General features: G+C 63.2%; 38 protein-coding genes (1 of these 38 cut by a window edge). 14 read left to right on the forward strand and 24 right to left on the reverse strand.

Annotated features, from left to right (window positions below; translation table 11 throughout):
- The 11 genes from lpxD to rpsB form a co-directional block, all read right to left on the reverse strand.
- Positions 1 to 561, reverse strand: partial view of a UDP-3-O-(3-hydroxymyristoyl)glucosamine N-acyltransferase gene (lpxD, locus tag PQR40_RS23185; RefSeq protein ID WP_408223639.1) — the 5' portion only. The gene continues 543 nt to the left of window position 1, outside the view; the window shows 561 of its 1,104 coding nt (coding positions 1-561); the start codon lies at positions 559 to 561; its stop codon lies beyond the left edge, outside the window.
- A 202-nt stretch (positions 562 to 763) separates the two neighbouring features.
- Entirely contained in the window at positions 764 to 1,300 is a 537-nt protein-coding gene (locus PQR40_RS23190) for an OmpH/Skp family outer membrane protein (RefSeq protein WP_408223642.1), read from the reverse strand.
- Between the two features lie 67 nt (positions 1,301 to 1,367).
- Entirely contained in the window at positions 1,368 to 3,671 is a 2,304-nt protein-coding gene (gene bamA, locus PQR40_RS23195; protein ID WP_408223645.1) for an outer membrane protein assembly factor BamA, read from the reverse strand.
- Positions 3,672 to 3,738: 67 nt separating this feature from the next.
- Complete coding sequence (gene rseP, locus PQR40_RS23200; RefSeq protein WP_408389132.1) at positions 3,739 to 5,124, reverse strand: RIP metalloprotease RseP; 1,386 nt, start codon at positions 5,122 to 5,124, stop codon at positions 3,739 to 3,741.
- A gap of 7 nt (positions 5,125 to 5,131) precedes the next feature.
- Positions 5,132 to 6,337, reverse strand: coding sequence for a 1-deoxy-D-xylulose-5-phosphate reductoisomerase (locus tag PQR40_RS23205; protein ID WP_408223651.1), 1,206 nt, complete (start codon positions 6,335 to 6,337; stop codon positions 5,132 to 5,134).
- Between the two features lie 10 nt (positions 6,338 to 6,347).
- Positions 6,348 to 7,169: a phosphatidate cytidylyltransferase gene (locus PQR40_RS23210; protein ID WP_408223654.1), complete on the reverse strand. Its 822-nt coding sequence runs from the start codon at positions 7,167 to 7,169 to the stop codon at positions 6,348 to 6,350.
- Positions 7,163 to 7,945 (reverse strand): polyprenyl diphosphate synthase, encoded by a 783-nt coding sequence (gene uppS, locus PQR40_RS23215; RefSeq protein ID WP_115780231.1) that lies wholly within the window; start codon positions 7,943 to 7,945, stop codon positions 7,163 to 7,165. Before uppS ends, PQR40_RS23210 begins: the two co-directional genes overlap by 7 nt.
- A 140-nt stretch (positions 7,946 to 8,085) precedes the next feature.
- Complete coding sequence (gene frr, locus PQR40_RS23220; RefSeq protein WP_028199370.1) at positions 8,086 to 8,646, reverse strand: ribosome recycling factor; 561 nt, start codon at positions 8,644 to 8,646, stop codon at positions 8,086 to 8,088.
- Positions 8,647 to 8,746: 100 nt separating this feature from the next.
- On the reverse strand, positions 8,747 to 9,460 hold the full coding sequence (pyrH, locus tag PQR40_RS23225; RefSeq protein ID WP_011488865.1) for a UMP kinase: 714 nt from the start codon (positions 9,458 to 9,460) through the stop codon (positions 8,747 to 8,749).
- Positions 9,461 to 9,677: 217 nt separating this feature from the next.
- Positions 9,678 to 10,559, reverse strand: coding sequence for a translation elongation factor Ts (gene tsf / locus PQR40_RS23230; RefSeq protein ID WP_201073229.1), 882 nt, complete (start codon positions 10,557 to 10,559; stop codon positions 9,678 to 9,680).
- A 190-nt stretch (positions 10,560 to 10,749) separates the two neighbouring features.
- Positions 10,750 to 11,502 carry a 30S ribosomal protein S2 gene (gene rpsB, locus PQR40_RS23235; RefSeq protein WP_325046815.1) on the reverse strand — a complete coding sequence of 251 codons (753 nt, stop codon included), beginning with the start codon at positions 11,500 to 11,502 and terminating at the stop codon, positions 10,750 to 10,752.
- A 404-nt stretch (positions 11,503 to 11,906) separates the two neighbouring features.
- On the opposite strand from rpsB, the gene map reads away from it, so the two are divergent.
- Genes map through PQR40_RS23250 form a run of 3 tightly spaced genes read left to right on the forward strand, consistent with a single transcriptional unit; the run spans position 11,907 to position 17,507 of the window.
- Positions 11,907 to 12,716 (forward strand): type I methionyl aminopeptidase, encoded by an 810-nt coding sequence (gene map / locus PQR40_RS23240; RefSeq protein ID WP_408335989.1) that lies wholly within the window; start codon positions 11,907 to 11,909, stop codon positions 12,714 to 12,716.
- Between the two features lie 24 nt (positions 12,717 to 12,740).
- Positions 12,741 to 15,320 (forward strand): [protein-PII] uridylyltransferase, encoded by a 2,580-nt coding sequence (locus tag PQR40_RS23245; RefSeq protein WP_408223662.1) that lies wholly within the window; start codon positions 12,741 to 12,743, stop codon positions 15,318 to 15,320.
- Positions 15,321 to 15,326: 6 nt separating this feature from the next.
- The gene (locus PQR40_RS23250) at positions 15,327 to 17,507 is read left to right on the forward strand and encodes a pseudouridine synthase (RefSeq protein WP_408509940.1); all 2,181 of its coding nucleotides are present in this window, start codon (positions 15,327 to 15,329) and stop codon (positions 17,505 to 17,507) included.
- A gap of 146 nt (positions 17,508 to 17,653) precedes the next feature.
- On the opposite strand, the gene def is transcribed toward PQR40_RS23250, so the two are convergent.
- The 5 genes from def to PQR40_RS23275 form a co-directional block, all read right to left on the reverse strand.
- Positions 17,654 to 18,187 (reverse strand): peptide deformylase, encoded by a 534-nt coding sequence (gene def, locus PQR40_RS23255; RefSeq protein ID WP_408223668.1) that lies wholly within the window; start codon positions 18,185 to 18,187, stop codon positions 17,654 to 17,656.
- Positions 18,184 to 20,250, reverse strand: a complete 2,067-nt coding sequence (gene ligA / locus PQR40_RS23260; protein ID WP_408223671.1) for an NAD-dependent DNA ligase LigA — start codon at positions 20,248 to 20,250, stop codon at positions 18,184 to 18,186. Before ligA ends, def begins: the two co-directional genes overlap by 4 nt.
- Before the next feature lie 175 nt (positions 20,251 to 20,425).
- Entirely contained in the window at positions 20,426 to 21,697 is a 1,272-nt protein-coding gene (locus PQR40_RS23265; protein ID WP_408223674.1) for a cell division protein ZipA C-terminal FtsZ-binding domain-containing protein, read from the reverse strand.
- Positions 21,698 to 21,814: 117 nt separating this feature from the next.
- On the reverse strand, positions 21,815 to 25,333 hold the full coding sequence (gene smc / locus PQR40_RS23270) for a chromosome segregation protein SMC (protein WP_408509941.1): 3,519 nt from the start codon (positions 25,331 to 25,333) through the stop codon (positions 21,815 to 21,817).
- A gap of 147 nt (positions 25,334 to 25,480) precedes the next feature.
- Positions 25,481 to 26,467 carry a DMT family transporter gene (locus PQR40_RS23275; RefSeq protein WP_408335999.1) on the reverse strand — a complete coding sequence of 329 codons (987 nt, stop codon included), beginning with the start codon at positions 26,465 to 26,467 and terminating at the stop codon, positions 25,481 to 25,483.
- 372 nt (positions 26,468 to 26,839) lie between these two features.
- Here PQR40_RS23275 and dapC point away from each other — a divergent pair, with 372 nt between their 5' ends.
- The 6 genes from dapC (at position 26,840) to cls (ending at position 33,377) form a co-directional block, all read left to right on the forward strand.
- Positions 26,840 to 28,057 carry a succinyldiaminopimelate transaminase gene (gene dapC, locus PQR40_RS23280; protein WP_408509942.1) on the forward strand — a complete coding sequence of 406 codons (1,218 nt, stop codon included), beginning with the start codon at positions 26,840 to 26,842 and terminating at the stop codon, positions 28,055 to 28,057.
- An 82-nt stretch (positions 28,058 to 28,139) separates the two neighbouring features.
- On the forward strand, positions 28,140 to 28,967 hold the full coding sequence (gene dapD, locus PQR40_RS23285; protein WP_408223686.1) for a 2,3,4,5-tetrahydropyridine-2,6-dicarboxylate N-succinyltransferase: 828 nt from the start codon (positions 28,140 to 28,142) through the stop codon (positions 28,965 to 28,967).
- A complete protein-coding gene (locus PQR40_RS23290; protein WP_408223689.1) occupies positions 28,967 to 29,332 on the forward strand; it encodes an ArsC family reductase in 366 nt (121 codons plus the stop codon). The genes dapD and PQR40_RS23290 overlap by 1 nt, the downstream gene beginning before the upstream one ends.
- A gap of 217 nt (positions 29,333 to 29,549) precedes the next feature.
- Entirely contained in the window at positions 29,550 to 30,689 is a 1,140-nt protein-coding gene (gene dapE, locus PQR40_RS23295) for a succinyl-diaminopimelate desuccinylase (protein ID WP_408223692.1), read from the forward strand.
- Positions 30,690 to 30,705: 16 nt separating this feature from the next.
- Entirely contained in the window at positions 30,706 to 31,590 is an 885-nt protein-coding gene (gene prmB, locus PQR40_RS23300; protein WP_408223695.1) for a 50S ribosomal protein L3 N(5)-glutamine methyltransferase, read from the forward strand.
- A gap of 347 nt (positions 31,591 to 31,937) precedes the next feature.
- On the forward strand, positions 31,938 to 33,377 hold the full coding sequence (gene cls / locus PQR40_RS23305; protein ID WP_408223698.1) for a cardiolipin synthase: 1,440 nt from the start codon (positions 31,938 to 31,940) through the stop codon (positions 33,375 to 33,377).
- Positions 33,378 to 33,441: 64 nt separating this feature from the next.
- On the opposite strand, the gene PQR40_RS23310 is transcribed toward cls, so the two are convergent.
- Positions 33,442 to 33,921: a glutathione peroxidase gene (locus tag PQR40_RS23310; RefSeq protein ID WP_408336008.1), complete on the reverse strand. Its 480-nt coding sequence runs from the start codon at positions 33,919 to 33,921 to the stop codon at positions 33,442 to 33,444.
- Between the two features lie 135 nt (positions 33,922 to 34,056).
- On the opposite strand from PQR40_RS23310, the gene PQR40_RS23315 reads away from it, so the two are divergent.
- Both PQR40_RS23315 and PQR40_RS23320 read left to right on the forward strand, forming a co-directional pair.
- Entirely contained in the window at positions 34,057 to 35,991 is a 1,935-nt protein-coding gene (locus PQR40_RS23315; protein ID WP_408509943.1) for an ATP-binding cassette domain-containing protein, read from the forward strand.
- 133 nt (positions 35,992 to 36,124) lie between these two features.
- Complete coding sequence (locus tag PQR40_RS23320; protein WP_408509948.1) at positions 36,125 to 37,195, forward strand: CaiB/BaiF CoA transferase family protein; 1,071 nt, start codon at positions 36,125 to 36,127, stop codon at positions 37,193 to 37,195.
- Between the two features lie 91 nt (positions 37,196 to 37,286).
- On the opposite strand, the gene PQR40_RS23325 is transcribed toward PQR40_RS23320, so the two are convergent.
- The 3 genes from PQR40_RS23325 to alr form a co-directional block, all read right to left on the reverse strand.
- Complete coding sequence (locus PQR40_RS23325) at positions 37,287 to 37,565, reverse strand: DUF2866 domain-containing protein (protein ID WP_408223707.1); 279 nt, start codon at positions 37,563 to 37,565, stop codon at positions 37,287 to 37,289.
- A gap of 144 nt (positions 37,566 to 37,709) precedes the next feature.
- Positions 37,710 to 39,086, reverse strand: coding sequence for a DNA repair protein RadA (gene radA, locus PQR40_RS23330; RefSeq protein ID WP_408390221.1), 1,377 nt, complete (start codon positions 39,084 to 39,086; stop codon positions 37,710 to 37,712).
- Positions 39,087 to 39,235: 149 nt separating this feature from the next.
- On the reverse strand, positions 39,236 to 40,306 hold the full coding sequence (alr, locus tag PQR40_RS23335) for an alanine racemase (RefSeq protein ID WP_408509944.1): 1,071 nt from the start codon (positions 40,304 to 40,306) through the stop codon (positions 39,236 to 39,238).
- A 218-nt stretch (positions 40,307 to 40,524) separates the two neighbouring features.
- On the opposite strand from alr, the gene lplT reads away from it, so the two are divergent.
- Together lplT and thiD are read left to right on the forward strand one after the other, a co-directional pair.
- Complete coding sequence (gene lplT / locus PQR40_RS23340; RefSeq protein WP_408223716.1) at positions 40,525 to 41,832, forward strand: lysophospholipid transporter LplT; 1,308 nt, start codon at positions 40,525 to 40,527, stop codon at positions 41,830 to 41,832.
- A gap of 55 nt (positions 41,833 to 41,887) precedes the next feature.
- The gene (gene thiD / locus PQR40_RS23345) at positions 41,888 to 42,694 is read left to right on the forward strand and encodes a bifunctional hydroxymethylpyrimidine kinase/phosphomethylpyrimidine kinase (protein WP_408223720.1); all 807 of its coding nucleotides are present in this window, start codon (positions 41,888 to 41,890) and stop codon (positions 42,692 to 42,694) included.
- Here the strand turns inward: thiD and PQR40_RS23350 are convergent.
- Genes PQR40_RS23350 through tsaB form a run of 4 tightly spaced genes read right to left on the reverse strand, consistent with a single transcriptional unit; the run spans position 42,679 to position 46,085 of the window.
- A complete protein-coding gene (locus PQR40_RS23350) occupies positions 42,679 to 43,740 on the reverse strand; it encodes a DUF1853 family protein (protein ID WP_408390219.1) in 1,062 nt (353 codons plus the stop codon). The genes thiD and PQR40_RS23350 overlap by 16 nt on opposite strands.
- A complete protein-coding gene (locus tag PQR40_RS23355; RefSeq protein ID WP_408509945.1) occupies positions 43,737 to 44,792 on the reverse strand; it encodes a uracil-DNA glycosylase in 1,056 nt (351 codons plus the stop codon). Before PQR40_RS23355 ends, PQR40_RS23350 begins: the two co-directional genes overlap by 4 nt.
- Positions 44,779 to 45,273 carry a ribosomal protein S18-alanine N-acetyltransferase gene (rimI, locus tag PQR40_RS23360; RefSeq protein ID WP_408223729.1) on the reverse strand — a complete coding sequence of 165 codons (495 nt, stop codon included), beginning with the start codon at positions 45,271 to 45,273 and terminating at the stop codon, positions 44,779 to 44,781. Before rimI ends, PQR40_RS23355 begins: the two co-directional genes overlap by 14 nt.
- Complete coding sequence (tsaB, locus tag PQR40_RS23365; RefSeq protein WP_408336032.1) at positions 45,270 to 46,085, reverse strand: tRNA (adenosine(37)-N6)-threonylcarbamoyltransferase complex dimerization subunit type 1 TsaB; 816 nt, start codon at positions 46,083 to 46,085, stop codon at positions 45,270 to 45,272. Before tsaB ends, rimI begins: the two co-directional genes overlap by 4 nt.
- 160 nt (positions 46,086 to 46,245) lie before the next feature.
- Here tsaB and PQR40_RS23370 point away from each other — a divergent pair, with 160 nt between their 5' ends.
- On the forward strand, positions 46,246 to 46,515 hold the full coding sequence (locus PQR40_RS23370) for an acyl-CoA-binding protein (RefSeq protein ID WP_408209883.1): 270 nt from the start codon (positions 46,246 to 46,248) through the stop codon (positions 46,513 to 46,515).
- Positions 46,516 to 46,590: the final 75 nt, after the last annotated feature.

A 46,590-nucleotide genomic window follows, 5' to 3' on the forward strand; every position in this document is an offset into this window, starting at 1 on the left:
ACCGTCCGAACCGATCACCGCGCCCGCGTGCACGATCACGCGCTCGCCGAGCTTGCAGCCATAGTACACGGCGACATTCGGATACAGATGCGAGCCCGCGCCGATCCGCGTGCCGCGACCGATCACCACATTGGCATCCAGGCGCACGTTTTCGCCGATCACCGCGCCCGCTTCCACCGTGACGTGCGGACCAATCACCGCGCTCGCGGCGACCTGAGCCGACGGATCGACCGTCGCGCTCGGGTGCACGCCAGGCAAAGCCTTGGGCGCCGCCATGTCGATGAAAGTCTGCGCGACACGCGCGAAGTAAGCGTACGGATTCGGCGTGACGATGAAGTTACGAGCGTCGCGGGAGGCCAGCTTCGCGAGGTCGTCGGCATTGATCAACACCGCGCCCGCACGGGTCGTCTCGACCTGCGACAGATACTTCGGATTGGCGAGGAACGCCAGTTGGTCCGGGCCTGCCTGGTCGAGCGGCGCCAGACTGCCGACGCGCTGTGAACCATTTCCGACTACTTCACCGCCAAACCGCTGGACGATGTCCTCGAGCGTAAATGCCATGCCTATCCTGTCTCCTGTGTCGATCGGAGTAAGCGCTTCAGCGCTTACTCCGATCCCATGCAACGCTGTCGACCAGAGTTGGCGCTTTAGCGGTTACTCTCTGGTCCCATGCAACATGGTTGCTGCAAAATCAGTCCAGCTTGTCAGTTCTACAGCCGCGCGCTGCGAACCGGCTTACGACGCCGGCGGCCCACGGCCGCGTTCAGTTGCCCGACGCCGCCAATGCCTTGAGCACCTGATCGGTAATGTCGATGCGCGGGCTCACATACACCGCTTCCTGAACGATCAGGTCGTAGTGCTGCTGCTCGGCGATCTGCTTGATTACCTTGTTGGCCCGGTCGAGCACCGCCGCCAGCTCCTCGTTGCGGCGCTGGTTCAGGTCTTCGCGAAACTCGCGTTGCTTGCGCTGGAAGTCCGTATCCATCTGCGACAGATCGCGTTGCTTCTGCGCGCGATCGGCGGCCGACATCGACGCGCCGTTCTTGTCGAGCGAGTCGGACATCGACTTCAGCTTCTGCGCCATATCGGCCAGATCCTTGTCGCGCTTGGCGAACTCTGCCTCGAGCTTGACCTGCGCAGCCTTCGCGGCAGCCGATTCACGCAGGATACGGTCCGAATTCACCGCAGCGATCCGGGCTTCCTGCGCGTGTGCTACCCCCGCTACTCCGACACCCAGCGTCATTGCCAGCGCGAACGCACACGCCACACGTTTCGAAAACATACCGGTTAGCAAAGTCATCCTCTCGATACTGTAGTTTGGCGGGGCCCGCCGCCGGGAGCCGCCCATAACCGGGCCGTTCGCCGGATCAGAACGCCGTCCCGATCTGGAACTGGAACTTCTGATACTGGTCGCCGGTGTGCTTCGTGAGCGGGAAGCCCAAGCTGAGCTTGAGCGGGCCGATCGGAGAGATCCAGGCAAGACCGACACCATAGCCATAACGCAGACCGTTCGCGCCGATGCTGTTGCCTTCCGTACCCCAGACGTTACCGGCGTCTAGGAACGTGAAGACACGCAACGTGCGGTCGTAGCCCGTGCCCGGCAGCGGGAACGTCAATTCGACGTTACCCACCAGCAGCTTCGAGCCGCCGATCGGATCGTTCGTCTTCGCATCACGCGGGCCCAGCGAGCTCGGCTCGTAGCCCCGCACCGACCCGATACCGCCGGCGTAGTAGTTCTTGAAAATCGGGTATGGCTTGCCACTCAGGCCGTTACCGTAACCGCCCTGGAAGTTGAAGCCCAGCACGAAACCACGCGCAAACGAATAATAGTATTGCGCGTTGATGTCGGCCTTGTAGTACTGCGTACCACCGAGCGGCGTGCCGTATTCGGCGTTCGCCTGCGTAAAGTAACCGCGGCTCGGCACCAGTGCGCTGTCACGCGCGTCGCGCGACCAGCCCACCGTGATCGGCACGTTGTTCGACACACGTCCAAACTGGTTCACATAGTCGATATAGCTTTGCGGCGTATTCGCGTCGATGTCCAGCTGGTTCTGCTCGAGGCCGGCACCAAAGTACACCGTGTCGACTTCGGAGAACGGAATACCGAACTTCAGGTCACCACCGATCGTGACGATCTTGAAGCTCGAATCCGTCGAGTAATACAGCGGCTGATATGTACGGTAGTAGACGTCGGTAATCCGCTTGATACCGTCGACCGTGAAGTACGGGTCGACCTGCGTGACCGTCAACGTACGGTACGTCTTGGCGGTATTCACGTTCACCGCGAGACTCGTACCCGAACCGAACACGTTGTCCTGCGACACGCCAGCGGAGAGCACCACCTTGTCGGTCGACGAGAAGCCCGCGCCCAGCGTGATCGCGCCGGTCGGCTTTTCAGCCACCTTGACGTCCACATCGACCTGGTCCGGCGTGCCTTCCACCGGCACCGTGGTCACGTCGACATCGGTAAAGTAGCCGAGGCGGTTGATCCGGTCTTTCGACAGCGCGAGGCGATTCGAATCGAACCACGAGCTTTCGAGTTGGCGCATTTCGCGGCGCACCACTTCGTCGCGAGTACGCGTATTGCCGACCACGTTGATGCGGCGCACGTACACGCGGCGGCTCGGGTCCACCTGCAGCGTCAGGTCGACCTTGTGGTGTTCCTGATCGATCTGCGGCTGCGCGTTGACGGTGGCAAACGCATAGCCGTATTCGCCGAGCTTGTCGACAATCGCCTTGGTCGTGGCTTGCAGCTTTTCAGCCGAGAAGCGGTCACCCGGTTTGATCTTGATGAGCTTGGCCAGCTCCGGCTCACGGTCGAGCAGGTTACCCGCCAGCTTGATGCTGCTGATCGTGTACGGCTCGCCTTCGTGCAGCGTGACCGTCAGATACATGTCCTTCTTGTCCGGCGTGATCGACACCTGGGTCGACTCGATATTGAACTCGAGGTAGCCGCGATTCAGGTAATACGAGCGGACGTTTTCGAGGTCGCCGGTGAGCTTGTCTTTCGCGTACAGGTCGTTCTTCGTGTACCACGAGAACCAGTTCGGCGTGGACAGCTGCATTTCGTCGCGCAGCGTACCCGTGCTGAACGCCTTGTTGCCGATGAAGTTGATCTGGCGGATCTTCGCGCTCGGCCCTTCAGCCACCGAGAACAGCACCGACACGCGGTTGCGGTCGATCGGCGTGATCGTGGTGGTGACTTCGGCGGCGTAGTAGCCGCGCGTCAGGTACTGGCGCTTCAGTTCCTGCTCGGCCTTGTCGACGAGTGCCTTGTCGTAGTAACGGCCTTGCGACAAACCGACCGCGCGCAGCGCCTTGGTCAGGTTGTCCTTGTCGAACTCGTGAATGCCGGAAAAGTCGATCGTGCCGATGGCCGGACGTTCCAGCACCTGCACGATGACGACATTGCCCTGGGTCGCGATCTTGACGTCGTTGAAGAAGCCCGTGGCGTACAGCGCGCGAATGGCTTCAGAAGCCTTGTCGTCGCTAAACGTGTCGCCCTGCTTGATGGGCAGGTAGGCGAACACGGTACCGGGTTCGACGCGTTGCAATCCCTCGATCCGGATGTCTTGCACCACGAAGGGCGTTGTTGCGTGAGCAACCAGCCCATGCGCGGCAAACGCCGCGGCTATAACCGTCTTTGGAACAAAGCGATGAGGTTTAAACAACGTGCTTCCCCAGTGTGTATAGCTGCATCAGGTCGGGCGGTCGCCATCGTGAACGCCGCCAGACACTTTAAAAATGGATTAAACGAGCCAGATCGTTGAACAGCGCAATCGCCGACAACGCGACGATGCAGGCGAGACCCGCCCTCTGAAAAACGAGTTGCCAGCGATCGGAGACAACTTTGCCGGTTACAGCTTCAACCAAATAATATAACAGATGACCCCCGTCCAATACCGGAATTGGTAACAGGTTCAGTACGCCGAGGCTAATACTGACAAGGGCCAGGAACGACAGGAATGCAGAAGGACCTAGACGTGCGCTCTTTCCTGCGTAATCCGCGATCGTGACAGGACCGGAAAGATTCTTCAGCGAAGCCTCGCCGACGATCATTCGTCCGAACATGCGCACCGAATAAACAGCCAGATCCCACGTACGGCGTGCGCCCAGTTGCAGACTTTCGAGCGGCCCGTAACGCACGTCGATCGACGGCACCTGGGTGGCGAGTTCCGCGCCGATACGGCCGATCTGCTGCCCCGTCGCGTCATCATGCTGCGACTGCGGGACGATGCGAACGTCTTCCAGCTTGCCCGCCGCCGGCCCGCCACGCTCCACTTGCAGCGTCACAGGCTTGCCAGCGTGCGATTTTACATAAGCGATGAAGGCCGTGGCATTGTCGGTAGGAATACCGTCGACTGCGCGAAGCCGGTCGCCCACCGCAAGGCCTGCCTTTTGCGCTGCGCTATCCGGCTGCACGCCCGCGACCGTCAGCTTGCCACCACCCGGCTCGAAACCGAGATGTGACATAAAGTCGTCGTCGACGTCTTTCTCGGTGATGCCGCGCAGATCCAGCTGGAAATCCGAGGTGCCGTGGGCATCTTTCGCGCTCAGCACAACACGCTTGTGATCGAATGCCGCGCCCAGCAATTTCCAGCGCAGGTCGGACCACGAGCGCACGCGCTCGGATTCACCGGCGTTCTCGGCACGCACCGCGACGATGGTTTCGCCACCGTCGAAGCCGGCCAGCGCCGCTGGCGTATTCGGAGCAGGCGCGGCAACCACGGCCGCAGGTTCCGTCACGCCGGTAGCAAATACCAGCGCGAACAGCACGATGGCGAGCAGGAAGTTCGCGACCGGGCCCGCAGCGACAATCGCAAACCGGCGCCACACCGACTGCCGGTTGAAGGCATGCGGCAAGGCTTCAACCGGAATCGGCGCCCCGCCGGTCTCGCGCTCGTCGAGCATCTTCACGTAGCCGCCGAGCGGTAGCGCGGCAATCGTCCATTCGGTACCCGTTTTCGGGCTCACCCATTGGAACAGCGGCTTGCCGAAGCCAATCGAAAAGCGCAATACCTTGACGCCGCACAAACGCGCGACGCTGTAATGCCCGTACTCATGAACGACCACGAGCACGCCGATCGCGACCGCGAAGGCAAGCAGTTCGATCAGCAGATTCATAGGCGCCTCACTGGACGGCGCGTTCCGTGCGACGGGCGCCGTCCGGCAGACGCACGATGAAATCGGCAGCGGCGCGGCGTGCAGCGGCGTCGGCCTCAATCACGTCTTCGAGCGCGTGCGCGCTGCGGTTCGGCAACGCGTTGAGTACGGCGTCGACAACCTGAGCGATCGCCATGAAACCGATCTGACGCGACAGGAACGCTTCAACGGCGACTTCGTTCGCGGCATTCAGAGCTGCGCTAGCCACCCCACCCTCGGCCAGCGCCTTCACCGCGAGCGCGAGACACGGGAAGCGTGTGTAATCCGGCTTTTCGAACGAAAGCGACGCGACCTGCAGCAGATCGAGCTGCGCCACACCCGAATCGACGCGATCCGGAAATGCCAGCGCATGCGCGATCGGCGTGCGCATGTCGGGATTGCCCAGTTGCGCGAGCACCGAACCGTCGGCGTACGACACCATCGAATGAATCACGCTTTGCGGGTGAATCAGCACCTCGATACGCTCGCCCGGCAAATTGAAGAGCCAGTGCGCCTCGATCACTTCGAGGCCCTTGTTCATCATCGTGGCGGAGTCGACCGAAATCTTGCGGCCCATGACCCAGTTCGGATGCTTGCAGGCCTCGTCAGGCGTGACGTCGACCAGCGAGGCCGGTTCGCGGGTGCGGAACGGGCCGCCCGACGCGGTCAGGATGATCTTCGAGACGCCGCCATGCAGCGCGGCTTCGCGCGGCAGGCATTGGAAAATTGCGTTGTGTTCGCTGTCGACCGGCAGCAGTACCGCGCCGTTGTCGCGCACCGCGTCCATAAAGATCGCGCCGGACATCACCAGCGCTTCCTTGTTGGCGAGCAGAATGCGTTTGCCGGCACGAGCGGCAGCCAGGCTGGGCGCGAGGCCGGCAGCGCCGACGATCGCCGCCACCACCGTATCGCAGCCGGCGCTCTCCGACACGTCGACGAGCGCTTGCGGTCCGTACGTGACTTCGGTCTTGCAACCCGCTTCGCGCAGCTTCGCAGCGACGCGTGCGGCCGTATCGGCATCGCCGACCACTGCCACTTCAGGCTGAAAGCGCAAGCATTGCTCGACGAGCTTGTCGCCGTTGCGATGCGCCGTGAGCGCGTAAACCGAGAAGCGCTCTGGATGACGCGCGACGACGTCGAGCGTACTGTCTCCAATCGAGCCCGTTGAACCGAGCAATGTCAGACGTTTTTGCATATCTCTTTCTCTAGCCGAGCAGCAGCATGGCAAGCGGCAGCACCGGCAACAATGCGTCGATGCGGTCGAGTACGCCACCGTGCCCAGGCAACAGGCCGCTTGAATCTTTCACTCCGGCCTGGCGTTTCATCATTGATTCGAACAGGTCGCCTACCACGCTGAATGCCACCAGCAGGGTCAGTGCGAGCAGCGTACGTACGGCGCCCAATTGCGCCAGCAGCGCAGAATACAGGGTCGGCTCGAACGCGTGCAAAAAGACCGCCGCCGCGGCGACGATCATCACCACCAGCCAGCCGCCGATTGCGCCCTCCCAGGTCTTACCCGGGCTGATGGCAGGCGCCAGCTTGTGCTTCCCGAAGGCCTTTCCTGAGAAGTATGCGCCGATATCGGCCAGCCATACCAGGAGCAGCAGCGACAGCACGAACGGCACGCCCTTCATGCGCGCGGCGACGAGAGCATGCCAGCACGCGACGAAAACCACAATGCCAGCAAGGAATAGAAAAGCGCGCCAGGCGCCTTGCGCGAGGGTCGGCTTGCGCAGCAGCACATATGGCCCCGCGATCACCCAGAAAATCGCGGCCGCCTGAAAGAGCGGCCGGGGCTCCTCGACGCCGGTACCGAGACGTGTGCTCGCGACCAGCGCAACGGCGGCCACCAGCGCGTAAACGATCGGGCCCGCGCCGCCGAGCTTCAGCAGGCGCGCCCATTCCCACGCAGCGAACACGACGACGAAGGCGATCAGCGCGCCGAACGCGCCCACCGGCGCGAACAACGTGACCGGCAGAAAGACCGCCAGCAGGATGATCGCCGTGATGACACGGGTCTTTAGCATGGAAGCGAATCGACGTTTTGCGATTGCGGCTCGAGTTGAGCACTGGTGCGGCCGAAGCGGCGCTCGCGCTCCGCATAGGAAGCGATAGCGTGGCCGAGCGCGTCCGCATCGAAATCCGGCCAGAAGGTGTCGGTGAAGTAGAACTCGGTGTAGGCGAGTTGCCACAGCAGGAAGTTGCTGACGCGGCGCTCGCCGCCGGTGCGGATAAAGAGGTCCGGCTCCGGCGCATAGGCCATTGACAGGTGTTCGGCGAACGAGTCCTCGTTCACCTCAACAGCCTTGCCCGCCAGCGCCGATTGCTCGGCAAGCTTGCGGGTGGCCTGCATGATGTCCCAGCGGCCGCCGTAGTTGGCGGCGATGGTCAGCGTGAGACGGGTATTGCGTGCGGTTTTGGTTTCTGCGCGCTTGATCAGGTCGCGAATGCGGGTGTCGAATTTCGACAGGTCGCCCACTACCCGCAAACGGATGCCGTTCGCGTGCAGCTTGCCGATCTCGCGCTCCAGCGCGGTGACGAACAGGCGCATCAGGAACGACACTTCGTCGTTCGGGCGGCGCCAGTTTTCCGAGCTGAAGGCAAAGAGCGTCAGATATTCGACGCCCTGCCGGGCGCACGCCTCGACGGCCGCACGCACCGCGTCGACGCCGCGCGTATGGCCGGCCACGCGCGGCAGCCGGCGTTGGGTTGCCCAACGGCCGTTGCCGTCCATGATGATCGCGATATGTCGCGGCACCGCGGCGACATCAGGCACGCGCACGGTTGAGCTGGTATAGGTCATGGCCGTCGGGACAGTGACTGCAAAAAAAGAAGTGGAAACCCTGAAACTGTTGAGTGCCCCCAAACCTGCCGCTTCGCGCCGGGCCCCCGAGGGGCAATAAAACTTGGGGCGGACCGGCATTTTCCTGGGAGCCAACGGCCTCAGACCGTCATGATCTCGGCTTCTTTGGTCACTACCAGTTTGTCGATTTCGGTAACGAACTTATCCGTCAGTTTCTGAACGTCGTCACCTGCACGGCGTTCGTCATCCTCTGAAATTTCCTTGTCTTTAACGAGCTTTTTCAGTTGCTCGTTTGCGTCGCGGCGCAAGTTACGGATGGCGACCTTGGCCGTTTCCGCTTCGCTCTTGACCACCTTGGTCAGTTCGCGGCGGCGTTCTTCGGTCAGCGCGGGCATCGGCACGCGGATCACGTCACCTTGCGTAGCCGGGTTCAGACCGAGGTCCGATTCGCGGATCGCCTTTTCGACGACCTGGACCATCTTCTTTTCCCACGGCTGCACGCCGATCGTACGTGCGTCGATCAGCGTCAGGTTCGCGACCTGCGAAATCGGCACCGGCGAACCGTAGTAGTCGCACTGGATGTGATCGAGCAGGCCCGTGTGTGCACGGCCCGTGCGGATCTTCGACAGATCGTTCTTGAACGCGTCGATGGAACGCTGCATCTTTTGTTCAGCGCCCTTCCTGATATCAGCCACAGACATTTTTAAGCCTCCGAACCTTCAAAACGGTGCGAGCCGGCCAGCGCGCGCGATATGCGGCGGCCTGGGCCCGCGTTAAAGCCCACGTTATGTGAACGAGAGTTTACACGTGGACGAGGGTGCCCTCGTCTTCGCCTTGTACGATGCGTTTGAGCGCGCCCGGTTTGACGATCGAAAACACCCGGATCGGCAGCTTCTGGTCGCGGCACAGCGCGAACGCCGTGGCGTCCATCACCTGCAGATTGCGGCCAATTGCTTCGTCGAAGCTGATCGTGGTGTAACGGGTCGCGCTCGGGTCTTTCTTGGGGTCGGCGGAATAGACGCCGTCCACCTTGGTGGCTTTCAGCACGACTTCCGCGCCGATTTCCGAGCCGCGCAATGCAGCGGCCGTATCCGTCGTAAAGAACGGGTTGCCGGTACCGGCCGCGAAAATCACGACTTTGCCTTCTTCGAGCTGGCGAATCGCGCGGGGCCGGATGTACGGCTCGACCACCTGGTCCATGCGCAGCGCGGATTGCACGCGCGCTTCGATACCGGCGTGGCGCATTGCGTCCTGCAGCGCCAGCGCGTTCATCATGGTGGCCAGCATGCCCATGTAGTCAGCCGTGGCGCGATCCATACCGGCCGCGCCGCCCGCCACGCCGCGGAAAATATTGCCGCCGCCGATCACCACGGCCAGCTGCGTTCCGAGACGGACCACTTCGGCCACGTCAGCTACCATTCGTTCGATGGTTGCGCGATTGATGCCAAAGGCATCGTCGCCCATCAGAGCTTCACCGGAGAGTTTGAGCAGGACGCGTTTATAGGCAGTGGGCATAGGGGTATCCAGATCGCGCAGAACAGGGCAACAACAAGGGACTAATGTAGGGGTGAAATGCTGATTCGGGCAAGCGTCGCCAAATTGACGAACCCTGGGGTTCGCCAGCGGCGTGCGCCACGAGGGTCACCCGCGCGCAGCCTTGCGGCGCCGCCGACCGCGGCAAAGTCTTGCTCCGCCGCGGGTCCAACGGTACTAACTGAAGCTTAAGCGATGCTTATTGTTGCTTTGCAGCAGCGACTTGAGCGGCCACTTCAGCTGCGAAGTCGTCCTGCTTCTTCTCAATGCCTTCGCCGACCACGAACAGCGCGAACTTCTGCACGCTCGCGTTGCCAGCCTTCAGCATCTGTTCGATCGTCTGCTTGTCGTTCTTAACGAACGTCTGGTTCAGCAGCGACACTTCCTTCAGGTACTTCTGCACGCTGCCGTCGACCATCTTGGCGACGATTTCAGCCGGCTTGCCCGATTCAGCAGCCTTTTGCTCAGCAATGCTGCGTTCCTTGGCGATCAGATCCGCCGGGACGTCGTCCGAGGACAGCGAAACCGGCTTCATTGCGGCGATGTGCATGGCCACGTCCTTGCCGACCTGCTCGTCCGCGCCGGTGTATTCGACCAGCACGCCGATACGCGTACCGTGCAGATACGCTGCCAGCTTGTTCGCGGTATCGAAACGCACGAAGCGGCGGATCGACAGGTTTTCACCGATCTTGCCGACCAGTGCCAGACGCACTGCGTCGACCGTCGAGCCGTCCAGCGGCAGTGCCGACAGAGCCGCGACGTCAGCCGGGTTTTGCGTAGCGACCAGTTCAGCGACGGTCTTCGAGAAAGCCAGGAAGTCGTCGTTCTTCGAAACGAAGTCGGTTTCGCAGTTCAGTTCGACCAGCGAACCCGCGTTGCCGCCGATAAACGATGCGACCACGCCTTCAGCCGTGACACGCGACGCTGCCTTGCTAGCCTTGTTGCCCAGCTTCACGCGCAGCAGCTCTTCAGCGCGCGCCATGTCGCCGTCGGCTTCCGTCAGCGCCTTCTTGCATTCCATCATCGGCGCGTCAGTCTTTGCGCGCAGTTCTGCAACCATGCTTGCGGTAATTGCCGCCATCATTTGCTCCTTGAGTTCCGTCTGTCACACGCCGCCCGGACTTCGATACCGGCGGCAAGAATTCGTTTCAACGTCGCACGTATTTTTTACGGACTACGCTTAGGCACTGCTCACAGCGCCACTACTTTGTCGCGGCTTAAAAAAAGGGGGCCTGTAGAAAGCCCCCTTTTTTGCCGGACACGGGGCAGCTTTACGCTTCCGAGTTGACCTCGACGAACTCGTCGCCGTCGCCGCCACGGGCAGCTTGCACCACTTCGTTGACCGCGTTTGCACGGCCTTCAAGGATCGCATCAGCCACGCCCGCCGTGTACAGAGCGACAGCCTTCGAAGCGTCGTCGTTACCCGGGATCACGTAGTCGATGCCAATCGGCGAGTGGTTCGTGTCGACCACGGCGATGACCGGCACGCCAAGCTTGTTAGCTTCGGTGACGGCAATCTTGTGGTAGCCGACGTCGACCACGAAGATCGCGTCCGGAATACCGCCCATGTCCTTCACGCCGCCGATCGACTTTTGCAGCTTGGCCATTTCGCGTTCGAACAGGAGCGCTTCTTTCTTGCTCATGCGTTCGGTTTCGCCGGCTTCCAGCGCTGCTTCCATGTCTTTCAGGCGCTTGATCGATACTTTCAGCGTCTTGAAGTTGGTCAGCATGCCGCCGAGCCAGCGTGCGTTGACGTACGGCATACCAGCGCGCTTTGCTTCTTCAGCGATGGTGTCGCGCGATTGACGCTTCGTGCCGACGAACAGGATCGTGCCGCGATTCGCTGCCAGTTGACGCGCGTACTTCAGCGCGTCGTTGTACATCGGCAGCGTCTTTTCGAGGTTGATAATGTGAATCTTGTTGCGATGACCGAAAATGAAGGGGGCCATCTTCGGGTTCCAGAAGCGCGTTTGGTGACCGAAGTGGACACCGGCTTCCAGCATTTGACGCATGGTAACTGCCATGAAAATCTCCGCGAGGGTTGGGTCTTAAGCCGGCTGCCGCATCTGCCGCGCCGCCATTGCTTTTCTGGCTGAACGCGACGGACACCCTGGGTGCGCCGGCTTGCGAGTCTGCTGCCCTGGTACTGCTACCCCGTAGCGCAGGCAACTATCGCTACAGAGGGTCTTTCCCGCCGGTTTGCGCCCATTAGAACAGCAATAAAGCAACAAAATAAGACAGGGATCGACTTAGCCAAAGATTATAGCACGTGACTATCGGCCGACTCAACCCGCGCGGTAGCTCCTGCTTGCCGCAGCCGGGTTGCACCTACGCGCTCGCCGCCTTATCGCAAAACACGGGCAAAACCCTGCGGCAGCCGGAATATGGTGCGATAATCTTGCAATAAATCGCATTTCAGGCCCGACTCATGGCTATTACGCTCAAAAACGAACACGATATCGCGCAGATGCGCGTCGCTTGCAAGCTCGCCAGCGAAGTACTCGACTACATCACGCCGTTCGTTGCAGCCGGCATCACGACCGGCGAACTCGACCGGCTGTGTCACGAATACATGCTCAAGGAACAAGGCACGGTTCCGGCGCCGCTGAATTATCAGCCGCCGGGCTATCCGCCCTACCCGAAAGCCACCTGCATTTCGGTAAACGACGTGATCTGTCACGGCATTCCGGGCGACAAGACGCTGAAGAACGGCGACGCGCTGAATATCGATGTCACGGTGATCAAGGAAGGCTATTTCGGCGACACCAGCCGGATGTTCATCGTCGGCGAAGGCTCGATCATGGCTAAACGCCTCGTGCAGACCACCTTTGAATGCATGTGGCTCGGCATCGATCAGGTGCGCCCGGGCGCCCATCTCGGCGACATCGGCTACGCAATCCAGAAGCACGCCGAAGGCCAGGGCTACAGCGTGGTGCGTGAATATTGCGGCCACGGCATCGGCACGGTATTCCACGAAGACCCACAGATTCTGCATTACGGCCGCCCGGGCACCGGGCTCGAACTGCAGACTGGCATGATCTTTACGATCGAACCGATGATCAATGCCGGGCGGCGCGACATCCGCACCATGCCGGACCAGTGGACCGTCAAGACCAAAGACCGCAGCCTGTCGGCACAGTGGGAACATACCGTGCTCGTCACCGAAACCGGCTACGACGTGCTGACTGTCTCAGTTGGCACGCCCGCGCGTCCGCCGGTTGTCGCAGCTACAGCCTGACCGACCTCGCCCGCCCGCCCGCCAATGAGTAGTGTTCCAGCCGTCGCCCACTCCCATGCCACGTCGCTCAAGGCGGACTATAAAGTGGCCAAAGCCCAGTTGCTGGAACGCTTCAAGACCGCCTCCAACGTCGACTCGCTGATGGCCGCGCTCGCGCGTGCCACGGACGAGTCACTGCGCGCCGCCTGGAACACCTGTCAGTTGCCGCCCGAACTGGCCCTGCTGGCCGTGGGCGGCTACGGGCGGGGCGAACTCGCACCGCATTCCGACATCGACATTCTGGTCCTGCTGCCCGACACGCCGATCGAGCACCTCGAAGCGCGTATCGAACGCTTTATCAGCCTCGCGTGGGATTTGGGGCTCGAACTGGGCAGCAGCGTGCGCAGCGTGTCGCAATGTCTCGAAGAAGCCGCCAACGACGTCACCGTGCGTACCTCGCTACTCGAAGCGCGGCGCATTACGGGCAGCGCCCCGCTCTTCGACGACTTTGCGAAGCGCTACCGCGCAGCGCTCGACCCGCGCGCGTTCTTCCAGGCCAAAGTGCTGGAAATGCGTCAGCGGCACGCCAAGTTTCAGGACACCCCGTATTCGCTCGAACCGAACATCAAGGAAAGCCCGGGCGGTCTGCGCGACCTGCAACTGATTCTGTGGATTACACAAGCGGCGGGGTTCGGCAGCAGCTGGCGCGAACTCGAAGCACGCGGCCTGATCACCGAGCGTGAAGCGCGCGAACTGCGCCGCAACGAAGGCTTCCTGAAAACGCTGCGTGCCCGGCTGCATGTGATCGCCGGCCGCCGCCAGGACATTCTGGTGTTCGACCTGCAAACGCCGGTGGCCGAAAGCTTCGGCTACCAGCCAACGGCCACCAAGCGCGCCAGCGAACAGCTGATGCGACGCTATTACTGGTCCGCCAAAGCGGTTACGCAGCTCGCCACCATCCTGATCCAGAACATCGAAGCGCAGCTTTTCCCCAATACGAGCGGTATCACGCGCGTGCTGTCGGACCGCTTCGTCGAAAAGCAGGGCATGCTGGAAATCGCCAGTGACGACGTATTCCAACGCGAGCCGAACGCAATCCTCGAGGCTTTCCTGCTCTACGAACAGACGCCGGGCGTGAAGGGTTTGTCGGCGCGCACGTTGCGCGCGATCTACAACGCCCGCGACGTAATGGATCAGCATTGGCGGCGAGATCCGGAAAACCGGCGCCTGTTCATGGACATCCTGAAACAGCCGGCCGGCATCACGCACGCGCTGCGTCTGATGAACCAGACCAGTGTGCTCGGGCGCTATCTGCTGAACTTCCGGCGCATTGTCGGACAGATGCAGCACGACCTGTATCACGTCTACACGGTCGATCAGCACATCCTGATGGTATTGCGTAACCTGCGCCGCTTCGCGGTGGCAGAGCATGCGCATGAATATCCGTTCTGCAGCCAGTTGATTGTGAATTTCGACCGGCCGTGGGTGCTGTACGTGGCCGCGCTCTTTCACGATATCGCCAAGGGCCGTGGCGGCGACCATTCCACGCTCGGCATGGCCGATGCGCGGCGCTTTTGCCGCACCCATGGCATCGAGGGCGAGGACGGCGAACTGGTCGTCTGGCTGGTCCAGCAGCACCTGACCATGAGCCAGGTCGCGCAGAAGCAGGATACGAGCGACCCCGAAGTCATCAAACGGTTTGCCGAACTGGTTGGCAATGAGCGCCGCTTGACCGCGCTTTACCTGCTGACCGTGGCCGACATTCGCGGCACCAGCCCAAAAGTCTGGAACACGTGGAAAGGCAAGCTGCTGGAGGACCTGTACCGCGCCACTTTGGCGGTGCTCGGTGGCGCAAGGCCTGACGCGCATTCGGAACTGAAATCGCGCCAGGAAGAGGCACTTGCGTTGCTGCGCCTCGAAACCGTGCCGGAAGGCGCGCAAAAGGCGCTGTGGGACAAGCTCGATATCGGATATTTCCTGCGCCACGACGCAGCGGATATCGCATGGCAAACCCGCGTGCTGTACCGGCACGTCGAGACCACGACGCCGATTGTGCGGGCACGTCCGTCGCCGATCGGCGAAGCGCTTCAGGTGCTGGTGTATGTGAAAGACCAACCCGATCTGTTCGCCGGCATTTGTGCTTATTTCGACCGCAACGGCTTGTCGGTGCTCGATGCGCGGGTCAGCACGACCCGTCACGGGTACGCGCTCGATAATTTCCTCGTCGCGCATACCGAAGAAGACGTGCATTATCGCGATATTGCCAATCTGGTCGAACAGGAACTGACCGCACGCCTCACGGGTGACGGCACTCTGCTTCCGGGACCGTCGAAAGGCCGTTTGTCACGGCTGTCGCGAACCTTCCCTGTTACGCCGCGCGTCGATCTTCGGGCCGACGAGCGCGGCCAATATTACATCCTGTCCGTGTCTGCGAACGACCGGCCAGGCCTTCTTTATTCAATCGCGCGCGTGCTGGCCGAGCACCGGGTCGGCGTCGCGTCGGCGCGGATCAATACGCTCGGCGAACGCGTCGAAGACGTGTTCCTGCTGGATGGGCAGGGTCTGTCGGACAACCGCCTGCAAATTCAGGTCGAGACCGAACTGCTGCGCGCGATTGCAGTGTGAGATTTCATGCGAGTCAAATTAACAGCCAAGCACCCGCGGCCGGCTTCGTCCGAACGCGCCCCTGTCCGTACCGGAAGCACCTCGGCGCGTAAGCCGACGCGCCCGGCCGGCCCCAGGCCGTCTTCACCGACGGCGGGTTTCAACGGGGGGCGGGGTGAAGGCGCTGCGTCAGGCGGCGGCAAGCGCCCGGCGGGCGCCGGTGCGCGTGCGCCACGGGCTGAAGGATCGTTTTCCCGCGAGCGGGATGCCGGCGCTGCGCGCCGGGCACCGTCAGATCGGCCGCCGCGACGCGAAGGGCCCGACGGCGCGCCTCGCCGCTTTGAGGGAAGTGGTGATCGCGCTCCGCGTCGGGACGAAGGCACTCGTGCGCCGCGTAAGTTCGAAGGTGGTGGCGACCGTAGCGAACGCGCTCCGCGCCGCGCTGACGGTGAACGCACGCAAGGTGCCCCGCGTCGCTTTGAGGGCGGCGGTGATCGCGCCCCGCGTCGGGATGATGGCGCTCGTGCGCCGCGTAAGTTCGAAGGTGGCGGCGACCGCAGCGAACGCGCTCCGCGCCGCGCTGACGGTGAACGCACGCAAGGTGCCCCGCGTCGCTTTGAGGGCGGCGGTGATCGCGCTCCGCGTCGGGACGAGGGCGCTCGTGCGCCGCGTAAGTTCGAAGGTGGTGGCGACCGTAGCGAACGCGCTCCGCGCCGTGCTGACGGTGAGCGCACGCAAGGTGCCCCGCGTCGCTTTGAGGCCGGCGGCGATCGCGCTCCGCGTCGGGACGATGGTGAGCGTGCGCCCCGTAGGTTTGAAGGCGGCAGTGATCGTAGCGACCGCGCACCCCGTAGTTTTGAAGGCAACCGCACCCCACGACGTGACGACGGTGAACGCCGCTCGTTCAGCGGCCCACGCCCGGGTGCAGGCCGTCCGGCGGAAGGCGGCCCACGTGGCGAGCGTCCGGTGCGTGATGCATCGGATCGACCCCGCTTCGGCAGCGAACGGGGCGCCCCGCAGGAGCGCCGCAGCGGCGAGCGCGGGCCGCGCAGCGGCGAGCGCGGGCCGCGCAGCGACAGCGCACCGCGCCGTTTTGAAGGCGACCGCGGCTCATCCGACCGTGGCGAGCGCACTTTCGCGAAGCCCGTCAAAAGTGGCTACGGCGACCGCACGGACCGTCCGGCGCGCGCACCGCGCGACGACCGCGGCGAACGAGCACCAGCCAGGCGTGAATTCGGCGATCGTCCGGCGCGTGCCGGCGAACGTAACGACCGAGGCGAACGCCCTGCCCGGACCTTCGACAAGGCGCTGCCGGCCGCCGGCCGCCGCTTTGGCGACGACAGCCGCCCCGCCCATGCCGACAAGCCGCGCGGCCCGGCATCCGCAGCCAAAGCCGAACGCGACACCGACACCGCTCCGCGCACGCCGCGCCGCGATTATGAAGATGCGCCGGGCACCTTGCGTCTGTCGAAACTGATGTCGGAACTCGGCCTGTGTTCACGCCGCGAAGCCGACGAATGGATCGAAAAAGGCTGGGTGCTGGTCGACGGCGAACGGATCGACACGCTCGGCACCAAGGTTCGTCCGGACCAGCGCATCGAGATCGACCCCGCCGCCGAAGCTGCGCAAGCAAGCCAGGTGACAGTCCTGATCCACAAGCCCGTGGGCCTTGTGTCGGGCCAGGCGGAAGACGGCTACCAGCCGGCGATCACGCTGGTCACACCGGAAAATCGCTGGGAAGGCGACAGTTCGGACATCCGCTTCTCGGTCTCGCATCTGCGCCAACTCGCGCCGGCCGGGCGCCTGGACATCGATTCGACAGGCTTGCTGGTGCTGACGCAGGACGGCCGCATTGCCAAGCAGCTGATCGGCGGCCATTCGGAGATCGACAAGGAGTATCTGGTGCGCGTGTCGTTCGGCGAGCACACCACTGACGTCGAAAATCACTTTCCGCCGGAAAGCCTCGCGCTGTTGTGCCATGGCCTCTCCCTCGACGACGTGCCGTTGAAACCCGCCCAGGTCAACTGGCAAAACGGCGAGCAACTGCGTTTCGTCCTGCGCGAAGGCAAGAAACGCCAGATCCGCCGGATGTGCGAGCTGGTCGGTCTCGAAGTGATCGGCCTGAAGCGCGTGCGGATGGGTCAGGTGATGCTTGGCGCTCTGCCGCCGGGCCAATGGCGTTATCTGTCGGCGGACGAGTCGTTTTGACGCCGGGAGCTTGACGCTCAAACAACGAACGACTCACAGTGCCCGCACCGTGAAGCTCGCCCAACAAAAAACCCACGCCAATGCGTGGGTTTTTTGTTTTCTGCGACATACACGACGATGCGGTCGCCGCCCGCCGGGATGCGGCGTCAGTCGTCGCTATCCGGGTCCATATCCGGAAACAGGACTTCCGTGAAGCCGAACTTCGCAAAATCGTTGATCCGCATCGGATACAGTTTGCCGATCAGGTGATCGCACTCATGCTGCACGACGCGCGCGTGAAAGCCCTCGGCGACGCGGTCGATCGGTTTGCCGAATTGATCGAAGCCGTGATACTTGATCATCGAGAACCGGCTCACCGCACCTCGCAGGCCCGGCACCGATAGGCAACCTTCCCAGCCCTCCTCCATATCCTGCGACACCGGCGTGATGGTCGGATTGATCAGCACGGTCTCCGGTACCGGCGGCGCGTCCGGATAGCGCTCGTTGTGCCCAAAACCGAAGATCACCACCTGCAGATTGACGCCAATCTGCGGTGCGGCCAGCCCCGCGCCGTTCGCGTCGTGCATGGTCTCGAACATGTCTTTGACAAGCTCATGCAGTTCAGGGGTGTCGAAATGGTCGACCGGATCGGCAATTTGCAAAAGGCGCGGATCGCCCATCTTGAGAATTTCGCGGATCATAACTGCCCCTCCAGGAGCTTACGCATACCATCTTCGTCGAGTACGGGGACGCCGAGTTCCTCCGCCTTCGCCAACTTGCTGCCGGCTTCGGCTCCGGCCACCACATAGTCTGTTTTCTTCGACACCGAACCGGCCACTTTTGCTCCTGCCGCCTCGAGCATTTCCTTCGCCTCTTCGCGCGCCAGCGTCGGCAAGGTGCCGGTCAATACGACCGTTTTGCCGGCCAGCACGCCTTGCGGCGCCTTCGGCGCGGGCGGCCCTTCCTGCCATGTGACCTTGCCCGGCGCGCGCAGTTGCTCGATCACCGTGCGGTTGTGCTCTTCGGCAAAAAACTGATGAATCGACTCGGCCACCACGGGCCCGACATCGTTCACCTCCAGCAATTCTTCGACCGAAGCATCCATGATTGGATTCAGCGAGCCGAAATGTTTGGCCAGATCTTTCGCCGTCGATTCGCCCACATGCCGGATGCCGAGCGCGTAAATAAAGCGCGCCAGCGTGGTGTGCTTGGCTTTTTCGAGCGAGTCGAGCAGATTCTGCGCGGACTTTTCGGCGAAGCGGTCGAGTTCAGCAAGTGTTGCAAAGCCGACGTTGAACAGATCGGCCGGCGTACGCACCAGATTCTGCTCGACGAGTTGATCGATGATCTTTTCGCCGAGCCCGTCGATATCCAGCGCGCGCCGCTGCGCAAAGTGCCACAACGCCTGCTTGCGCTGCGCCGGGCAGAACAGCCCGCCCGTACAGCGCGCAATCGCCTCGTCCGGCAGCCGTTCGATGCTCGAACCACACACCGGGCAGTGCGTGGGCATGACGAACTCGCGGGCGTCGTCCGGGCGACGGTCGAGCAGCGCGCTCACCACTTCGGGAATCACGTCGCCGGCGCGCCGCACGATCACCGTGTCGCCGATGCGGATATCTTTGCGGCGCACTTCATCTTCATTGTGCAACGTCGCGTTCGTCACCGTTGCGCCGCCGACAAACACCGGTTCCAGTCGCGCAACCGGCGTGATCGCGCCGGTGCGGCCGACCTGCACATCAATCGCGACAAGTTTGGTCAGCGCTTCCTGCGCGGGGAATTTGTGCGCCAATGCGAAACGCGGCGCACGCGAGACAAAGCCGAGCGCGTCCTGCTCATCGCGCCGGTTGACCTTGTAGACAACGCCGTCGATATCGTAAGGCAGCGTGTCGCGCTTCCCGCCTACCGCATGGAAGAACCCCAGCAAGCCTTCGGCGCCTTGCACCACCGCCCGCTCGCCATTCACCGGCAAGCCGAGTTCCTTGTACCAGTCGAGCAGTTCGCTATGCGTGACCGGCATCTCGAACCCTTCGAGCACGCCGATTCCATAAGCGAAGAACGACAGCGGCCGCTGCGCGGTGATTTTCGAATCGAGTTGCCGCAGGCTGCCTGCCGCGGCGTTGCGCGGATTGGCGAATTCCTTCTGCTCAGCAGCCCGTTGGCGCTCGTTCAAACGTTCAAAATCGCGCTTGAACATGAGCACTTCGCCGCGCACATCGAGCACATGTGGCACCCGTTTGCCCTTGAGCTTGAGTGGAATGGAACGGATCGTGCGGACGTTTTCGGTAACGTTCTCGCCGGTGGCGCCGTCGCCTCGCGTGGACGCCTGGACGAACGTACCGTCGACGTAGCGCAGCGAGATGGCGAGGCCGTCGAATTTCAGCTCGGCCGCGTAATCGACCGGCACGGGCGGCTCGCTCGCGTTCTTGCCGAGCGCGTCGCCGACGCGCTTGTCGAACGCGACGATGTCTTCATCCTCGAAGCCATTGTTCAGCGAAAGCATGGGTTGATCGTGCACGACCGGCTCGAAGCCGGTTGACGCCTCGCCGCCCACGCGCTGGGTGGGCGAATCCGGCACAATCAGGTCCGGATGCTCCGTCTCGATTCGCTCCAGCTCCTTGAAGAGCTTGTCGTATTCCGCGTCCGGCAGGTCCGGCTGGTCGAGCACGTAGTACGCGTAATTGGCGCGTTCGAGTTCCGCGCGCAGCCACGCGGCCCGCTCTGCGGGAGCGCTGGTTGCAGGATTTGAGGCGGGAGTTCGGGCCATGCTGTCGGACGCTTCTTCAAAAGAATTCAGACATTGGATTATCGCAGGAAGCGTGCCCCTTTACATCGGCCGAATGGCCAGTTTCGTGCGTTCGGTCTTGCTGTGAAACGACCACTGAAAACGGCAACGGCCGCACATCGTGCGGCCGTCGAGCACTGCATAAAAAATAGAACCGTTACTGGCTGAACAAACGCCGGGTAGCCGGTGAACCCGCCGGAATACCTGCCTGTTCGAGTTTTGCGTAGAGCGTCATCAACTGCTTTTCGATCGCCAGCAGCGCGGTTTCCGGCAGCGGACGGCGCCCATCGTCGACCACCCGTCCGCCGATACGCTCAGCCAACGATTTCGCGTAGTCGCACATCAGGCGGAACGGCAGGATGTCTTCGTCCGCGACCGGCACGTCGAGCACCAGTGTGATCATCTGGCCGCCCTTGTAGGTCAGGTCGTCGCGCAGGAAATTGGTGTCGCCGAATTGCAGCATGAACACCGGGCTCTGCTTCGCGTCGAGCTTGACGAAGCGCGTGCCGTCGCGCGAGAGCAGCAGGCCGTCCTGCGACGCGATTGCCTGGACATAGTTGGCTGACCACGGCGCTCCGTCGGAGAGCACGTTGATCGACAATTGCGCGTCGCATTGCGCGGCGAAACCGTCGAGTTCGCGCGCCATCGCCACCGTTTCGAGCATGTCGGGGAATTCCGGCGACGCATCGAGCGTATCGGCAAACTGCTGCACGCCGGTCACGAACTCGGAGAACTCCAGTTCGTTGAGTGCGCCGCTCCGGTTGGCCAATTGCGCGGCCGCGCGCAGCTCTTCATAGCGCGCGCCGTTCTGCAACAGCTCCCAGGGTCCGCCTTCGAGCTTGCCTTCAATATGCACCGGCTTGCTGCCGGCACGGCGCAGACGCTGCGCTAGCGGAATCACCTTGTCGCCGGCCACCGGCCCGTTCAGACGAATCGGCACGATGCAGTCGATGCGGCGATCGACGATCGCCGGCGGCGCCGACGAAATCGTCGTGGCAGCGGGCAGGATCGGCTCGACCGGTTCGCCGGCTTGCGCAGCCTTACCCGCTTCACCCCCCATACCGCCTTCGGCTTCAGCAACGCCCTCAGCTTCGGGATAACCGTTCGGCGTCGTCGTCTCGGCCTGAATATCGGCAGGCGTATCGAGCGGCGCGGCGGTTGCGCCAAAAGTCGGCTCGACGCGCGCCGCGGCGGTTTCCGCCGCGGTGTCTGAACCCACTATCGGTTCGCGCCGCGTGGTCGGCCGGGCCGGCTCGATAAACGGGCTCTGTTCCTCCTGATCGTCGCGCGCGAAACTTTCGGCGGCGTCTGCCGGCATCGCGCGCGGCATCTTGCGGCGCACCTTCGCGCCTTGCCACGCGTTGTACACGACCACGCCCCCGACCACCACGGCACCCGCGCCGATCAAACCGAGTGTCAACTCGTCCATGCATGCTCCATCAGCAATTCTTCTGTCTGCGCGGCTATGCGCCCGCCCCATGTGTCGCGCGGCCGATGGCCGCTGCGCTGAACGCGGGAGCCCGCGATGATCAACCTAAACGAAAACTCAAACGATATTCTGGGCGAAACCGGCAGCCGATTCCATGTCGACGGCAACGATCCGCGACACACCCTGCTCCTGCATGGTCACGCCGATCAGTTGCTGCGCCATTTCCATCGCGATCTTGTTGTGCGAAATGAACAGGAACTGCGTCTTGTCCGACATTGCTCGCACGAGGTTCGCGAAGCGTTCCGTGTTGGCGTCGTCGAGCGGCGCGTCCACTTCGTCGAGCAGACAGAACGGCGCGGGATTCAGCTGGAACATCGCGAACACCAGCGCGGTGGCGGTCAATGCCTTCTCGCCGCCCGATAGCAGGTGAATCGTCGAATTCTTCTTGCCCGGTGGCTGTGCCATTACCTGCACGCCGGCGTCGAGAATCTCGTCGCCGGTCATGATCAGCCTCGCCTGACCGCCGCCAAAGAGACGCGGGAACAGCTCGCCGAAATGACGATTCACTTCGTCGAAGGTGCCTTGAAGCAGCGTACGCGTTTCGCCGTCGATCTTGCGGATCGCGTCTTCGAGCGTTTCGATCGCGTTGTTCAGGTCGGCCGATTGCGCATCGAGGAAAGTCTTGCGCTCGCTCGCCGCCTTCAGCTCGTCCAGCGCGGCCATGTTGACCGGGCCGAGCGCCGTGATCGCGTTGTTGATCCGCGTGACCTCGCCTTGCAGATACGACGGCTTCATATCCGGCGTGAGCTTGGCCTGCAGTTGGGCTTCATCGACACCGGCCTCGGCCAGTTGTTCGATGAACTGCTCGCCGCTCAGGCGCGCGGCCTGTTCCTTCAACTGCAATTCGTTGATGCGGTCGCGCAGCGGTTGCAGCGCACGCTCGGCGGTCAAACGGGTTTCGTCTGCGGCACGCAGTTTGGCGGTCAGATCGTCCAGTTCGAGGCGTGCGGCGTGCAGCGCTTCTTCCTTGACTGCGCGGATATCGAGCGCGTCCTGCAAGCCGGTGTGCGCGGTTTGCTCGTTGATGGTTTCCAGTTCGGCGCGCGCGTCTTCCAGCGACGCTGCGACGCGTTCGCTCTGCTCGTGCGAGACCTGGATGCTGCGCTTCAATTCGTCGATGCGGTTCGCCATGTTGCGCGCGGCGAAACGCGCGTCGGTGGCGGCCCGGTCGAGATCGCGCGATTGCGCGCGCGCGGCGGTGAGCTGTTCGTCGAGTGCTTCGAAGGCCATCTGGTGATCTTCGAAACGCGCCTGCAATTCGGCGAGTTCGGAGTCGTGACGTTCGAAATTCGCTTCCGATTCGCCACGCAATGCGCGCTGCTCTTCGATCTGCGCGGTGATCTCTCCGAGCTCTTCGCGGATTTGCGTGCTGCGCTGCGTGTAGCGCTCATGCGCCTGCGCAAGCTTGAGCACGTCCATCTGCAATGCGTGCACCCGTTGGGTCGCGCGCTCAGACTGTTGGCGTACATCGGTCAAAGCTTGCGCGGCTTGCGTGTGCGCGGCTTCGGCGCGGATCGCGGTGGCCTTCGCCTCATCGGCGAGCAAGGCTTGCGCGCGGACCTGACGGCCCAGATTTTCGATTTCCTGCTGACGGGCCAGCATGCCGGCCTGTTCGGAATCGGCGGCATACAACTGGACGCCGACACGCGTCACGACGTGGCCGGCCTTCACGACGAACGAGCCGCCTTCCGGCAACTGCGAGCGCATGGCGAGCGCCTGCTGCAGATCGTCAGCGATGAAGGCAAGGCCGAGCCAGTCGTTCAGCACGGCGCGAATACCTGCATCGTCGATACGAACCAGCGACAGCAACGGACGCAAAGCCGGCGACGTAGCGACCGGCTGACCGGCTGCCGGCGGCGCGTAGAACGCGAGCTTGGCGGGCGGTGCATCGGTGGCGAACGCCTTGACCCAATCGAGGTTCGACACTTCCAGGGCGGCGAGCCGCTCACGCAGCACCGCTTCAAGCGCGGCTTCCCAGCCGGCTTCGACGTGCAGCTTCTTCCACAGGCGCGGCAAGCCGCTCAGCTCATGCTTTTCGAGCCACGGCTGGATCTTGCCTTCGGTCTGGACGTTTTCCTGCAATTGCTTGAGCGCGGCAAGCCGTGCGTCGAGCTGATGAATCTGAGCGTTCTCCGACTGCACGCGCTCCTGGGCCACGCGCCGTTCGCCGTCGAGACGCGGTAGCGTTTCCTGCGCGTCGGCAAGACGGGTCTGCGCGTCATGGAGGATTTCTTCGTGCTCGGCGAGCTGCATGCGCAGGTCTTCGAGCTGCGCTTCGTCGGGTGCATCGAGACCGCCCGCTTCCGACTTCAGCCGCTCGTGACGCTGCTGCAACTGCTGCAATTGCTGATCTGCATTGCGCTGATGCGCCGCTTCGAGTTTGAGTGCCTGTTCGGTCTGCGCGATACCGCCGCGTTCAGCGTTCAGTTCGGTCTGCGCATCGCGCCAGCGGGCTTCTAGCGCCGGCATCGCATCATGCTTGCCGGCCGCTTCGTCTTCGGCCAGCGCGGCTTTTTCTTCGGCGACGGCCAGTTGTTCTTCCGCGTCTTCGAGATCGTCTTGCGCCTTTTGGGCTTGCGACTGCCACTGCTCACGCTGCGCGGTCAATGCGGCAATCTGCGCCTGCACACGGTTGCGCGATTCGACAATGAACTTGATCTCGGCTTCGAGGCGGCTGACTTCGGCATTCGCCTCATACAACGCGCCTTGCGCGCCCTGCATCGCGTCGCTGGCGGAATAATGCGCGACGCGCAGCGTTTCGAGCTGCGCTTCGACTTCGCGCAGCTTCGCGGTTTGCGCTTCGAGGTCGATCTGCGCCTGTTCGATTGCGCGTTGCTGACGTTCCTGCTCGCCACCGGCTTCGTTCTTGCGCAACAGCCACAACAGACGCTGCTTCTCTTCGCCGTCGGCCTGCAAATCCTTATATTTGGTCGCGACGACCGCCTGCGCCTCGAGCTTCTCGAGATTCGAACTGAGTTCGCGGACGATGTCTTCGACGCGGATCAGATTCTCGCGCGTGTCATGCAGGCGGTTCTCCGTCTCGCGGCGGCGTTCCTTGTACTTCGATACGCCCGCGGCTTCTTCGAGAAACACACGCAGTTCTTCCGGCTTCGCCTCGATCAGGCGCGCGATCATGCCCTGCCCGATAATCGCGTACGCACGCGGCCCGAGGCCGGTGCCGAGGAAGATGTCCTGAATGTCACGGCGGCGCGCCGGCAGGTTATTGATGTAGTAGCTCGAAGTGCCGTCGCGCGTGAGCACGCGCTTGACGGCGATTTCGGCATACTGCCCCCACTGCCCGGCGGCACGGCCGTCGGCGTTGTCGAACACGAGTTCGACGCTGGCGCGGCTACCTGGCTTGCGCGCAGTCGAGCCATTGAAGATCACGTCCTGCATCGACTCGCCGCGCAGCTCGGAAGCGCGCGATTCGCCGAGCACCCAGCGCACGGCGTCGATGATGTTGGACTTGCCGCACCCATTCGGTCCGACCACGCCGACGAGCTGGCCCGGGACCTGGAAATGCGTGGGATCGACGAATGACTTGAAGCCAGCGAGTTTGATCGAGGTCAGACGCACGGCGATTTCGCTGTTTGAAAAGGGAAAAAAAAGTGGCTCGTGAAGGCCGCGCCAGCCGCTCGCCGATGCAGCGAAACGGCCCGCGAAACCCCGCGATACGGGCGCCAATCGCACGCAATGAAGCGTGCGTCGACTAATGAGGGGCAATCATACCATCGCGCGCGAGCGGTTCTTACCGTCCTTACGGTCTGCGTCATCATCGACGTCGAGCCCCACATCCTGATTGGCCGGATCAGGCGGCAAGGCCTTGGTCCGGTGCACCCAACTGGACAGTGCCGACGCCAGCACGATGCACGCGCCGCCGGCCCATTCGCGCGGGCCCGGCGTCTCGCCGGCGAAGAGCCACGCGGACAAAGCCGTCACCACGATCTCGAACAGCATGATGATCGAGGCCCGATTGGCCGGCACGCGCGCGAGCCCATACTGCACGAGCATATTGTTCGACGCCAGCAGAAAACCGAGGCCGAGTACTAGCAGCGCGGCCGTACCGAGATGCGCGCCGGTGGGCGGTGCGGGCATCGCCTCGAACAACGACGCACAGGCGCTGAAAATCGCTGCGCCACCGAAGATCGTCGCGGTGCGCATTTCGGGCTTCATCTCAGGCAGCACGCGGCTCGTCTTGAGGATCAGGACGTTGCTCATCGCGAAGCCCATGCCGCCCGCAAGCCCAGCCCATTCGGCGAGGTTGCCGGGCACCGGAATGCCCAGTTGCGGCGACCAGAGCATGGTCATCGCGCCGGCTAGCGACAGCGCGGCGAGGCCCCCGCCCGCCCAGGTCAGCCGTTCGTGCAGGATGAAGTGTGCAAAGAGCGCGGTCCAGGCGGGGGTGAGATAGAACAGCAGCAGGACGCGCATCACTTCGCCGTGGATCGAGCCCCAGACGAAGCCGAGATTGGTCACGCCCGCGGCCAGCGCCATGGCCGGCAGCAGCCAGTGCCAGCGCACGGTCCTGAGCGCGCGATAGCGCACCAGCAGGACAAACAGGCAACCGGCGCCGCTCGTGAGCGCACTCGCTGCCGTGCCGGAAACGCCAAGTGCATTCAGCATGCGCAGCGGGTACCAGATCATTCCCCACACCGAGGCGCCCAGCATGATCGCGAGGGTGGGCCAGCCATTGCGAAGCCAGTTGCTCATGGTGCGGCACTCCCGCGGTGGTTGCTGCTCCTGCGGGCGGGGTTGCCGACTTTGCCGAGGGTGGCGTTCTTGCGCCCTCGTCGTCCGAATCGTCCGAATCGTCCGGATGTCTGCGTTGCTGCTACGACCATTGCTGCTCCTGCTTCTTTTTTGCGCGAACCGTCTGCGGTTCGCGTCGTTCCCGCTGCGTCGCATTGCCTGCGCTGCCTGGCGGATTGCGCCACGGCCTGACGGCCGCGTGCCACGCTATAATCATTTGTTCGCCGCCGCTGCCACCGTTTTCGCGTCTTTCAGGCGTTTTACCGTCAGCGCGGGTACCCAGCATTTCCCAGCACCCGTCTGCGCCCTCTTCGATCAGGCCCGATCCGCCCAGTGAACCCGCTACTCGACTCCCTTCAGCCCTACCCGTTCGAAAAGCTGCGTGCGCTTTTCAAGGACGTCACGCCGCCGGCCGGCCTCGCGCACATCAGCTTCGGCATCGGCGAACCGAAACATCCCACGCCCTCGCTGATTCGCGACGCGGTGATTGCCTCACTCGGCGGTTTGTCGGCTTATCCGGCCACCGTCGGTTCGCCGGCACTGCGCGAGTCGATCGCCAGATGGGTGACGCAGCGCTACAACCTGCCGCCGGTCGACCCGGCCACTCAGGTGCTGCCCGTGTCCGGTTCGCGCGAGGCGCTTTTTGCACTCGCACAAACGGTAATCGACCCCAAGCGTAATGCTGACGGCGAGCCTGCGATCGTACTCTGTCCGAACCCGTTCTACCAAATCTATGAAGGCGCGGCGATTCTGGCCGGCGCGCTGCCGTACTTCGTCAATAGCGACCCGGCGCGCAACTTCGCCTGCGACTATTCGGCGGTGCCGGCCGACATCTGGGCGCGCACGCAACTGCTGTACGTATGCTCGCCGGGCAATCCCACCGGCGCGGTGCTCACACTCGAGGACTGGCGCGAACTGTTCGCGCTGTCGGACCGCTACGGCTTCGTAATCGCCTCGGACGAGTGCTACTCGGAAATCTACTTCGACGAAGCCAATCCGCCGCTCGGCGGTCTGGAGGCGGCTCACCAGATCGGCAGCGGCTTCGAGCGCCTCGTGATGCTGTCGAGCCTGTCCAAGCGTTCGAACGTGCCGGGCATGCGCTCGGGCTTCGTAGCGGGCGACGCGACGATCCTGAAAGATTTCCTGCTATACCGGACATACCACGGCGCGGCCTTGTCGACCGTGTACCAGAGTGCCAGCATCGCGGCCTGGAACGACGAAACCCACGTGCGCGAGAACCGCGCGAAGTACGTGCAGAAGTTTTCCACCGTCACGCCAATGCTCGCCGAGGTGCTCGACGTACGCCTGCCGGACGCCGCGTTCTACCTGTGGGCGGACGTCTCGCGCACCGGCCTGTCGGACACCGAGTTCGCCCAGCGCCTCTACGCCGACTATAATGTGACGGTTCTGCCGGGCTCGTTTCTCGCGCGCACTGCGCACGGCGTGAACCCCGGCCGCAATTTCGTGCGCATGGCGCTCGTCGCCGATGTCGACGAATGCACACAGGGCGCACAACGGATCGTCGATTTTTGCCGCGCGCTCGCGGGCTGAGTTTTTCGTGAGTTTCTGTATTCAGCAGCCCCGCGCACCGCATTCCCTTCTTCAGACTTCAACTCTTCAGAAAAGCACGCATATGTCGCAACAACTTCAGCAGATCATTGATACCGCCTGGGAAAACCGCGCCGAACTGTCGCCGAAGGCCGCGCCGGCCGACGTGCGCGAAGCCGTCGCCCACGCCATCGAGCAACTGGACAAGGGCGCCTTGCGCGTCGCTGAAAAGAAGGACGGCGACTGGGTCGTCAATCAATGGCTGAAGAAAGCCGTGCTGCTGTCGTTCCGCCTGGAAGATAACCAGCCGATGCCGGCTGGCGGCTACTCGCAGTTCTACGACAAGGTGCCGTCGAAGTTCGCCAACTACACCGCTGAAGACTTCGCCGCCGGTGGCTTCCGCGTCGTGCCGCCCGCCATTGCGCGCCGCGGCTCGTTCATCGCGAAGAATGTCGTGCTGATGCCGTCGTACACCAACATCGGCGCCTATGTGGACGAAGGCACGATGGTCGACACGTGGGCGACCGTCGGCTCGTGCGCGCAGATCGGCAAGAACGTTCACCTGTCGGGTGGCGTGGGCATCGGCGGCGTGCTGGAGCCGTTGCAAGCCAATCCGGTCATCATCGAAGACAACTGCTTCATCGGCGCGCGTTCGGAAGTGGTGGAAGGCGTGATCGTCGAAGAAAACTCGGTGATCTCGATGGGCGTGTACCTCGGTCAAAGCACCAAGATTTACGACCGCGAAACCGGTGAAGTCACGTACGGCCGCATTCCGGCGGGCTCGGTGGTGGTAGCGGGCAACCTGCCGTCGAAAGACGGTTCGCACAGCCTGTACTGCGCCGTGATCGTCAAGAAAGTCGACGCCAGGACGCGCGCGAAGGTCGGCCTGAACGAGCTCCTGCGAGGCGACTAATGGCACGCGGCACCAAGACCGTCGTCTACGGCATCCCGAACTGCGACACTGTGAAGAAGGCCCGCGTGTGGCTGGAAGAGCACGGCGTCGAGTTCGAGTTCCACGACTTCAAGAAACACGGCGTGACGGCGCCGCTCGTGCAGGACTGGCTGAAGGACGTGAAGCTCGACGCGTTGCTGAACCGTCGCGGCACGACCTGGCGCGGTCTGTCCGACGACATGAAAGCGGCGGCGGACACGCAGTCGGGCGCGATCGCGTTGATGATCCACAAGCCGTCGGTGATCAAGCGGCCGGTGCTGGTGGTCAACGGAAAGGTCAAGTCGCTCGGTTTTGCGGCAGACGAATACGAAGCACTGTTTGCCTGATGGCCTGATCCGAAAAGCAGGACCGGGCGCGAACGTCGAACGTAGCGCCAGGCGTAGTATCAGACATCAGATGCCAGGCCCGAACGCGAAGATCGCGCGCAAAGGCGCAAAAAGACGTAAAACGCGGCCTCGCCGCGTTGCTTAAAAGCTGTTGCCGGCTGCGGTGTCCAACCGCCAGCCGGCATTTTTTCATTTCAAAGTGGCTTGTACTGAATCCATGTCCGGCACCCTTGCCCTTACCGAACAACTGATCGCGCGCGCCTCCGTGACGCCCGACGACCAGCATTGCCAGCGCCTGCTGATCGAACGCCTGTCCGCGCTCGGCTTCGAGCACGAGACCATCGAATCGCACGGTGTGACCAACCTGTGGGCCGTCAAACGCGGCGTCGACGGCACACGCGGCAAGCTGCTCGCGTTCGCCGGCCACACGGACGTCGTGCCGACCGGCCCGCTCGAACAATGGCACTCGGCGCCGTTCGAGCCGACCCACCGCGACGGCAAGCTCTACGGCCGGGGCGCGGCGGACATGAAGACGTCGATCGCCGGCTTCGTGGTGGCAAGCGAGGAATTCGTCGCGGCGCACCCCGCGCATCGCGGCTCGATCGCCTTCCTGATTACGAGCGACGAAGAGGGCCCCGCTACCGACGGCACCGTCAAGGTCGTCGAAGCGCTGCAGGCGCGCGGCGAGCGCATGGACTACTGCATCGTCGGCGAACCGACGTCGAGCGCACAGTTCGGCGACATGGTAAAGAATGGCCGGCGCGGGTCCATGTCGGGCAATCTTATCGTCAAAGGCGTGCAAGGCCACATCGCCTATCCGCATCTGGCGAAAAATCCGGTGCATCTGCTCGCGCCCGCACTGGCCGAACTGGTCGCCGAAAGCTGGGACGACGGCAACGAATACTTTCCGCCCACCACCTGGCAGGTTTCGAACATCCATAGCGGCACCGGTGCCACCAACGTGATCCCCGGCCATGCGGACGTAATGTTCAATTTCCGCTTCTCGACGGCCAGTACGGTGGAAGGCCTGCAGGCTCGCGTCCGGGCGATCCTCGACAAGCACAATCTCGAATACGACCTGCAATGGACCGTAAGCGGCCTGCCGTTCCTCACGCCGCGCGGCGATCTGTCGAACGCGCTGGCTAAAGCGATCAAGGACGAAACCGGCATCACGACTGAACTGTCGACCACCGGGGGCACCTCGGATGGCCGCTTCATCGCCCGCATCTGCGAGCAGGTGATCGAGTTCGGTCCGCTGAACGCCAGCATCCACAAGATCGACGAACATATCGAAGTCGCACACATCGAGCCGCTGAAGAACGTGTATCGCCGCGTGCTCGAACAACTGATCGCCTGACCAAGGAATATCTGCGATGACGCTCCCGTTTTCCACCGTCCGCGACCTGCTGCGTTTCGCGGTGTCGCGCTTTAACCAGGCCGAGTTGTCGTTCGGCCACGGCTCGGCCAACGCCTACGACGAAGCCGCCTATCTGATCCTGCACACGCTGCATCTGCCGCTCGATCTGCTGGATCCGTTTCTCGACGCGCGTCTGTCGGCGGCCGAAATCGACGCCGTGCTGAACGTGATCGAGCGCCGCGCCGGCCAGCGCGTGCCGGCGGCCTACATCACGCAGGAAGCGTGGATGCACGGCTTCCGCTTCTACGTGGATGAACGCGTGATCGTGCCGCGCTCGTTCATCGGCGAGTTGCTGCAGGACGGTTTGCAGCCCTACGTCGAAGATCCCGAACAGGTCGGCGCCGTGCTGGAACTGTGCACCGGCTCCGGCTGCCTTGCGATCCTCGCGGCTCATGCATTCCCTAACGCGGATATCGACGCCGTCGATCTCTCGGCACCCGCTCTGGAAGTCGCCACGCGTAACGTCACGGACTACAAGCTCGATGACCGCGTCGCCCTCTTCGAAGGCGATCTGTACGCGCCGCTCGCCGAGCGCCGCTACGACTTGATCATCAGCAATCCGCCATATGTCAACGCCACTTCGATGCAGGCACTCCCCGCCGAATACAAGCACGAGCCGGACATGGCTTTGGCTGGCGGCCCGGACGGCATGGATATCGTGCGACGGATCATCGCCGACGCGCGCAACTGGCTGACCGAAGACGGCGTGCTGGTGGTCGAGATCGGCAACGAGCGCGCGAACGTCGAAGCGGCATTCGGCGGCCTCGATCTGGTCTGGCTGTCGACGAGTGCCGGCGACGATAACGTGTTCCTGATTCAGGCCGCCGATCTGCCGGTCTGACGTGTTGTAGCTTCATCCCGCGACGCGCGCAGCAGGCCTTGATTACTTGCCGCGCGTGCCGCACCTGAGCCAGCTCCTCTCTCGCTCACGCCATAGCAAACGCTCTTGACCCAGATTGTCGTGCCCGTGCCATAGCTGACGCTCGTGACCTGGCTTTTCGCGCGCATGCCACAGCGGACACATCCGTAAGTCAACCACACCCGCCCCTTCCCCGCATCCGCGCAGGATTCAAAGACGCCTGACCGTAACGCCCCCCCAACCCGCGCACGTTCGGTAAGATGGGCGCGGAGCTGTCCGCGCTGACACCAGGCAGCCGCAGCAGCGTTTCGCCAACCCTTCGCCCGCCTATGCAATTCGACCTGCTTCACATCGGCCCGCTGGTCGCACTCGCCCATATTCTCGGCGTGATCGCGGCCTGCCACGCGATTCTGAACACCCGCACATCGCAAGGCGCGATTGCGTGGGCTGTCTCGCTGGTCGCCATGCCGTATCTGACGCTGGTGCCGTATCTGTTCCTTGGCCGCAGCAAATTCGAGGGTTACGCAGACGCTCGGCGCGTCGAAAATGAATTGCTGCGCACGCGCGCCCATCCCCAGGAATGGGACACGCGGGCCTCATCCGCGGGGCTGCCTACGCAGGAGCTTGGCGCAAGGCTCGTGCATTCGCTTACACGCCTGGGTGGCATGCCGTTTCTGCCGGGCAATTCCGTGCGCACGCTGGTGAACGGAGCCGCGACTTTCGAGGCGATCTTCGAAGCGATCGAGGGGGCACGCAATTACGTGATCGTGCAGTTCTTCATCGTGCGCGACGACGCGCTTGGCGAAATGCTCAAAGACGCGCTGATCGCGAAAGCGCAGCAAGGCGTGCGCGTCTACTTCCTGTACGACAGCATCGGCAGTTTCGATCTACCCCACCGCTACGTGGCGGCGCTGCGGGCAGCCGGCGTAGAGACGCATCCGTTCGCCACCAATCGCCGCTTCGTCAACCGTTTGCAGTTGAACTTCCGTAACCACCGCAAGATCGTCTCGGTGGACGGAGAGCGCGCGTTCGTCGGCGGACACAACGTGGGCGTCGAATATCTCGGTAGCAAACCGCCGTTGTCGCCGTGGCGCGATACGCATATCGAAGTGCGCGGCCCGGCCGTCGCCAGCATCCAGTTCGTGTTCACCGAGGACTGGCACTGGGCGACCCAGCAGTTGCCCGAATTCGACATGCCGCCCCCTCAACCCGGCGACGAAGGCATGCACTGCCTCGTCGTGCCGAGCGGCCCGGCCGACAAGCAGGAGACCTGTTCGCTTTTCTTCGTCGAAGCGATCAACGCGGCGCGCGAGCGGATCTGGATCACCACGCCTTATCTCATACCCGACGAAGCCGTGTTCGCCGCGTTGCGACTGGCAGCGCTTCGCGGCGTGGATGTCCGCATTCTGATTCCGTGCCGGCGCGATCACCGCGTGGTGTTCGCCGCCTCGAAACTGTATGCATACGACTCGCTGCGCGCGGGTATCCGGATCTTCCGTTACCAGCCGGGCTTCCTGCACCAGAAGGTCGTGCTGATCGACAGCGTGGCGGCGGCAATCGGCAGCGCCAATCTCGACAACCGCTCGTTCCGCCTGAACTTCGAGATCATGGTGCTGACGGTGGACCGCGGCTTCGCCAAAGAAGTCGAAACAATGCTGCTGAAGGACTTCACGGAGTCGCTCGAAATAGACCGCAACGAGTATCGCCAGGCGAGCGCGCTGCGGCGCGTACTGATGCACGTGGCGCGGTTGTTCTCGCCGATCCTGTAGCGGCGGCGCCGCGCCGCGACTCGGCCATTGCCGACGCCGACTTCGCGTCCCGCGTTGCTATGCGTTACAGCAGTTTCTCGATGTCCTCGGTGATCGCCTCGGGCTTGGTCAGCGGCGCGTAGCGCTTCACCACATTACCGTCGCGGCCGATCAGGAACTTGGTGAAGTTCCATTTGATCGCCTCGAGCCCCAGCAAGCCCGGTGCCTCGCCCGTCAGATAGCGAAACAGCGGATGGGCATTGGCGCCGTTCACATCGATCTTGTCGAACATCGGGAAGGTCACGCCGTAGTTCTTTTCGCAGAAGCTGCCGATCTGCGTAGCGTCGCCCGGTTCCTGCTTGCCGAACTGGTTGCAAGGAAAACCGAGCACCGCAAATCCGCGCGCCGCGTAAGTGTCATACACCTTTTGCAGACCGGCGTACTGCGGCGTGAACCCGCATTCGCTCGCCGTATTGACGATCAGCAGGACCTTGCCCTGATAGCGCTCGAGGCTCACTTCCTCGCCGCCGAGCGTATGTGCAGAAAACGAATAAATCGATGTCATGTGCTCTCCCCGTGAAAGCCGTCAGTCTATGCCAAAAGCTTCGCCACTACAGTCGGCCGAATGGCCGATCCCGGTTGAGCGCCCGGTGTCAGCCCCGGCAGTCTAAAATAGCGTTTTTCTTCAGCCGGCCTCTTCGTGATCCGCTTTAACCAGTTCAGCCTCGCGCGCGGCACCAAGCCGCTCTTTGAAAACACCACGTTCACCCTCAACCCCGGCGAGAAGGCCGGCCTGGTGGGGGCGAACGGCGCGGGCAAGTCGACGCTGTTTGCCATGCTGCTCGGCGAACTGCACGCCGATGGCGGCGATTTCTCTATCTCGCCAAACTGGCAGATCGCCCACGTCGCGCAAGAAACGCCCGCGGCAGACAAGACCGCCCTCGCCTATACGCTCGACGGCGACGCGGCGTTGCGCGCGATCGAAGCATGCATCGCCGAAGCATCGGCCGCGCATGACGGCGCGGCGGAAGGCGAAGCGCACGCCGCATTCGCCGACGCCGACGGCTACACCGCGCCCGCCCGTGCCGAGGCCTTGCTGCTCGGCCTTGGCTTCACGCTCGCACAGACGCGCGAGCCGGTCAGCAGCTTCTCGGGCGGCTGGCGCATGCGGCTGAATCTGGCGCAGGCGCTGATGTGCCGCTCCGACCTGCTGCTGCTCGACGAACCGACCAATCACCTGGATCTCGACGCGATCATCTGGCTCGAAGACTGGCTGCACCGCTATCCAGGCACACTGATCGTGATCTCGCACGATCGCGAATTTCTCGATTCGGTCTGTAACGTCACGCTGCATCTGGAACATCAGCAGATCAAGCGTTACGGCGGCAACTACTCGCAATTCGAAATCCTGCGCGCGCAACAGATTGCTTTGCAGCAAAGCTCGTATGAGAAGCAACAGCGCACGGTCGAGCATCTGCAGAGCTACATCAATCGCTTCAAGGCACAGGCCACCAAGGCGCGTCAGGCGCAGAGCCGTGTGAAAGCGCTCGAAAAAATGGAGTTGATCGCGCCGGCGCACGCGTCCTCGCCGTTCACGTTCGAATTCCGCACGCCCGATTCCGCGCCGAATCCGATGATGGTGATGGAGGACGTGCGCTGCGGCTATCGCGGTGAAGACGGCGAAATTCCAATCGTCGACCATGTGATGCTGTCAATCCAGAACGGTCAGCGCATTGGCCTGCTCGGCGCGAACGGTCAGGGCAAATCCACCCTGATCAAAACGCTCGCCGGTACGCTCGAAGCGCTCGGGGGCCACGTGCGCGAAGGCAAGGGACTGCGCATCGGCTATTTCGCGCAGCATCAGCTCGAAACGCTGCGCCCGGACGACACGCCGCTGCAGCATCTGGCGCGTCTTGCACCCGATACGCGCGAACAGGAATTGCGCGACTTTCTCGGCAGCTTCAACTTTTCCGGCGAGATGGCGACCGCGAAGATCGCGCCCTTCTCAGGTGGCGAAAAAGCACGTTTGGCACTCGCGCTGATCATCTGGCAAAAGCCGAACCTGCTGCTGCTCGACGAGCCGACCAATCACCTTGATCTCGAAACGCGTCACGCGCTGACCATGGCGCTTGCACAATTCGAGGGCACGCTGATTCTGGTGTCGCACGACCGGCATCTGCTGCGCGCCACCACCGACGTATTCATGCTGGTCGCGAAGCACCGCCTGCAGGAATTCGACGGCGATCTCGACGACTACCGCGACTGGCTGCTGCAACATGCCGCCGAACAACGCGCGGCGCTGAAAGCGGGCACAGCGTCGAACGATGCGGATAGTGCGGACAGCGGCGTCAATCGCAAGGAGCAACGCCGCCTCGAAGCGGAAACGCGCCAGAAGCTCGCCCACCTGAAGAAGCCCCTGCAAAGCCGCATCACGAAGATCGAAAAGGAAATGGACGCGCTCAACGCGGAAAAGGCGACGCTCGATGCACTCGTCGTCGATCCGGCCAGCTACGAGCCCGAACAGAAGAGCAAACTGACGGAGGCGATCCGCCGTCAGGCAGATGTGAACGCGCGCCTCGAAGCGCTCGAAGCCGAATGGCTCGAGACTCACGAGGAACTCGAACAAATCGGCTAGCGGCAGGCTGTTCGCGATCCGCGCCGGCATCGATCGGAGGTAGCCCTTGTCACCCGTGAGCCCGTCTGAGTCTTCGACTACGGCCTCAGCCGCACCGTCAGTTGCGCCGTCATCCGTGCCCGCGCCTGCTCCGCTGCAAGGCCTGCGCGTACTGGACCTGACGCGCCTTCTGCCGGGTCCGGTAGCCGCCCTGCGCCTTGCCGAACTCGGCGCCGATGTGCTGAAGATTGAGGCACCCGGCGCGGGAGACCCCACCCGCACCATGATGCAGTCGTCAAGCGACCGCGTGGCCGGCCGGCCAGGCGCGTTTTACCGGCTGGTGAATCGCGGCAAGCGCGAGACACGGCTCGACCTCAAATCGGAAGCGGGACGCAACGTATTGCGCGCGCTCGCGGCCGAAGCGGATGTACTGATCGAGAGTTTCCGGCCCGGCGTGATGGAGCGCCTCGGCATCAGCTACGAAACACTGCGCGCGGTCAATCCGAGGCTCGTCTACTGCGCGATCAGCGGCTATGGTGCAAGCGGTCCGTTTGTCGACCACGCCGGTCACGATCTGAACTACATCGGCTACGCGGGCGTGCTCGATCAACTGGCAGGCCGCGACGGCGCGCCGATCCTGCCGAACTTCCAGATCGCCGACCTGCTGGGCGGCGCCTTGAGCGCGGTCACGCAGATCCTGGCCGCGTTATGGCATGTGTCGCGCGGCGGCGAAGGCCGCTTCGTCGATGTGTCGATGACGCACGTCACGTATGCACACAACGTCGTCGCGCAGGTGACGCTCGCCAATGAGGGTGCCGCGCCGGCCGCGGGCGCCGGTCTGCTGAACAGCGGCGTGCCCTGCTACAACCTGTATCAGACGCTCGATAACCGCTGGCTCGCGGTCGGCGCGCTCGAACTGAAGTTCTGGGAAACGCTGTGCATGGCGCTGGACCGGCCCGAATGGGCGACGCGTCACTGGAGTCTCGGCCAGGCCATCGGCGGCCCTGACGCCGCCGCATTGACACAGGAACTGGCCGACCTGATCGGCAAGCGTCCGCTAGCGGAATGGGTATTGCTGCTGGAATCGCTGGACTGCTGCGTCTCGCCGGTGCTGACCCCGGCGGAAGCCGCGCAGCACCCGCTATTCAACCGCGAGGCGTACGCGGCGATGAACGAAGACCAAAATGGAAACGATGGCGGAGACGATGATCGCCAGTCCAGTTAAGCGCTATTGAAGCGTGCAAAGCTTAAGCGAAGGCCACGCCAAGACTTGAATCCAGGCAGTGGGGGTTAATGCCCCCAACGCCCCAAAATCGTCAGCGCCGTGCCGCTGCCTGCCGCGGCAAAACCTGGCGCGGCGTTTTTTCGTCGTCGTACAGAAAATGTTTGCGGCCTTCAACATGACGGTTGATTGTTGCGCGCACTTCGTCCGCTGTGACATCTTCGGCCACCACCCGGCGCGAAATCTGTCCCGTCGTATCAATCCACTCGACAATCCGGCAAGCGCCGCCCCAAGGCTGGCGAATAGGCTCGGAGACGCGGCAACCGCGCACCTGCATTGGCCGCTCGGCAACGGTTTCATATGACTGTTTCAAGGCGCGATCCTTTTTCGGGCATCAGAAGGGATGCAATACCCTCGCAGCTTAGGAAAAAGGAATGGCGACTTGGTTACAGCCAATATGGAGATATTTACCGCGCATTACCGGGGCCGATAGCGCCCGCAGGCGTCAAAGCCCCGTCTATTCGAGTGTGCGCACCCGGTCGATAGCCTGTTCGATCCGATCGACCGCAACAACCTGTAAGCCTTCAATCGGCTGCTTCGGTGCGTTGGCCTTCGGAATGACCGCGACTGAAAAGCCCAGCTTGGCCGCTTCCTTAAGACGGTCCTGACCGCGTGGCGACGGCCGGATTTCGCCGGCGAGTCCGACTTCGCCGAACACGACTAGCCCCTTGGGCAGCGGCTTGTTGCGCATCGACGAGTGGATCGCGAGCAGCACGGCGAGATCGGCAGCGGGCTCCGTGATCTTCACGCCGCCCACCGCGTTCAGGAACACATCCTGGTCGAAACAGGCGATGCCGGCGTGCCGGTGCAGCACCGCCAGCAGCATCGCCAGGCGGTTTTGCTCCAGCCCGACCGCAAGGCGTCGTGGATTCGGCGCGTTGGCGGAATCCACCAGCGCCTGCACTTCGACCAGCAGCGGCCGCGTGCCTTCCTGCGTCACCAGCACGCACGACCCCGGAACCGATTGCTCGTGCTGCGACAAAAACAACGCCGACGGATTGGCGACACCGCGCAAACCGCGCTCGGTCATCGCGAACACACCGAGTTCGTTGACCGCGCCGAAGCGATTCTTGATCGCGCGCACCAAACGGAACGACGAATGTGTATCGCCCTCGAAGTAGAGCACCGTATCGACGATGTGCTCGAGCACGCGCGGCCCGGCGAGCGCACCTTCCTTGGTGACATGGCCGACCATGATGATCGTGGTGCCCGACTGTTTGGCGATGCGCGTCAATTGCGCCGCGCACTCGCGCACCTGCGCGACCGAACCCGGCGCCGAGGTCAGCGCGTCGGAATAAACGGTTTGAATCGAGTCGATCACCGCAACGTCCGGCCGCTGTTCGGCGATGGTTGCCTGAATTTTCTCGAGCTGGATTTCCGCGAGCAGTTGCAATTCGCTCGCCTTCGAGCCAGGCTCCAGCAACGAAAGTCGTTGCGCACGCAACGCAATCTGCGCGGCCGATTCTTCGCCGCTGATATAAAGCGCGCGTTTGTCCGCGGCGATTTCCGCGAGCGACTGCAGCAATAGCGTCGATTTGCCGATGCCCGGATCGCCGCCGATCAGCACTACACCGCCCGGCACCAGACCGCCGCCCAGCACACGGTCGAACTCGCTGACGCCGGTCGAAAAACGCGGCACGTCGGACGCGTCGATATCGGCGAGACGCCGCACCGGTGCGCTCTTCGCGAGCGCCTGGAAACGATGTGTGGACGGTGCCTCCGCGACCGATTCCACCAGCGTGTTCCACGCATTGCATGACGGGCACTGCCCGGCCCACTTCGGCGATTGGCCGCCGCATTCACTGCAGATGTACAACGTCTTCTGTTTAGCCACGCGCCCTTGCCTGTGTTGCTGTTCTTTGGATTGATGCGCTTGCAGGAGCTCTCATCGAGAAGCCCACTACAACCGTCATGGGGGGTCTCTCTGCGACCGTCGTTGGGACCGCCATCGGCGCCCCTCTTCCGGTCTGTCAGAGCCGCGCCTTACTCCGCGCGCACCGGCACGCGCGGCGCCACCGCGCACATCAGCTCGTAGCCGATCGTGCCGCACACCTGCGCAACGTCGTCGATCGGCAGCGCGGCCCCCCACAACTCGACGCGCGAGCCGACGTTGGCCGTCGGAACCGGCGTCAGATCGACGGTCAGCATGTCCATCGACACCCGTCCAACGATCCGCGTACGCACACCGTCAACGATCACCGGCGTGCCTTCCGGCGCGACCCGCGGATAACCGTCCGCGTAACCGCAGGCCACCACGCCGATGCGCATCGCCCCGCGCGCCTTGAACGTCGAACCATAGCCGACCGTATAGCCCTCGGCGAGCGTCTGCACGGCGATCAGTTCAGAGGCAAGCGTCATGGCCGGCTGCAGGCCGGTGCCTGCGATCGCGGCCGTCACGCCCGAGGGTGAAGCGCCATACAGGATGATGCCCGGGCGCACCCAGTCGAAGTGTGCTTCGGGATGCCACAGCGTGGCCGCCGAATTCGAGAGGCTGCGCGCGCCGGCAATGCCTTGCGCGCCGCGCTCGAACGTTTGCATCTGATGGGCGATGCCGCGTTCGCCGTCGGCATCCGAGAAATGGGTCATCAACGTGATCTGGCCAACGCCCTGGCAGGCTCGCGCACGCTCCCACGCGGAGCGGAATTTTTCCGCCGTGTAACCGAGGCGGTTCATGCCGGTGTTCATTTTCAGCTGGATATTGACCGGCTTGGACAGGCGCGCCATTTCGAGCATGCGCAGCTGTTCGTCCGAGTGCAGCGCCGTGGTCAGGCTGTAGCGGTCGATCACGTCGATATCGGTTGGACGAAAGAAGCCCTCAAGCAACAGAATCGGGCCGGCCCAGCCCAATTCACGCAACTTCACGGCTTCTTCGAGGTCCAGCAAACCAAAGCCGTCGGTTGCGCGCAAACCGGGAAAAGCACGCGCGAGGCCGTGCCCGTAAGCATTTGCCTTGACGACGGCCCAGATCTTGGATTTTGGTGCGTAACGCCGGGCGACGGCGAGATTATTGGCGAGTGCGGCGGTATGAATCGTGGCTGAGAGGGGGCGCGGCATGGGTAATTTTCGTAAAGACGCTTGCGAATCAGGAGCTTACAGGGCGTTTTCAACGCTCGGCGGCCCACTGGGCGGTGCGATCAAGGATTCTGCTAGTCCGAATCCAGCTATTTTCGTGATATAAAGCCGTGCGCACAACCCATTTCGAACGGCATAAGCCCGGACGCTTTGCACACGGCCGGGGCGGACAGACCGCAGCGAGGACAGCATCGCATCAGATGAAAAAAGGTTTTTACACCATCATGGCCGCGCAGTTTTTTTCGTCGCTGGCCGACAATGCGCTTCTGATCGCTGCTATCGCACTGCTGAAAGATCTTCACGCCCCGAACTGGATGACGCCGCTGCTCAAGTTGTTCTTTGTGCTGTCGTACGTCGTTCTGGCCGCCTTCGTGGGGGCCTTCGCCGACTCCCGTCCGAAGGGACGCGTGATGTTCGTCACCAATACGATCAAGGTGGTCGGCTGCATCACGATGCTGGTCGGCGCACATCCGCTGATCGCCTATGGCATTGTGGGTTTCGGCGCGGCGGCTTACTCACCCGCCAAATACGGCATTCTTACCGAACTGCTGCCGCCTGACCGTCTCGTCGCGGCAAACGGCTGGATCGAAGGCACCACGGTCGGCTCGATCATTCTCGGCACGGTACTCGGCGGCGCGCTCATCAGCCCGCACATTGCCGCGCCGATCCTCCGGTACCACATCCCCACGGTCAACACGCCCGCCGAAGCGGCGATGCTGGTGATCATGGCAATCTATGTGATCGCGGCGCTGTTCAATCTGCGCATTCCCGACACCGGCGCGCGTTATCCGAAACAGGAACGCGGCCCAATCAAGCTGGTCACCGATTTCGCCGACTGCTTTCTCGTGCTGTGGCGTGACAAGCTCGGCCAGATCTCGCTCGCCGTCACCACGCTGTTCTGGGGTGCCGGCGCGACGCTGCAATTCATCGTGCTGAAGTGGGCCGAGGTTCAGTTGAACATGTCGCTTTCGGAAGCCGCGATTCTGCAAGCGGTCGTTGCAGTGGGCGTGGCGGCCGGCGCGATTTTCGCGGCCTCGCGCGTACCGTTGAAGAAGTCGCTGACGGTGCTGCCGGTCGGCATCATGATGGGCATCGCCGTGATGTTGATGGCCTTCTACACACGCAGTCTGTTCCCCACGCATTGGGGTCTGTATTTCGGCCGTGTGCATGTGCCGGGCTATCTGATCGTCGCGTATATCTTCCTGATGATCGTCGGCGGCCTGTCGGGCTTTTTCGTCGTACCGATGAATGCGCTGCTCCAGCATCGTGGCCACGTGCTGCTGTCGGCGGGCCACTCGATCGCCGTGCAGAACTTCAACGAAAATCTCTCGGTGCTCGTAATGCTGTGCCTGTACGCCGTGCTGGTATGGCTCGACGTGCCGGTCACTGCGGTGATCGTGCTATTCGGCACCTTCGTCTGCGTGATGATGTGGTTCGTGATGCGGCGCCACCACGCGAATCAGCGCGCGTTCGACTCGGTCGCGCTAATCGGCGAAGTCAAGCACTGACCCGCAGCGGGCACCGCGCTTACTGCCCGCGCCCTCCCCCTTTCCTCGTTTTGCCATGACTCAACCCATTCCCAATGTGCTGACGATCGCCGGTTCCGATTCCGGCGGCGGCGCCGGCATTCAGGCCGATCTGAAGGCATTCTCGGCGCTTGGCGCCTACGGCGCGAGTGTGATCACTGCGCTGACCGCGCAGAACACGCGCGGCGTCACGGCGATTCATGCGCCGGAGCCCGCCTTCATCACAGCGCAACTCGATGCGGTGTTCGACGACATCCGTATCGATGCCGTGAAGATCGGCATGCTGGCGAATGCGCAGATTGCACGCGCGGTCGCCGATGCACTGCGGCGGTATAAACCGAAGCACATCGTGCTCGACACGGTGATGATTTCGAAGAGCAATCACGCGCTGCTGCTGCCGGATGCGGTCGCTGCCGTGCGTGACGAGTTGCTGCCGCTGGCTGATCTGCTGACGCCCAATCTGCCCGAAGCCGCAGCCTTGCTAGGCGTGCCGGCTGCTACCGATGAAGCCGGCATGGTGGAACAGGGCGAAGCGCTTCGGGCGCTTGGCGCGCGGGCGGTGCTGATGAAAGGTGGCCATTTGAGCGCGGTGGACAGTCCCGACTGGCTCGTGCAGGACAGCGGCACGCTTCGTCTGGGCGGCCCGCGCGTGCCGGTGAAAAATACACATGGGACGGGCTGCACACTGTCGTCGGCGATTGCGGCATTGATTCCGCAGCGCGAAGATCTGGCGAGCGCGGTCGCCGACGCCAAGCTGTATCTGACCGGCGCGTTGCAGGCGAGCGATCGACTCGACGTCGGCAGCGGCGTCGGGCCGGTGCATCATTTTTATCGGTGGTGGTGAGGGGCTGAATGCGGCCGCGCGTAGGCCTGCGCCAACGCGGGCCAATCGTCCGGCACGATGAAGCCGCGCGAAAGTTCTCTCAGATTGCCGGCGCTATCGGCCGCGAACGCCGCGACCATCGTCGGTCCATGCTGATGTGAGGTTTGTTCGGCAAGCGTCTGCTGATCGACGAAGGCAAACCCTGCGGCCTCCACTTCACCCTTTTCATGACGCCGTGGCGCAAGCCATTCCAGCCGTGGCAACACACGCCACGTCTGTGCACGCGCCGCCGCAAATTCCGGCCAGTCGTTGCGCGTGACCCACCAGCCACGTCCGTGCGACGGATCGAGCTCGGCAGGATCGGCTGGCGTCTCGCCCGCACGATAGAACAACCAGCCTTTGATAAACATCTGCGGCGTCCACGGCCCTTCATAGCCGACCGATGCGAACTCTTCGCGCGCGCTCAATGGCAGTTGATGATTCAGCACATGCGCGAGCTTCAGATCGAAGCGGTCCTTCAGATTCGGGCCGACATAATCGGCTAATCGCGCAGCCGGCTGCGTGGCCGACTGGGTGGTGGACTGCGCGCGGCTTTCGCCCGCATGCAAATAGCACTTCACCGCCAACTCCCAATGCAGGCGCGCGCCCTGCTGCGTCTGCACGAGAAAATCGCATTCACCGAGCGTGACGCCGGCGCGCCGCAACGGCACGCCGGCCGCGACCAGCCGCGCCGCCGGTCCGTGCTGCAGGAACCATCCCAGCAGCCGTTCGGCGTAGCGGCCAAGACGCGTAATACGCGTCGAGGTAAGGTCGCGCTGCAATTCGGCCGGATCGGTATCTAACGCACGTAACCAGTCGACAGTTGCATCAGTTTCCTGCTGTGAAGCAAACGGATCGGCAAGCGCGCCCACCGGTGGTTGCGCTCGCAACAAATCGGCGCTCAGGAGCAACCACGCGAGATCGCGCACTGCCGGGTCACGCAAGGTAACGAGCAGAGTCTCGAGGACCGCTGCGGATGTGCCCGTCGCGGTGGCGAGGCGCGATGTCGGCCGGGTCGCGTCGGTCACTTCGCCGCGTTGGACGGCACGCCGCCCGCCGCGAGCCACGTGTCGCGCGCGAGGCACAGATCTGCCCAGGCTTTCGCCTTGTCGGGCAGGCTGCGAAGCAGATACGCCGGGTGATAGGTGACGATGACCGGTACCCCCTCGTATTCGTGCACGCGGCCGCGCAGCGACGAAATGCTTGCCTCAGTCCGGAGCAGACTTTGCGCGGCGAAGCGGCCCAGCGCGACGATCAGCTTCGGCTTGACCAGCGCGACCTGTCGTTGCAGATACGGCTCGCAACGCGCGACTTCATCCGGCTCGGGATTGCGGTTGCCCGGCGGCCGGCACTTGATCACGTTGGCGATATAGACATTGCTGTCGCGTGCGAGCATTAGCGAACGCAGCATATTGTCGAGCAGCTTGCCGGCCTGTCCGACGAACGGCTCGCCCAGGCGGTCTTCGTTCTCACCCGGCGCTTCGCCGATCAACATCCAGTCGGCGTTACGATCGCCGACGCCGAATACCGTGTTCGTGCGTTTCTCGCACAGACGACAGCGTTCGCAGGCGGCGACCTGCTCGCTTAAAGCGTCCCAGTCGAGCGTCTGGATCGACGAGGGTTCGGGCGCTTCGCGGCGCGCTTCAGCGGGTGCATGGGCCGGCTGATCGTCGAACCATGCGAAGTCGTCGTCGGGCGGACCGTCGAATGCCGGCGGTTCAGGTGTACGCGGCGGCTGCGATGGCTGCCGCGCTTCGACCGGCGCTTGCACGCGCCTCTGCTGTTCCTGCGCGGGCGGCGCAAGGCGCTCACCCTGGATTTGTGCGGAATCGGCTTGTCGAGCTTCGCCGGTTTGCATCGCGATCTGCGCATCATCCCGACCATCCTGCGCAAGCGCTGCCGATGACGCTTCACGCGCCGCCACACGCGGATCGTCACGATGCGCCTTCTGATTCGCTAACGCGTCAGCGCCCTGCTCGCCCCCGGCCTCACCTACGGGCTCCTGCGCCGCCGACATCCCCCGACGCACCCACAGCGGCGCGAGTCCGAACTCTTCCAGTACCGATTCATGCAGCGCCATCTGTGCCCTCCGTGGCAAACGAGAAACGCATCACGATGGCGTCCTCCCGGCTGCGATGCCGCGCCGGATAATAGTTTTTGCGCCGGCCAATCGAGGCAAAACCGAAGCGCTCGTAAAGGCGAATGGCCCGATGATTCGACGGCCGCACTTCGAGCAGCAGGCCTTCGAGTTTTTCGGTGCGCGTAATGCGCACCGCTTCGCGCAGCAGCGCGAGCCCTGCACCGGCGCCTTGCGCCGCAGGCGTCACGCACAAATTGAGCAGATGCATTTCATCGACGACCGGCATCAGCACGCAATAGCCGATCAGTGTGCCTGTTACGTGACGCAGGCAAATGCCGAAATAGCCGTTGCGCAACGAGTCGCCGAAATTGCCGCGGCTCCAGGGAAATTCGTAGGCGATTTTTTCGATCGCCGCGACCTCGTCCAGATCGGCTTCGGTCATCGGCGACATGTAACGGTCCGCCAGCAACACGCCGCTCATTGCCGGCCCTCACCTTGATCCGCATCATGTGCGAGCCTGGCAGCGGCTTGCTCGGCCTTAGCGGCTTTTTCGGCGACGCGCTCCGCCGTGGTTTGGGCGACCTTGTCGCGAATGTATTCGGGCGCGGCCTGGTCGGCGGGCACAGTGCGGCCAGCGCGAAACGCGCGCAGCGCTGCATGCGCAAGCGGCACGGCATGCGGCAGTGCTTCGCCGTCGACGATCCGCGCAGCCGCAACGGCGGGCAGCCGTGCGCCAAAGGCGGCAGCAGCATTGCCCGCCAGAGTGAAGGGGACGTCGGGCAAAACGAGCCGTTCCGGCGCGTCGAGCGAAGCTGGCTGAAGCGTACGCCATTCGCCGAGTGCTGCGTCCCATGCGTAGTCGGCCCAATAGATTTCGTCCATCCGGGCATCAAGCGCGGCGAGCACGCGGGTCGCCGACGGATCGCGCAGCCGTGCGCTTTCCGCGCAGGCCAGCAGCGTGCTGACCGGCACGACCGGCAGATTCAGGCCGAATGCGAGGCCTTGAGCGACACCCGTCGCAGTGCGAAGACCTGTGAATGAGCCTGGACCGGAGCCGAAGGCGATGGCATGGCAGTCCGCCAGTTTCAGGCCGGCTTCGTCGAAAAGTTCGCGGATGGCGGGTAGCAGGCGCGTGCTGGAGACTGCACCAGTTTGCTCGTGACGCACCCATATCCGGGGGTCGGCGCGACCTTGGTCCGCTGTCTGGCCCGTCGCGCCGCTAACGGCGGACAGGAGCGCTACCGAGCAGAATTCGGTCGAAGTATCGAGGGCAAGGAGCACAGTTTGAGTCATGGACCGTATTGTAATCGGCACGGCACGTGCCGATGCGGTTTTGGGATTGCCCGCCGGGTGCAGATGGATGTTTGGAATAACCCCTCGGCTCCGCGGCAGCATGCAGTTGTTATGATCATCGGCCCAGCCAGAACCAACCTCACCAGCAGGTAAAACCACAATGACAGACATCAACGCGCAATTCGTCCAGGCCCAGGAAGATGCAAAGCAACTGCCCGAGCGGCCGGGCAATCTCACGCTTTTACGCCTCTACGCCCTCTTCAAGCAGGCTACCGACGGCGATGTCCACGGCGACAAACCCGGCTTCACCGATATCGTCGGCAAATACAAGTACGATGCGTGGGCCGCGCTCAAAGGCACCGCGCAGGATGCAGCGAAGCAGCAATACATCGATCTCGTTGAATCCCTGAAGAGCGGCGCCGCCGCCTGAATCTGACCCCATGGCGTAATCCGTTGCCGTGGGGGGTAAGGGGCGGCCCCCCCCCCGGGGCCCCGCCCCGCCGGG

It is taken from the genome of Paraburkholderia sediminicola, assembly GCF_046026855.1.
In the GTDB taxonomy this organism is placed as follows: domain Bacteria; phylum Pseudomonadota; class Gammaproteobacteria; order Burkholderiales; family Burkholderiaceae; genus Paraburkholderia; species Paraburkholderia sediminicola_A.

What these genes read in the sequence shown, in the direction of transcription:
- frr (WP_028199370.1), bottom strand. Translation starts at nt 8,646, where the DNA reads ATGTCTGTGGCTGATATCAGGAAGGGCGCTGAACAAAAGATGCAGCGT.
- alr (WP_408509944.1), bottom strand. Translation starts at nt 40,306, where the DNA reads ATGCCGCGCCCCCTCTCAGCCACGATTCATACCGCCGCACTCGCCAAT.
- PQR40_RS23265 (WP_408223674.1), bottom strand. Translation starts at nt 21,697, where the DNA reads ATGGACGAGTTGACACTCGGTTTGATCGGCGCGGGTGCCGTGGTGGTC.
- map (WP_408335989.1), top strand. Translation starts at nt 11,907, where the DNA reads ATGGCTATTACGCTCAAAAACGAACACGATATCGCGCAGATGCGCGTC.
- PQR40_RS23190 (WP_408223642.1), bottom strand. Translation starts at nt 1,300, where the DNA reads ATGACTTTGCTAACCGGTATGTTTTCGAAACGTGTGGCGTGTGCGTTC.
- def (WP_408223668.1), bottom strand. Translation starts at nt 18,187, where the DNA reads ATGATCCGCGAAATTCTCAAGATGGGCGATCCGCGCCTTTTGCAAATT.
- tsf (WP_201073229.1), bottom strand. Translation starts at nt 10,559, where the DNA reads ATGGCGGCAATTACCGCAAGCATGGTTGCAGAACTGCGCGCAAAGACT.
- PQR40_RS23310 (WP_408336008.1), bottom strand. Translation starts at nt 33,921, where the DNA reads ATGACATCGATTTATTCGTTTTCTGCACATACGCTCGGCGGCGAGGAA.
- prmB (WP_408223695.1), top strand. Translation starts at nt 30,706, where the DNA reads ATGACGCTCCCGTTTTCCACCGTCCGCGACCTGCTGCGTTTCGCGGTG.
- dapE (WP_408223692.1), top strand. Translation starts at nt 29,550, where the DNA reads ATGTCCGGCACCCTTGCCCTTACCGAACAACTGATCGCGCGCGCCTCC.
- rseP (WP_408389132.1), bottom strand. Translation starts at nt 5,124, where the DNA reads ATGAATCTGCTGATCGAACTGCTTGCCTTCGCGGTCGCGATCGGCGTG.
- rpsB (WP_325046815.1), bottom strand. Translation starts at nt 11,502, where the DNA reads ATGGCAGTTACCATGCGTCAAATGCTGGAAGCCGGTGTCCACTTCGGT.
- cls (WP_408223698.1), top strand. Translation starts at nt 31,938, where the DNA reads ATGCAATTCGACCTGCTTCACATCGGCCCGCTGGTCGCACTCGCCCAT.
- PQR40_RS23290 (WP_408223689.1), top strand. Translation starts at nt 28,967, where the DNA reads ATGGCACGCGGCACCAAGACCGTCGTCTACGGCATCCCGAACTGCGAC.
- PQR40_RS23250 (WP_408509940.1), top strand. Translation starts at nt 15,327, where the DNA reads ATGCGAGTCAAATTAACAGCCAAGCACCCGCGGCCGGCTTCGTCCGAA.
- PQR40_RS23355 (WP_408509945.1), bottom strand. Translation starts at nt 44,792, where the DNA reads ATGGCGCTGCATGAATCGGTACTGGAAGAGTTCGGACTCGCGCCGCTG.
- uppS (WP_115780231.1), bottom strand. Translation starts at nt 7,945, where the DNA reads ATGACCTATACCAGCTCAACCGTGCGCGTGCCTGATGTCGCCGCGGTG.
- lplT (WP_408223716.1), top strand. Translation starts at nt 40,525, where the DNA reads ATGAAAAAAGGTTTTTACACCATCATGGCCGCGCAGTTTTTTTCGTCG.
- PQR40_RS23370 (WP_408209883.1), top strand. Translation starts at nt 46,246, where the DNA reads ATGACAGACATCAACGCGCAATTCGTCCAGGCCCAGGAAGATGCAAAG.
- PQR40_RS23245 (WP_408223662.1), top strand. Translation starts at nt 12,741, where the DNA reads ATGAGTAGTGTTCCAGCCGTCGCCCACTCCCATGCCACGTCGCTCAAG.
- dapD (WP_408223686.1), top strand. Translation starts at nt 28,140, where the DNA reads ATGTCGCAACAACTTCAGCAGATCATTGATACCGCCTGGGAAAACCGC.
- PQR40_RS23210 (WP_408223654.1), bottom strand. Translation starts at nt 7,169, where the DNA reads ATGCTAAAGACCCGTGTCATCACGGCGATCATCCTGCTGGCGGTCTTT.
- ligA (WP_408223671.1), bottom strand. Translation starts at nt 20,250, where the DNA reads ATGGCCCGAACTCCCGCCTCAAATCCTGCAACCAGCGCTCCCGCAGAG.
- PQR40_RS23275 (WP_408335999.1), bottom strand. Translation starts at nt 26,467, where the DNA reads ATGAGCAACTGGCTTCGCAATGGCTGGCCCACCCTCGCGATCATGCTG.
- PQR40_RS23205 (WP_408223651.1), bottom strand. Translation starts at nt 6,337, where the DNA reads ATGCAAAAACGTCTGACATTGCTCGGTTCAACGGGCTCGATTGGAGAC.
- thiD (WP_408223720.1), top strand. Translation starts at nt 41,888, where the DNA reads ATGACTCAACCCATTCCCAATGTGCTGACGATCGCCGGTTCCGATTCC.
- rimI (WP_408223729.1), bottom strand. Translation starts at nt 45,273, where the DNA reads ATGAGCGGCGTGTTGCTGGCGGACCGTTACATGTCGCCGATGACCGAA.
- pyrH (WP_011488865.1), bottom strand. Translation starts at nt 9,460, where the DNA reads ATGCCCACTGCCTATAAACGCGTCCTGCTCAAACTCTCCGGTGAAGCT.
- tsaB (WP_408336032.1), bottom strand. Translation starts at nt 46,085, where the DNA reads ATGACTCAAACTGTGCTCCTTGCCCTCGATACTTCGACCGAATTCTGC.